This is a genomic window from Emticicia fontis, from assembly GCF_054779675.1.
In genome coordinates this window covers 520,588-578,258 of sequence record NZ_BAAGXU010000066.1, presented here as the reverse complement: position 1 = coordinate 578,258, position 57,671 = coordinate 520,588, and the positions used below count along the sequence as shown (strand labels likewise).

Annotated in this window: 41 protein-coding genes (1 of these 41 running past the window's edge); 22 read left to right on the top strand and 19 right to left on the bottom strand. The window is 38.6% G+C overall.

The features are described from left to right. The 4 genes from ilvD to ACYVFA_RS27745 form a co-directional block, all read right to left on the bottom strand. Positions 1-749: the 5' end (the start) of a dihydroxy-acid dehydratase gene (ilvD, locus tag ACYVFA_RS27760; protein ID WP_460475126.1), read on the bottom strand. Its footprint begins 931 nt before the window's first position; 749 of the gene's 1,680 nt are visible here — the first part of the coding sequence; its start codon is at positions 747-749; its stop codon lies off the left edge, out of view. 319 nt (positions 750-1,068) lie between these two features. Next, positions 1,069-1,968 carry an MBL fold metallo-hydrolase gene (locus ACYVFA_RS27755; protein WP_460475125.1) on the bottom strand — a complete coding sequence of 300 codons (900 nt, stop codon included), beginning with the start codon at positions 1,966-1,968 and terminating at the stop codon, positions 1,069-1,071. A 280-nt stretch (positions 1,969-2,248) separates the two neighbouring features. Further along, positions 2,249-3,061, bottom strand: a complete 813-nt coding sequence (locus ACYVFA_RS27750) for an MBL fold metallo-hydrolase (RefSeq protein ID WP_460475124.1) — start codon at positions 3,059-3,061, stop codon at positions 2,249-2,251. A gap of 51 nt (positions 3,062-3,112) precedes the next feature. Continuing rightward, a complete protein-coding gene (locus ACYVFA_RS27745) occupies positions 3,113-6,316 on the bottom strand; it encodes a glycoside hydrolase family 3 N-terminal domain-containing protein (protein WP_460475123.1) in 3,204 nt (1,067 codons plus the stop codon). A 377-nt stretch (positions 6,317-6,693) separates the two neighbouring features. Between ACYVFA_RS27745 and lon the strand changes: the two genes are divergently transcribed. After that, a complete protein-coding gene (gene lon / locus ACYVFA_RS27740; protein WP_460475122.1) occupies positions 6,694-9,150 on the top strand; it encodes an endopeptidase La in 2,457 nt (818 codons plus the stop codon). 82 nt (positions 9,151-9,232) lie between these two features. On the opposite strand, the gene ACYVFA_RS27735 is transcribed toward lon, so the two are convergent. Continuing rightward, on the bottom strand, positions 9,233-10,111 hold the full coding sequence (locus ACYVFA_RS27735) for a DNA-3-methyladenine glycosylase family protein (protein WP_460475121.1): 879 nt from the start codon (positions 10,109-10,111) through the stop codon (positions 9,233-9,235). Between the two features lie 278 nt (positions 10,112-10,389). Here ACYVFA_RS27735 and ACYVFA_RS27730 point away from each other — a divergent pair, with 278 nt between their 5' ends. Then, positions 10,390-12,618, top strand: a complete 2,229-nt coding sequence (locus ACYVFA_RS27730; protein WP_460475120.1) for a GEVED domain-containing protein — start codon at positions 10,390-10,392, stop codon at positions 12,616-12,618. Between the two features lie 49 nt (positions 12,619-12,667). Next, complete coding sequence (locus ACYVFA_RS27725) at positions 12,668-14,911, top strand: GEVED domain-containing protein (protein ID WP_460475119.1); 2,244 nt, start codon at positions 12,668-12,670, stop codon at positions 14,909-14,911. Positions 14,912-14,957: 46 nt separating this feature from the next. Here the strand turns inward: ACYVFA_RS27725 and ACYVFA_RS27720 are convergent, their stop codons facing one another. Next, positions 14,958-16,229, bottom strand: coding sequence for a hypothetical protein (locus ACYVFA_RS27720; protein ID WP_460475118.1), 1,272 nt, complete (start codon positions 16,227-16,229; stop codon positions 14,958-14,960). A 127-nt stretch (positions 16,230-16,356) separates the two neighbouring features. On the opposite strand from ACYVFA_RS27720, the gene ACYVFA_RS27715 reads away from it, so the two are divergent. Further along, complete coding sequence (locus tag ACYVFA_RS27715) at positions 16,357-17,421, top strand: family 16 glycoside hydrolase (protein WP_460475117.1); 1,065 nt, start codon at positions 16,357-16,359, stop codon at positions 17,419-17,421. A 162-nt stretch (positions 17,422-17,583) separates the two neighbouring features. Further along, entirely contained in the window at positions 17,584-19,674 is a 2,091-nt protein-coding gene (locus ACYVFA_RS27710; RefSeq protein ID WP_460475116.1) for a GEVED domain-containing protein, read from the top strand. 77 nt (positions 19,675-19,751) lie between these two features. Here the strand turns inward: ACYVFA_RS27710 and ACYVFA_RS27705 are convergent, their stop codons facing one another. From ACYVFA_RS27705 to ACYVFA_RS27695, 3 genes are all read right to left on the bottom strand, one after another. Continuing rightward, positions 19,752-20,453 (bottom strand): outer membrane lipoprotein-sorting protein, encoded by a 702-nt coding sequence (locus tag ACYVFA_RS27705; protein ID WP_460475115.1) that lies wholly within the window; start codon positions 20,451-20,453, stop codon positions 19,752-19,754. A gap of 103 nt (positions 20,454-20,556) precedes the next feature. Then, positions 20,557-23,130 (bottom strand): TonB-dependent receptor, encoded by a 2,574-nt coding sequence (locus tag ACYVFA_RS27700; protein WP_460475114.1) that lies wholly within the window; start codon positions 23,128-23,130, stop codon positions 20,557-20,559. Positions 23,131-23,345: 215 nt separating this feature from the next. Beyond that, a complete protein-coding gene (locus ACYVFA_RS27695; protein ID WP_460475113.1) occupies positions 23,346-24,467 on the bottom strand; it encodes a hypothetical protein in 1,122 nt (373 codons plus the stop codon). Between the two features lie 575 nt (positions 24,468-25,042). On the opposite strand from ACYVFA_RS27695, the gene ACYVFA_RS27690 reads away from it, so the two are divergent. Continuing rightward, entirely contained in the window at positions 25,043-25,387 is a 345-nt protein-coding gene (locus ACYVFA_RS27690) for a four-helix bundle copper-binding protein (protein ID WP_460475112.1), read from the top strand. Positions 25,388-25,733: 346 nt separating this feature from the next. After that, complete coding sequence (locus tag ACYVFA_RS27685; protein WP_460475111.1) at positions 25,734-26,036, top strand: LytR/AlgR family response regulator transcription factor; 303 nt, start codon at positions 25,734-25,736, stop codon at positions 26,034-26,036. Here the strand turns inward: ACYVFA_RS27685 and ACYVFA_RS27680 are convergent. Further along, on the bottom strand, positions 26,033-27,175 hold the full coding sequence (locus tag ACYVFA_RS27680; protein WP_460475110.1) for a PKD domain-containing protein: 1,143 nt from the start codon (positions 27,173-27,175) through the stop codon (positions 26,033-26,035). The two genes, ACYVFA_RS27685 and ACYVFA_RS27680, sit on opposite strands and share 4 nt — an antisense overlap. A 131-nt stretch (positions 27,176-27,306) precedes the next feature. Between ACYVFA_RS27680 and ACYVFA_RS27675 the strand changes: the two genes are divergently transcribed. Next, positions 27,307-28,629, top strand: a complete 1,323-nt coding sequence (locus tag ACYVFA_RS27675; RefSeq protein ID WP_460475109.1) for a hypothetical protein — start codon at positions 27,307-27,309, stop codon at positions 28,627-28,629. Between the two features lie 87 nt (positions 28,630-28,716). Here ACYVFA_RS27675 and ACYVFA_RS27670 read toward each other — a convergent pair whose 3' ends face one another. Next, the gene (locus ACYVFA_RS27670) at positions 28,717-30,111 is read right to left on the bottom strand and encodes an alpha/beta fold hydrolase (protein WP_460475108.1); all 1,395 of its coding nucleotides are present in this window, start codon (positions 30,109-30,111) and stop codon (positions 28,717-28,719) included. A 159-nt stretch (positions 30,112-30,270) separates the two neighbouring features. Between ACYVFA_RS27670 and ACYVFA_RS27665 the strand changes: the two genes are divergently transcribed. The 3 genes from ACYVFA_RS27665 to ACYVFA_RS27655 are packed head-to-tail and all read left to right on the top strand — an operon-like array spanning position 30,271 to position 32,428. Next, positions 30,271-31,572 carry a hypothetical protein gene (locus ACYVFA_RS27665; protein WP_460475107.1) on the top strand — a complete coding sequence of 434 codons (1,302 nt, stop codon included), beginning with the start codon at positions 30,271-30,273 and terminating at the stop codon, positions 31,570-31,572. A 23-nt stretch (positions 31,573-31,595) separates the two neighbouring features. After that, positions 31,596-31,898 (top strand): DUF1330 domain-containing protein, encoded by a 303-nt coding sequence (locus ACYVFA_RS27660; protein ID WP_460475106.1) that lies wholly within the window; start codon positions 31,596-31,598, stop codon positions 31,896-31,898. 2 nt (positions 31,899-31,900) lie between these two features. After that, complete coding sequence (locus tag ACYVFA_RS27655; protein ID WP_460475105.1) at positions 31,901-32,428, top strand: NADPH-dependent FMN reductase; 528 nt, start codon at positions 31,901-31,903, stop codon at positions 32,426-32,428. Between the two features lie 70 nt (positions 32,429-32,498). Here the strand turns inward: ACYVFA_RS27655 and ACYVFA_RS27650 are convergent, their stop codons facing one another. Beyond that, the gene (locus ACYVFA_RS27650; protein ID WP_460475104.1) at positions 32,499-33,815 is read right to left on the bottom strand and encodes a glucoamylase family protein; all 1,317 of its coding nucleotides are present in this window, start codon (positions 33,813-33,815) and stop codon (positions 32,499-32,501) included. 222 nt (positions 33,816-34,037) lie between these two features. Here ACYVFA_RS27650 and ACYVFA_RS27645 point away from each other — a divergent pair, with 222 nt between their 5' ends. After that, a complete protein-coding gene (locus ACYVFA_RS27645; RefSeq protein ID WP_460475103.1) occupies positions 34,038-34,883 on the top strand; it encodes a UbiA family prenyltransferase in 846 nt (281 codons plus the stop codon). A 53-nt stretch (positions 34,884-34,936) separates the two neighbouring features. Here ACYVFA_RS27645 and ACYVFA_RS27640 read toward each other — a convergent pair whose 3' ends face one another. After that, positions 34,937-37,726, bottom strand: a complete 2,790-nt coding sequence (locus ACYVFA_RS27640) for a T9SS type A sorting domain-containing protein (protein ID WP_460475102.1) — start codon at positions 37,724-37,726, stop codon at positions 34,937-34,939. 166 nt (positions 37,727-37,892) lie between these two features. After that, positions 37,893-39,980, bottom strand: coding sequence for an elongation factor G (gene fusA, locus ACYVFA_RS27635; RefSeq protein ID WP_460475101.1), 2,088 nt, complete (start codon positions 39,978-39,980; stop codon positions 37,893-37,895). A 430-nt stretch (positions 39,981-40,410) separates the two neighbouring features. Between fusA and ACYVFA_RS27630 the strand changes: the two genes are divergently transcribed. Beyond that, the gene (locus ACYVFA_RS27630) at positions 40,411-41,472 is read left to right on the top strand and encodes a serine hydrolase domain-containing protein (RefSeq protein WP_460475100.1); all 1,062 of its coding nucleotides are present in this window, start codon (positions 40,411-40,413) and stop codon (positions 41,470-41,472) included. A 233-nt stretch (positions 41,473-41,705) separates the two neighbouring features. Here the strand turns inward: ACYVFA_RS27630 and ACYVFA_RS27625 are convergent, their stop codons facing one another. After that, positions 41,706-42,824, bottom strand: coding sequence for a carboxypeptidase-like regulatory domain-containing protein (locus tag ACYVFA_RS27625; protein WP_460475099.1), 1,119 nt, complete (start codon positions 42,822-42,824; stop codon positions 41,706-41,708). 129 nt (positions 42,825-42,953) lie between these two features. Between ACYVFA_RS27625 and ACYVFA_RS27620 the strand changes: the two genes are divergently transcribed. After that, positions 42,954-44,303, top strand: coding sequence for a flavin monoamine oxidase family protein (locus ACYVFA_RS27620; RefSeq protein WP_460475098.1), 1,350 nt, complete (start codon positions 42,954-42,956; stop codon positions 44,301-44,303). A 102-nt stretch (positions 44,304-44,405) separates the two neighbouring features. Here the strand turns inward: ACYVFA_RS27620 and ppsA are convergent, their stop codons facing one another. Further along, positions 44,406-47,033 carry a phosphoenolpyruvate synthase gene (ppsA, locus tag ACYVFA_RS27615; RefSeq protein ID WP_460475097.1) on the bottom strand — a complete coding sequence of 876 codons (2,628 nt, stop codon included), beginning with the start codon at positions 47,031-47,033 and terminating at the stop codon, positions 44,406-44,408. 905 nt (positions 47,034-47,938) lie between these two features. Between ppsA and ACYVFA_RS27610 the strand changes: the two genes are divergently transcribed. The 3 genes from ACYVFA_RS27610 (at position 47,939) to ACYVFA_RS27600 (ending at position 51,285) form a co-directional block, all read left to right on the top strand. Further along, positions 47,939-49,684, top strand: a complete 1,746-nt coding sequence (locus tag ACYVFA_RS27610; RefSeq protein ID WP_460475096.1) for a histidine kinase dimerization/phosphoacceptor domain -containing protein — start codon at positions 47,939-47,941, stop codon at positions 49,682-49,684. Further along, the gene (locus tag ACYVFA_RS27605) at positions 49,681-50,421 is read left to right on the top strand and encodes a response regulator (RefSeq protein WP_460475095.1); all 741 of its coding nucleotides are present in this window, start codon (positions 49,681-49,683) and stop codon (positions 50,419-50,421) included. The genes ACYVFA_RS27610 and ACYVFA_RS27605 overlap by 4 nt, the downstream gene beginning before the upstream one ends. 237 nt (positions 50,422-50,658) lie before the next feature. Beyond that, positions 50,659-51,285: a hypothetical protein gene (locus ACYVFA_RS27600; protein ID WP_460475094.1), complete on the top strand. Its 627-nt coding sequence runs from the start codon at positions 50,659-50,661 to the stop codon at positions 51,283-51,285. Positions 51,286-51,318: 33 nt separating this feature from the next. On the opposite strand, the gene ACYVFA_RS27595 is transcribed toward ACYVFA_RS27600, so the two are convergent. The 3 genes from ACYVFA_RS27595 to ACYVFA_RS27585 all read right to left on the bottom strand — a co-directional run bounded on the left by ACYVFA_RS27595 (position 51,319) and on the right by ACYVFA_RS27585 (position 53,444). Beyond that, on the bottom strand, positions 51,319-51,708 hold the full coding sequence (locus ACYVFA_RS27595; protein ID WP_460475093.1) for a DUF7793 family protein: 390 nt from the start codon (positions 51,706-51,708) through the stop codon (positions 51,319-51,321). A gap of 34 nt (positions 51,709-51,742) precedes the next feature. Then, a complete protein-coding gene (locus ACYVFA_RS27590) occupies positions 51,743-52,537 on the bottom strand; it encodes a nucleotidyltransferase domain-containing protein (RefSeq protein WP_460475092.1) in 795 nt (264 codons plus the stop codon). Positions 52,538-52,631: 94 nt separating this feature from the next. Continuing rightward, positions 52,632-53,444, bottom strand: a complete 813-nt coding sequence (locus ACYVFA_RS27585; RefSeq protein WP_460475091.1) for a DUF6597 domain-containing transcriptional factor — start codon at positions 53,442-53,444, stop codon at positions 52,632-52,634. 242 nt (positions 53,445-53,686) lie between these two features. Between ACYVFA_RS27585 and ACYVFA_RS27580 the strand changes: the two genes are divergently transcribed. The 5 genes from ACYVFA_RS27580 to ACYVFA_RS27560 all read left to right on the top strand — a co-directional run. Further along, entirely contained in the window at positions 53,687-53,914 is a 228-nt protein-coding gene (locus ACYVFA_RS27580) for a hypothetical protein (protein ID WP_460475090.1), read from the top strand. A gap of 154 nt (positions 53,915-54,068) precedes the next feature. Next, positions 54,069-54,287, top strand: a complete 219-nt coding sequence (locus ACYVFA_RS27575) for a DUF6132 family protein (protein WP_460475089.1) — start codon at positions 54,069-54,071, stop codon at positions 54,285-54,287. A gap of 43 nt (positions 54,288-54,330) precedes the next feature. Then, positions 54,331-54,534, top strand: a complete 204-nt coding sequence (locus tag ACYVFA_RS27570) for a YgaP family membrane protein (protein ID WP_460475088.1) — start codon at positions 54,331-54,333, stop codon at positions 54,532-54,534. Between the two features lie 308 nt (positions 54,535-54,842). Further along, positions 54,843-55,178: a PadR family transcriptional regulator gene (locus tag ACYVFA_RS27565; RefSeq protein WP_460475087.1), complete on the top strand. Its 336-nt coding sequence runs from the start codon at positions 54,843-54,845 to the stop codon at positions 55,176-55,178. 72 nt (positions 55,179-55,250) lie between these two features. Continuing rightward, the coding region (locus tag ACYVFA_RS27560; RefSeq protein WP_460475086.1) for an ABC transporter permease at positions 55,251-57,671 on the top strand (2,421 nt) is incomplete at its 3' end.

Genomic DNA, 57,671 nt, shown 5'->3' with positions numbered 1-57,671 from the left:
GGCAGAATCTGTTTTTCTAACAGATTTTTCATCGCTGCACCAATAGCCACACATTCGGCTTTTTTGCCTTCGTGTGTCGCGGGGTAAGAAGAGCTGTTAGGTAGGCTCATGCCCATAGCTTCTATTGAAGAAGCCATCGTATTGGCCGTGTACATACCACCACAAGCTCCCTGACCCGGAATTGAGTTTTGTATGACTCCTTTATAATCTTCGTCCGAAATATTATTGGCAAACTTTTTACCTAATGCTTCAAAAGCTGACACAATATCTAATTTCTGTCCGTGATAATGTCCTGATTTTACTGTACCTCCATATACTAAAATCGCAGGGCGGTTCAGGCGAGCAATGGCCATCATAGCACCTGGCATATTTTTATCACAACCTACTACCGTAATCACACCGTCATACCATTGTGCCGAAACCACATCTTCAATTGAATCTGCGATAATGTCGCGGCTTGGTAACGAATAGCTCATACCATCATTTCCGTTGGTCATCCCATCAGATACGCCGATAGTATTAAAAATCAACCCCACCATGCCATTTTCCTGCACACCTTTTTTTACGTGTACCGAAAGACCATTCAGGTGAATATTACAAGGGTTTCCTTCATAACCTGTACTGGCGATACCAATCTGAGGTTTTGCCATGTCATCTTCTGTCAAGCCAATAGCATAAAGCATTGCTTGAGCAGCAGGATTTGTTACTTCTTGCGTGAGTGTACGGCTGTATTTGTTAAGAGTGGTCATTGTGATATTCTGTTGTATAATAAGTCGTAAATAATATCTGGTTCATAAAAAAGCCTTCTCCACTTGGTGAAGAAGGCTTAAGCATGGTCGCGCGTCCTTCTTCACCTACTTGTTTAGCAGGAGAATAATTGGCACGATAATGACTTTATTTGGGCTCATGAATAAGTTTCTCTATTTGCGAATATTCGCTAAATGCGAATCATTTCTATACAAATGTAAGCGAAACGATTTTTTAAAACCAAACATTTTAGAATAAAATTTTGAAAATCATACTTTTTTGTACTTTTCTAAGGTTGCTTTATGGAAATTCTAAGAATTTTTATGCCCCGGTTATCTCTTCGTAGGTAGCCTGTATGCTTCTTACAATACCATCTCCCTGCATTTCTGTTACACCCGGAATGGCTGTTACCTTTAGAATTTCCTCTTTAGACTTGCCCGCTTTCACCTCTCCCTCTACAAAGTTCCATAGTTTAGAAAGGTAATCCTGAAACACGCTGATGTCGTCTTTATTACCCGTTATTTTCTCTGGGTCAAAGGCATGGCCGAATACAAAAAGCGTTTGGTTATCAAAAGTTTTCAATGCCTTATCTAGTACAGTAATCCAGCTTTTTACGGAAGCACCTGCCGAGCGGTCCACAAATGGGTAGCGACGATTGAAAAGTAAATCGCCCATGTGCACAATATTGGCATTTTCAAAGTGAATTAAGCTATCGCCGTTAGTATGTCCTGCACCGAAGTAATGCGCCTTAATGGTCTCTTTACCAACCTTTTGCTTCCAGGTATCAGTAAAGGTCATGTCAGGATACAATTGTTTGTCTTCTGTTTTGTTTTTCTCTGCTACTGCCTTCTGGTTTTTCAGTGAATTGGCATGTGCTACCACATGTTCAGCAACGCCTTTGAAAGAGATATTCCCTCCTGAATGGTCTCCATGATGGTGAGTGTTAATCAATAATTGAATAGGTTTGTCTGACTTCTTTTTCAAGGCATCAATCAGGTGCGTAGCTTGTTCAGGGAATTGTGAGTCTACTACGGCTATGCCTGTTGGTGTAATTAAGTAGGCAATAGTGCCGCCTTTTTCTGTAAAAACGCCTACACCACCACGCAAATCCTTCAATTTATAAGGGTCTTGCGCAAATAGATTAGCTAATAATTCTTTGCTTGATAAAGTGAGGGCACCCAATGTTAGGCCCGTAGTGTGTACGAAATTTCTACGATTCATGGTTTTTGAATATTAAGTTTTACAGGTTGCGATAATTTATTTAGTGAATGAGTGAGTTAGTGATTGAGTGAATATTGTCTTTAACTTTGCCGCGGTAACGGTCTGTTTTACCTGATTTGATGATTTTGTCTTGAACTTTGATTTAACTAATTGACCTGCTTATATTGATTTTGCTTGAAACTTGGATTTACTTATTGATAATCATGATCATTCTATTGCTGAATTTTCAGTGAAATCATCAAATCAGCTAAATCAAAGTTCAGACAAAATAATCACACAATCACTCGTTAGATATTGCCGCTTCAACCATATATCTCACTGAAACATCATTGGATACAAGAATTCTAATCAAGTGATTCTCTCTCAAATGCATGGCTTTGATGATTTCTTTGACTGAAAGTCCCTTCTGATACAGGTTTCTGACATTTCCGCCAAAGTCTTCAAAATACTGTAATTTGGCTTGCATTTGTTGTTTTCCGTCTTTCAAACGTGGATGATGTCCACAAAAAAGCACATCAAAGTCGTATTGAAGCACTTTTTTAAAGGATTCTACCTGTTGCCAGAATTTCTCTCCTTTTCTGAATATCCTGATTTTTATGCCTACAAACAAATCGCCCGAGAAAAGCCAGCCTTTATTGGGTTCTAAGAAAACGGTATGGTCGTCAGCGTGCCCGGGTGTATAAATGGGCAATAATGTGTGGTGTGGAGTCTCAAAAATTACCGGAAAATCGTGTATCTCTTTTGTATAAGGTTTTACCTGTCCAAACAATACCTTCTCATATAAATATAAGTCAAAGCCCTGCTTTACTTTTGCTTGCGTAAGTGGGTGGGCAAATACCTCTGCCTGATGCTCATGTGCTAAAGCTGTAACATTTCCCGAATGGTCTTCGTGGAAATGCGTCAGCAAAATCTTTTCAATGTTTTTGTGCTGAAAAGTAGCGCTAACTTTCTGTTGACAATGTGCCTGTGCGGTATCGATTAATACATTATCTAAAATAAAACAGTACACATTGAACCAAGGTTTGCCGATGAGAGCATAACCAAACCGGAAGAGCTCAACATCGGCAAATTTCCTGTATTTAAGATATTGCATTTTTCTAAGAAATAAACCTTTACGTATATCTATAGAATAAGGTTTGTCTTATCACTTCACTATTTTATAAATCTCGTCGCCTATGGCTGTTCTGATATTCAAAGTGCTGATTTTTACATTGTCACGCGTCGGATACACGCGGTTCGACAGGAATACGTACGCAAAATTATACTTAGGGTCAACCCATACAAAAGTGCCAGTAAAGCCTGAGTGTCCATAGCTTTCAGGAGTTGCTAAGGTTGGACCATTAGCTACTTTCGGATTGAAATCTATTTTATCAAAGGCAATGGCTCTGCGGTTTTTCAATTCAGGGAACTGGTATCTGGTACACTCTTCTACTACTTCCGGCTTAATAAATTGTGTGCCGCCATATCTACCTTTTTGCAGGTACATCTGCATCAGTTTTAATAAGTCATTGGCATTGCCAAATAAACCTGCATGGCCCGAAACACCATCTAACATACCTGCGCCTTCGTCATGTACACGTCCATGAATCAAAGTTTTTCTGAATAACGTATCTCTTTCTGTCGGTACTATTTGCGATTTCGGATAGAAGCGCAATGGATTATAAGTAAGAGAGTTTGCTCCTAACTGTTTATAGGTCTGTTTCAGATAATCTTCCCATGGCATACCTGTAATGCGAGGCATAAATGTTGGATAGGTATAATAGTGTAAATCGCTATATACATAGCCTTGTTCTGGTTTTACAGGAGAATCTTCAATGGCCTGAAAAATCTTCTCTCTCCAATCTTTATGCAACCATAAGCTATCCGATACTTGTACAGGATACTCGGCTGATTGTTTATTAGAAAGTGTATGTTTCTTCAATACTAAAGTGTTAGAAGAAAGGGTTTCTTTCCACAAATTTTTGTCTTCTTTAATGGCTTTCATGAGTAGAGCATTATATTTCTTTTTACTCATGAAGAACTTCTTCTTGTATTTATTAGCGTATTTCTCTTTAAATACAGGGCTATTCCTCACACTTTTCACCGAGTCAATGGCATCCATCCAGAAAGGAATCCAGGCTTTCAATCCGGATTTATGCGTCAGCATATCTCTGAATCGTAAATTGGCTTTGTTTGAATTATCAAATTCAACATAGTAATCTTTGAAAGTCTTGTCTAAATCAAATTTACCTACACTCATCAATTGCATCACAGACAATAAAGAAGTGCTTACTTTAGTTACAGAAGCTAAATCGTATAAATCTGTCAATTTTACTTTTCCACTTGAGATGGTATTAGTTGGAGCGCTCAATACTAGATTATTACTGGTATTCTTTACCTTTTCGTCCATTACATCATTCTTATTGTCGGCTCGTAGCACCAGGTCATTCATATTATTTCCGCCTGCTTTGGCTGCTTCATAGGTATGATAGCCGAAGGCTTTGTGGTAAATCACACGACCTTCTTTAGCTACTTCCAATACTGCCCCAGGATAGGCTTTTTCTCTTAACCCTAAATTCACAACGGAGTCCATCTTGGCATTGAAAACCTCGCTACTCAAGCCTACCATTTCAGGCACACCGTAAGCCAAACGACCTAATGCTTTAGTTTGAATACTTAATTCTAAAGGATATTTTTCATTAACTGTTACAGGCAGTTTACCTATGAATGGGATTGCCCCAAAAATGGCTTGTGCCGAAGCATCTTCCATATAATTGGTCAGCTGATAAGCCATTACAATGGCTTTCGCTTTCTCCAACTCTTCAAATTTATCAAGCGCGTAAGGATTACCAAAGAGGGCCACTACGGCTTTTCCTGTATTGGTAAATGCTTTTACTGCTTTTTTATTAGCATCAGTCACTCCATATTTTGCTGCCGGACGGATATTATTCAGATGCACACCAACTACAATGAGATCATGGTTTTTGGTTTGCTCTAGTACTCTGTTAATGGTAGAATCAGCGGCATTGGCGGGAATCAGAAAATTATCGACCGCAGTATAGTTTGCTGCCATTTTCTGGAAAACTGTTGGCTGGCTGGCATCTATGGATACTACGGCAATTTTTTTGGTTAAGTCTTTGATTGGTAGAATATTGTCCTCATTCTTTACCAAAGTAACAGAAGCCTCAGCAAACTGACGGTTTAAAACATCAGAAGTAGTGGTATTCAGGTCTTTAATCAGGTTTTCAATCTGAATTGGTTTGTAGCGGTCAAGACCAACCCACGATTTTGCCATCAGAATTCTTTTCACTCTGAAATCAATTTCTTCCATTGATATTTCTTTTTTCTCAATGGCTGCCTTGATAGCTGCAATGGCTGCAGGTACATCTTCAAAAGTTTCCAAAATATCATTACCTGACAGAATGGCTTTTACATTGGCTTGTCCGTTCGGAAAATATTTTACGGCTCCCTGCATATCCATGGCATCAGTAAATACCAATCCCTTAAAACTCAAATCTTTGCGAAGCAAATCGGTTACTATATTTTTGGATAGGGTAGAAGCTAAATTCTTGGTTGAATCTAGTGCCGGAATACTTAAGTGTGCCGTCATCACCCCACTTAAGCCACTATTGATTAACATTTTGTATGGGTACAATTCAATCTCATTCAGGCGTTTTTTATCATGTGTAATTAATGGTAAATCGTAGTGGGAATCTACGCCTGTATCGCCATGACCCGGGAAGTGTTTCGCTGAGGTAAGAATACGCTCGCTATTCATGCCTTGCATATAGGCAAGCGCTTTGCCGGCTACATCATATTTGTTTTCCCCAAAAGAACGGAAGTTAATAACTGGATTATTGGGATTATTATTGACATCGACCACAGGCGCATAATTCACATGAACACCCATTCTACGGCATTGCTTTCCGATTTCGATACCCATTTCTCTGATCTCTGCTTCCTTGCCACGCATAGCACCCAGAGTCATCTGGTAAGGGAAACGCACAGTGCTATCCAGGCGCATGGCTAAGCCCCATTCCAGGTCCATACCTACCAGCATAGGTACTTTAGACATTTTCTGCAACTCATTTACGATGCGGGCTTGTGTGGTTGGTTGGCCTGCAAAAAACACCAATCCGCCCAATTTATAGTCTTGCACCCATTTTTTGAGCTTATCAAAATTATACCCTTGTCCAGAGGTATTCCCACGTGGCATCAGTAACTGACCGATTTTTTCTTCTAATGTGAGGGTATTAAAAACAGAATCTACCCAACGTTGGTTATAGTTAGTAAGAAAGTCTGGTGTTTTTTGAGCAAATGTGGATAAGGTGTTGATAAGTAGGAAAACGAGCAACAATACTTTTTTCATGAGTTTACAATTTTGTCAGAATAGAAATCAAATTAAATCAAAAATTGCCAATAATCCTGCAAGGTTTTCGAAAGGAGAGAAGATTTAATGGCTTTACCTGCCACAATGCCATAGTATTCAGGTTGGCATCAGGTTTGAACTATAAAAAAAACGAATATATATTTTTATTATTCAAAACGTTTTGTACTTTCACTCTGACAATCTGGCAGACAAATTTTTGCAGTTATCCGCCATTTGGATGTATGATGAGGGATTAGTAGGTTTTAATAATAATCAATATTTTGCTGTATAATAAATGGTTTCTTCGTATAAAAGAAATCGTATAGACGAATCTAAATTTGTGGTACATGAATCGTGAACTAATCTCCAGCCTAGTTATGGCACGCCAAGACGTAGAAAACGTAGAAATGATTGAAATCGCTTCACCTGATGAAGTGATGGAAAATGAAAATAATTTGCCAACAGATCTGGCACTCCTTTCTTTAAGAAACACTGTTTTGTTTCCCGGTATTGTAATACCAGTTACAGTTACAAGAGCAAAATTCATCAAAATGGTAAAAAAAGCGTATCGTACTGATAAGACTATCGGTGTGGTAGCGCAGATACGCCATACACCTAATGAGCCAACTCCGGAAGATTTATATAAAGTAGGTACAATTGCGACTATCTTAAAAATGATTGTATTGCCCGATGGTAATGTAACGGTTATTATTCAGGGTCGTCGTCGTTTTGAGATATTGCAGTATAACCAGACCGAACCGCATTTAACGGCTTCGGTAAGATATATTCCGGATAATTTTCCGAGTGTTCGTAAGAAAGAAATAAAGGCTTTGATTCAGAGTCTGAAGGAAGCAGCGTATAAAATTCTGAATCTGAATCCTGATATACCAAAAGATGCACAGATGGCTATCAGTAATATTGATAGTCCGAGCTTTCTGACTCACTTTTTATCTTCTAACCTGAATATCGAAATCAGCGAGAAACAATTGTTGCTGGAAACTTTCGATGGTAGTGAGCAAGCACATAAATTGCTTGAACACATGATGAAGGAGATTCAGGTATTGGAAATCAAACGTGATATACAGAGCAAAGCGAGTCTTGACATAGACCAGCAACAAAGAGAATATTATCTGCGCCAACAGATAAAGGTATTGCAAGAAGAACTGGGCATGGAAACGCCTGACCAGGAAGTGGAAAAACTCAGAGCCAAAGGCGCAAAAAAGAAATGGGGCAAAGAAGCCAATGAACACTTCAATAAGGAATTGAATAAAATTCTGAGAATGAACTCAATGGCACCCGAGTATGGCGTATCGTTGACTTATGCGGAAACGATGATAGAATTGCCCTGGAATGAATACTCTAAGGATAATTTTGACTTGAAACGCGCCAAGAAAATATTAGATGCCGACCATTCAGGACTGGATAAAGTAAAGGAGCGTATCATAGAATATCTGGCTGTCCTGAAATTGCGCAGTGATATGAAAGCGCCGATTTTATGCTTATACGGCCCTCCGGGTGTTGGTAAAACATCTTTAGGTAAATCAATTGCCAAGTCTTTAGGCCGTAACTATGTACGTATGGCCTTAGGTGGTTTGCATGATGAAGCCGAAATACGCGGACATAGAAAAACATATATAGGTGCCATGCCGGGCAAGGTGATACAAAACCTGCAAAAAGCGAAGGCATCAAATCCGGTATTTGTATTAGATGAGATTGACAAAGTTTCGCGTGATTTTCGTGGCGACCCTTCTTCTGCTTTGTTAGAAGTTTTAGACCCTGAACAAAACTCAACCTTCAAAGATAATTACCTGGAGGTTGACTACGACCTTTCGAAAATATTATTCATCGCTACTGCCAATTCATTAGATACCATTCAGCCACCTTTGAGAGACAGAATGGAAATCATTGAAATTTCGGGCTATACGGTAGAAGAGAAAATCGAAATTGCCAAAAAACATCTGGTGCCGAAACAATTAGAGCAACACGGTATAAAGGTAAAAGATTTGAAAATAGATGATAAGGCTATTCAGAAAGTAGTGGAAGGCTATACCAGAGAATCAGGTGTGAGACGTTTGGAGCAACAGATAGGTACTCTGGTAAGAAAGATAGCAAAAGCAATTGCCATGCAGGAAGAATATCCTAAACTGGTAAAAGCAGAGCATGTTGAAAAAATGCTGGGTGCACCGATATTCGATCATGATTTATATGAAGGGAATGAAACCGCAGGTGTAGTTACAGGCCTGGCCTGGACATCAGTAGGAGGGGACATTCTATTCATCGAATCGAGTCTGAGCCGTGGTAGAGGGCAGTTAACTCTCTCGGGTCAGTTAGGAGACGTAATGAAAGAATCAGCAGTAACGGCACTTTCTTATCTGAAATCTCATGCCGAAGAAGTTGGTATCGATTACCGCATTTTCCAGAATTACGATTTGCACGTACACGTGCCGCAAGGCGCTGTACCAAAAGATGGCCCATCGGCGGGTATCACGATGGTTACCTCAATGGCTTCTATTTTCACCCAAAGAAAGCTGAAACCAAATCTGGCCATGACGGGTGAGATTACGCTCAGAGGTAAAGTATTACCTGTAGGTGGAATCAAAGAGAAAATCTTAGCGGCTAAGCGTGCAGGTATTAAGGAGATAGTGATATGTTATAAAAATCGTAAGGATGTTGAAGAGATAGGAGCGGCTTATACAAACGGATTGACTTTCCACTATGTAGATTATGTGCAGGAAGTATTAGATATCGCTTTATTACCTGAAAAAGTAGAAAAAGCTATGAATTTCATATTCCCTGAAGAAAAGAAAGAAGCACAACCTGTTGAAATGGTGTAGCTCTTTTATTTCAATATCGTAATTAAACCGTTGAGAATATAAATAAGTACGATAGCAGATGTGTTGGGCATCTGCTATTTTTTTATCCTAATAGTGAATGCCAGAAGTAAAAAGTAGCATATCCACGCCAGCCCGACCAGTTAGCTGACATTTGATGTAATTCGGTAATGCTTGGTTTTCCAGACAGACCATATTGCGTTTTTACGGCATTATGCAGCCCCACATCTTCTACCGGAAAAGCATCATAGCTTTTCAAACTCTTCATCATCGAATAGTTAGCCGTCCAGTTGCCTACACCTTTAATAGCGATTAATTGTTGCTTGATTTCGTCGTAAGTAAGAGAAGATAATTTGTGTTGCGATAACGTACCGTCTGCAAATGCTTTGGAGATATTAATGATATATTGCGCTTTCCCTCTACTGAATTGATAGGGTTGGAAATCTTCAATCTGTAAACCTGCCAGCGTTTCAGGAGTAGGTAAAGCATAAAAAGTTTCGCCTTCAAAAGTAACGCTTTTACCAAAAGTATGTACTAAACGTTGTTTTAAGGCATAAGCAAAATTCAGATTGATTTGCTGCCCGATAACCGACCAGACTAATGATTCAAACAGGTTGGGCATACCGACCATTCTCAACCCATGATATTTCTGGCAAAGCTGGTGCAGAATAGGGTCTTGCTGGGCTATCTCATAAAAGGTTTTCAAATCAGCAGTTAAATCAAACCAATCTTCAATGTATGCCCTGATTATCTCCTGAACAACCGGTGATTGATTATCGGTATGAATAGTAGCTATGAGTCCATTATCAAATGAGATGGAGAATAAAACCAATTCATCGTTTATTTCTAAAACTTTGTAGATGGTATTGTCTTTAATGCTATGCAGGCACTCTTTTTCATTGCGCGATAAGAACTTGATTAACTCTTTATAACTAAATTCTGCCGGGGTGGATATATGTATCATTTAGGCTTAGGATTTCGATAAATTAGAGTAAAATAAATACCTGAAAATAATATTTTGATGAATAGTTGAAAAAATAAATGAGAAGCTATAACTTAGTGATTCAGAGTAGCTTAAGTACAACACCATAAAAGAAATAGCGGTTCTGTCATACTGAAATCCCCTGGCGCTTATCTCCCACAGTATTGCCTCAACGAATAGTCAAGATGGTTTGTTCTTACTATTGAATCCATCTTGAATGTTTTAAATTTTAATCCATTTATTTCAACTGACCTAATTTTATGAAAAAGACATTGTCTTTGCTGACAAGCCTGTTATTACTTGTTTCTTATGGGTATGCCCAACATAGAGTATATAAAAAGATTATGTTAGCCAAAACACAGCTTACCGCTTTAAAAACGACTACACTTTTTAATAAACCTGTTTCTGCCAATACACAAAACGCACTTGTATCTAACACTACTGCAATAGAATTTTCGCTCAATCAGGCTGAATTAACTAAATTAGAACAGAAAAAAGCTCCCTTTTTAAATTTAACTATCCCGTCTTCTAAACAGAATGCTTTTGAACTGGAATTAATTCCCATTAATATCTATGGCCCGCAGTTTAAATTACTGAACTCTCAGAATAAAGAAACTTTATCTTCTAAAGGTTTTCATTATCAAGGTATTATTAAAGGGGATAGTACGTCTTTAGTTGCCTTGAGCATTACCAACGGAGAGGTAAGTGGGTTTATTTCTAACCAGAACGGTAATCATATATTAGGTAAACTAAAAAGCTCGAAGCAGTATATTTTGTATAACGATAAAGACCTGATGCATAAAGGCACTGCTGATTGTGGAGTAAGTGACGAATCAATTAAACAAATAGTCAGTACCGAAGTTAGCCAGACGACTAGCAATAGTTCTGTCTCTTGTGTGCCTATTCAGATTCATCTGGAAGCTGACCACAAGATATATCAGGACCATGATTCAAGCACAGTATTGACAACCAATTTTGTGACAAATCTGTTTGCACAGATAGCAGTTCTATATAGTAATGAGGGCATAGGTATTCAGGTTTCAGAAATCAAAATATGGGAGGTTACAGACCCTTTTGCATGGACAGTTACTTTTCAGCAGCAATATTTTGCTTATGTAAGTTATATAGGTGAAAATTTTAACGGACATCTCGCTCATTTGATGTCAGGGCGTGCTCTTGGTGGTGGTAAGGGTGAAATAGACCAGTTATGTAATAAAGGTAAATCTATCAGTTCAAGAATAGATACAATAGTAGTAGAAGTCCCCACTTATTCATGGAGTGTCAACCAGATTGCACACGAAATTGGCCATAATATAGGTTCACCACATACCCATAATTGTGGATGGCCGGGTGGGCCTATTGATAATTGTTGGTATACCGAATCTCCAACAGGAGGAACCGGACAGTGTGGTTCAGGGCCTCCACCTGTCAATGGAGGTACTATTATGAGTTACTGCCATCTTACAGGTCATGGTATTAATTTCGCTCATGGTTTTGGAACTTTACCTGGTAATCTTTTAAGAAGTCGTGCCCAGGCTTGTCTGGGTATTACCACTCCGCCTATTAGTCTTTCTGCTATTAATGTTTATAGCAGTACTGCTCATCTCTTGTGGGAGCATCCGGTAGGAGGAGGAGAATATACTATTGAATATAAACCTGCCTCATCGGGCACCTGGACAAGTAAAACAACCACTAAAAATGGAATGGTTATTACAGGGCTTTTAGCTAATACTGTATACGACTGGCGTGTAAAAGTAGATTGTTCTACTTATGCGACAGATATTTTTACAACTAATAACCAGCCTGCAATCAATTATTGTGATGTGGCTTATCAGTACAATTGTGATGTGTGGTTTTTGAAAATATACAGTTTTAAGGTAAATAATGTAGACTTTAGTAACGATTCTTCATGTCCTCCAGTGGGAGAGCAAGCGTTTCTTTTTAGTCCTATCCGGAATCTGAATGTTGGGCAAACACATACTTTTAGTATTCATACAGGTAGTACAGGAGGCTCTTATTCTCAAGCCTCTTTATGGATTGATTTTAACAAAAATGGCATTTTTGAAACTACTGACAGAGTTTTCGCTACAATGGATTCCAGTAATACAGGTACTATTTCAGGGTCTTTTACCTTACCTGAAAGCACTGTCAGGCAGCAATACACACGTTTGAGAGTCATTTTAGCTAAGGACGAAAAAGCTCTCTCTCCATGTGGCCCTTATTATACAGGCCAAACCGAAGATTATTTAATAAATATTGGAGGCGAATGCCCGTCAATTGTATCACTTCAGAACCCGGTAAACAATATTACGGCAGGAAGACAAACCATACAGGCACGCGCAACAGGCGGCACTATCAATGCTACCAATCAGATTGATGGGATAGGTACAATGGTAACTTATCAGTCGGCAACAGTCAATCTTTTCCCAGGTTTTAAGGCTGAAAAAGGTACAGTATTCAAAACAGAGCCAGGCGGGTGTAGTTTTTAGTGAAAAGCAATATGTTTTTAAATCCATTTATTTTTAACAACCTATTATTATGAAAAAAAGTGGTTCTTTATTAATAAGCTTTTTAATGCTTGTTTTGTGTAGTCATGCACAAAATAAAATATATAAAGAAGTGAGTGCTGCCAAAAAACAATTGATTCCACTAAAAGCCTCTACACTTTTTTATTCTTCTAAATCATCTCTTCGGAAAACCAGTTTGGGATTGGCAGCAAACAGTTCGGCCATAGAGTTTTCAGTCAATAAAACTGAATTGGCCAGACTATCACAAAAACAGGTTCCATTTCTGAATCTGACTGTTCCGTCTTCTACCGGGAATAATTTTGAATTAGAGTTAATTCCAATTAATATATATGGTCCGCAGTTCCGGTTACTCAATGCGGCCAATCAGGAGGTGCCTTTTGTTAAATCTATACATTATAAGGGTATTGTTAAAGGTGACCCGAATTCGTTAGTATCCATTAGCATCAGCAATAATGAGGTAAGCGGCTTTATCTCTACTAAAGAAGGTACGCAGGTTTTAGGTAAAATCAGAAAATCGGAGAATTATATATTATATAATGATAAAGACCTGCTAACCAAAAAGAAATATGAGTGCGGGATAAGTGAAGAAAAAATGAGACAAGTAGCAGACGCTGTTTCATGTAGTACTGCCCCTGTCCGTGATAGTACGACAGCCTGTAATCCTGTGCTGGTTCACTTAGAGGCCGATTACCAGATATATAAAGATCAGGATTCGAGCATGGTAACTGCTACTAATTTTGTAACCCATTTATTTGCGCAAGTAATCATCTTATATGATCGTGAATTGATAGACGTACAGATTTCAGAATTGAAAGTATGGGATACTCCCGAGCCTTTTTTTCAGATGTACCCTATATCTAATTTTCAACAGCTTTACTATACCTTTGGCTTTTATTTAGACGGAAATTTTAATGGACATATTGCTCATCTGTTGTCGGGTAAACCTTTAGGAGGGGGTATGGGCGAAATAAATGTATTGTGTTATAAAGGTTGGTCTATCACTACAAGTGTAACTGATACAGTAGTAGAATTACCTACTTATTCAAGGGCTGTCAAGGTAATTACCCATGAGATAGGGCATAATCTAGGTTCATACCACACCAACAGTTGCTACTGGCCTTGTGGTGCGCTTGATAATTGCTGGACAGTTGAGCCAGGGCCCAATGGAGGGTGGTGTGGTTTAAGCCCATTTCCTGAAGTTAGAGGCACTATTATGAGTTACTGTGATATAGGGGGAGGTACTATTGATTTATATAATGGTTTTGGAGTGGTGCCCGGAAATCATATAAGAAAAAATGTACAGGCTTGTTTGGGTAATACAAGACCTACTGTCAATCTTAAAGCTGTCAATGTATACAAAAATACAGCACATCTTTTATGGGAGCATCCGGTAGGAGCAGGGGAATATACAGTTCAATATAAACCGGCTTCATCAAATACATGGATAAGCAAAACAACAACTAAAGAAGGGTTTGTCATTACAGGTCTTTTAGCAAATACGGTGTATGACTGGCGTGTAAAAATCGATTGCTCTCCTTTCACAACTTCGACCTTTACTACCAATAACCAACCCCCTGTCGAATATTGTACGGTGAATTATACCTATTCTTGTTATCAAATGATGGTAAAGATGGTGGCATTTGAGTTGAATAACGTTTTTCTGAGTTATGACTATAATTGTGTTGAGGATGGGGAACAAAGGTTTAACTTTATTCCGGTTAATACTTTTACTAAGGGGCAGGTACAAAATTTTAAAGTTCATACGGGTAGTACAGGAGGATCTTATAAGCATGCCTCCATCTGGATAGATTTTAATAAGAACGGTATATTTGAAACCACAGACAGAGTTTTTATAACGAAGGACTCTACCAATGACTCCCCTATCTCAGGCGCATTTACAATCCCGGATTCGGTTGTTGCACAGAAATATACACGTATGCGTGTAATGTTGATTATGGACGAAAAACCTTTGGCTTCCTGTGGTACTTATCTAGCAGGTGAGGTTGAAGATTACTTAATAAACATTGAAGGTAATTGCCCGACAATTGTTTCCCTTTATAGCCCTATGAACAATATTGTAGCAGGCGGCCAAATCATACAAGCCTTAGCCACAGGTGGTATTATTAATGCAGCCAATCAGATTGATGGAACAGGCACAATGGCTACCTATCAATCAGCAGCTATTAATTTATCGCCCGGTTTCAAGGCTGAGAAAGGGACAGTATTTAAGGCAGAGACAGGAGGGTGTAATTAAAATGAGTGAATTAGTGATTGAGTGAATAATCTTAATTTGATAAAATTTAAAGTTTATCCACTTTAGCCTTTTTGATGATACCGTTGCCTTTAAAGATGAAACCTACTTCTTTCAATTCTCCCAAGGATTTGGTATAGCTGGTTTTAAATATCTCTTTACCGCTTAGTTCAATAGTCAGGCTTTGGTTCTGGTTCTTAACTTTGATATTCTGCCAATGGTAGATGTATGTGCCAAAGGCCGTTAAGTCCATATTTTTGCCATCGAATTTTTTTTCGGCAATGCTCATTTTAATGTCGCTTTCGCATCCCTTTGCACCGAGATTAATGTACATATATTCGTTTGCTCCTTTCAATAATAGAGCGGCAGCTGGGCATACAATACCTGTGGAGTCCATTTTTATATCAGCTGAAAACAAAAAGTTATTGCCATCAATTTTAAAGTCACGGCTATTATGAAAAGTCAGCATAAAAGGTTCTGCAACCTCAATTTTGTTTTCCATTAAAACTTCCTTTCCAACGCCTATGATACCATTTGGCAGCCAGTCTTTAGTCGATAGTATTTTATTTTCGATGGTATTCTGGTGTGCGGCAATCACCCAGTCGTTAGTTTTGATATGCACCGGAATCTCTCTGATAATCGAATCATCTGCTATCAGTTTAGCCATGTAATAGCCCGGCAGATAATAAATATCCGTCAGTTGGTGGTTGTTCTTATCTACTTCTACTCTACGTCTTCTATCCCATGATTGTTGGATATAGAATTTTTCGGCATCGACCGAATCTACATGATAAGTAAAAACTACTGTATTTGGTACTGTATTGCTGACTGATGTTTTGGCTGAGAATTGAATAGCAGAAGAGTTGATGGATTTTTTGAGGAGAACATTTTTAAAAGCAAGAAATCCAATCAACAGGAGCAAGGCAAATCCTCCGATTAACCATGTATAATTAAAACGCAGTTTTACTGGTTTTAATTCTTGCCTAGGTGGCTCATTCGAATGAATAGCTAATGGATTTTCATTGGTTTCATCAAGTAATCTGGTAGATTCTAATTTCAACGATAACCAGTCTTTATTATAGGCTATCTGGCTCAGGGCATCTAAAGTGGCTATATGCGGCAGTCTATTATACTCATTGCGCCATATACGCTTAATAGTAGTAAGGCTGATTTTTACCCCTGATTTCTCCTCAATAAAAAATATCAGAAACTCATAGTCTTTTTGTGTCCAGTTTTCAATCCGGCCAAGTCCTGCTTTCTGTGCTACTTCTTTTTTTAGTGTTTCTAATAGCTCTTCATCTATGAGGTTTATATCATTCATAATCAGGGTCTTATCAAAACAATCGTAAAACAGTTGTAAAATAGTTCAATATCGTGAGTATAAATTTTAAGGTGTCTCAACATCTTGCAGCATAAAAAAATATCACTCAAAATTTAATCAATTTATTATGAAAATGCTCAGAATCAAATCATTTATTATTTGCTCGCTAACCATTCTTTCTTTTCACCTACAAGCACAGAATATTCTCAAAGACTGGCAGGCTTTCTCAGAAGATAACCAGCCCGTTACTTTAACAGAACAAACATACAAAGAAAAAACCTGTGTAAAACTGGATGGTAAAAAAGAAGCGATTGTTATCAACAAGAATAAAAATTATCAGGATTTCAGAATTGAGTTTGATATAGCTGCCAAGGTAATGGCAGGCGTAGGCTTCCATGTAAAGAATGAACAAAACTATCAGTTTCTGTATTTCAGACCGGGCTATGGTGGCACAGAAGAAGCCATTCAGTATATTCCTATCTACAATGGTGGGCTTAGCTGGGTATTATATCATGCGCCTATTTATGAAGCCAAAACTGATATTGCTTCTATGGAATGGTTTCATGCCGCTATTGAGGTAAGGAACAGAATTATGAGAGTGTTTGTGAATAACAAAAAAGAAGCAGATATGACACTGACATTGTTGGATACCGATACTGACAATGGTAATATTTTATTAAGAAGTATGTTTGGCGAAGCCTATTTTGCCAATGTAAATGTTTATGAAATCCCGAAGACATTAACTGACTGGAATATCTCTGAACAGTTGCCACGGGATAAAACCTATGAATATGCAGATGTAAAAAAGATGAAAAACTGGACTAAAATCAACCAAAAAAATGATGACATGGTCAATCTGAAACGTTATTTTGAATACCCTAACGGGACTGTTTTTGCCAAAAGAACGATTGTTTCAGAAGAAGATAAGCCTAAAGTATTAAATTTCGATTTTACAGGTAAACTACAGATTTTTCTGAACGGCAAAGAGGTATTCAATTATGCCAAATACAAACTGGACCGTTTGAGCAATTATGAGAACAGTATTGTGTTGGATATGAAAAAAGGTGAAAATGAACTGACCTTTATTATTGAAGGCGATGCCTTTGTATTCGGAAAGGGATTTAATTCAATGGGTAGATTCCAGCACCAGAACTGGGGATTTATTGCTTCCCTGTCTGAGAAGATGAGATAAAATTCAGTATAAGAAATACGAAGGGTTTGGAAAACAACGCGCTTTTCAAGCCCTCAGCGCTTCTTAAAGATACTTCATTCTTAAGTTTATTTTAATGGGTTAGTATGTCGATATTTGTTTATATTTGATTACCCAAATACCCTTAAAAGTTTATTTTTATTGATGAATGCGATACGTTGGCTTTTTATCTTACCTATTGTTTTATTGACGTCATTTCCTTTAGCTGCTCAGAAAAAGAATCAAACCAACCGACCTCTTATTATAAACAACAATAGTCCAGAAGAATGTGGTACGCCTACACCACCACTCAAAGTTGTGAGGGAGCAAGAAAAACTCATGCAACAGTTTATTCAGCGAGGTACTAATCTGGTTTCTCCGGTAGTTATTCCTATTAAAGCGCATATTGTTCGGAAAAGTGATCTATCTGGCGGGATTGCGGCTGATTCAGTCCTTTCTGCCATTGCTGTGATGAATACCAAATATGCCAGTATCAATATGAGTTTCTCGCTATGCGGGAATGTGCATTATATTGATAGTGATGAGCTATATGAACTTGATGTAAATACAGAAGACAATCAACTGACACTAAACAATGTAAACGATGCCATTAATATTTACTTTGTAGGAACACTAGCGGCAGATGGACTACTATTAAATGGTATTTCGGCATTCCCGAGTGCTGATCCAGCTGAGAACCGTATTATTATGTGGAATGATGCTACGAATAATAGAATTACCCTGCCACATGAAATGGGACATTACTGGAATCTCTATCATACATTTGAAACGTATCTGGGAAAAGAATTAGTGAATGGGAGCAATTGTAGCACCAGAGGTGATCTGGTTTGCGATACACCTGCTGACCCTGTATCTGGTAATTATAATCCCACCACTTGTACTTATACGGGTACCGCCACAGACTCACTCGGACAAGCTTATAATCCAATGGTAAATAATCTGATGTCATACTATGGGCTTTGCCGGGATATTTTTACCATTGGGCAATATACCCGCATAGACGCAGGATATGCTTTAAGAACAAGTTATATGAGTAGCAATACCTATACATTAGCCTGTAATGCTACCGTAGCTGCGGCACCTACTAATATCCAGCTTACCAATGTAGGTTGTGGCCTTAAAATCTCCTGGACTGATAATGCTACCAATGAAATGGGATATATTATTGAAGCCGCCACAAGCCTTACAGGTCCTTTTCTACCAATTGGAACTGTGCGTGCTGATAGTATTAGTTTTTATGATAGCCGTCAGTTGAGTAATGGTACTACTTATTATTATAGAATAGTGGCTGCTAATGCCAATGCTGAATATAGTGATGTAGCACAGATAACTTTTAATGCTGGGACGAATTGCTATTGTATTCCTCCAGCTATAAATTGTACTGATGGCGACCTAATCACAAATGTGACAATTCAGAAAGATGCGAGTGTGTTATTGAACAATGCTTCGGCTTGTAGTGCAGGAGGTTATTCTGTGGATAGCACGGCTTTGCCGACACTCGAAAGAAAACTAACCTATACTTTATCTGTATCTAATATGGGTGTATACGGAGAAGGGGCAACTGTCTGGATTGATTTCAATAGAAATGTAGTATTTGAAAATAGTGAATTGGTTTTTACCAAGCCGAATGCAATATGGACAGAGGCATCAGGCTCATTTACTATACCAGCCGATGCACAAGCAGGGAAAATGCGTATGCGGGTTAAACTAACCTATGAGTCAACGCCAACAGACCCTTGTTCTAATCCGGTTCAATCAATGGGATATGGCGAAACGGAAGACTACTGGATAAATATTTCCTGCGGAGTTGATTCGGTTAAAGAAGGTAAAAGGTGTGGTGCCGGAAGCGTGAATCTGATGGCCTATGGATGTTCGGGAGGAACAATCAACTGGTATAATACCGCCACAGGTGGAACATCCATTGCCACAGGCGGAACTTTTACAACGCCAACACTTTCATCTTCTACTACTTATTATGTAGCCTGTGAAAGTCCTTGTTCTATTGAACGAATGCCTGTCACTGCAACAATTATCATGATAGCTACTAATTTTACTTTTACTAATCCTGCTGAACCTGCTGCGACTTTCTACGCTTCTGGTGCCATTACAAGTACAACCGATGTAGCCACAGGTACAAACTATTATGCCGGGAAATCTATCACACTTAGTCCGGGCTTTAAGGTTGGAGAGAATAAAGTATTTACGGCCAGCATTCAAAGTGTTTCATGCCCTTAGCTATAAATAAAAGAGGTGTACTTCATAAAAGTACACCTCTCTGAGAAAATATAGATTATTTAATTACTCTTCTTTTATCAAGGTTTTTTAAACACTTTCTCATCAACCGGCGCATTCAATTTGATTTTGTTAAGAATCATCGTTACCGAACCCATCTGGCTGGTCATATCCATTGTATATGGTATTTTAATACCGTCTACATCTTTATAGTCAGAGAAGCTGATTTCTGCTTCTTGTCCGCCGGCAGATACTTTTGATTTGGTGACTAAATAAGTATTAGCATCAATATATTGATCCGACACATCACCGCCTGCCGATGTTAGTTTCAGGTGAAACACGTCTTTTTTATCTAATTTTTCTTTACCTACTAATTCAAGTTTGCCTCCTTTTTCTTTATAATCCATCAATTGGCTAAAAGGATTCAACTGCCCTTTTAGTTGTTTTGCCTGGTCGGCTGGCATCACTTCTGGCTCACCAGTGCCACCAAATTGTGTCGGGCGAATCATCCATGCAGTGGTACCGTCATAGGCCTGTACCATTGAATTACCCATAATTGTCATATCTGTACGTACGGCCTTATTAACCAATACTGTGCTTGTCATAGGCATTTCCATACCTTGTACAGCCATTGAACGTTCGGCAACAATGGTATTAACAGATTTTAATTTATCAGCTCCGCCCAAAGCTGCAATGTGTTTGTCAACAATTTCATCGGCGGTTTGAGCGAAACTACTGACCGAAATAAAAGCCACTACTGCGGTAGCAAAAAGTTTGTTCATTTTCATTTTAGATTGAATTAAAGTTTATTCGAAGTTTATTAAGGTTCTTTTTCTGGTTTCCTATCGTTGACGGGTATCAACGATAGGAATATTATTTTCAGTATTATCTTGGAGTACCACCACCTTGCTGTCCGCCGCCGCTTTGTCCACCACCTTGTCCATCGCTCTTCACGTCATCGTTGTTTACTGAGCGTGCTTTTTTCTTAGGAGCGTCTACTGTCATTTTACCGATTTTATAGCTGAAGGTCAAACGAACACCTCTGTTGTACATATATACATTGCTTACCTGATTAAACTGTGCCGATTTCAACTCGGAATGAATTTTGAATCGACTGTTAAAGAAGTTTTCTCCGGCAAGACCGATGCTACCTTTTTTGTTTTTAAAATCTTTCTTGATACCAACTGTATAGAAAGCGAATCCACCTTGGTTACCTTGCAATTGCACGGTGTTACCCTGCATGAAACCGAATGCCTGTGCTCCCCAACCATTTTTGAATGTTGCCTGCGAGAATAAACCACCGCTAACGTTAAAGCCTGAATTAGTAAGGTTTTGCGTTAAATTATCAACACCCAACACTTGTCCGGTTAAGGTTGTATGAATGATGTTGGCAAATATCCCTACGTTCATTTTCGAGGTTACTGCAATGTTAGCAAAAATATTAGTACCATAAGCATGTTGTTTACCAATGTTTTTGTAAGTAGTAATGATAGCACCTGCTAAGGTATCAGATGGGATACGCACCTGCGAGATAGCATTATTGGTGATACGACCGAAGAATGAAGCATTGATAAAGGTTTTCTTGATATTTTTGCTCAAGGTCAACTCAAAGTTATCAGTTATCTCAGGTTTCAGAGATGGGTCACCTACGGTAATATTCTGAGGGTTAGCAGAGTTGAAGTTCGGGTTCAACTGTTGCAAGCCCGGACGTTGAATACGTTTGTTATAACCCAATTTAAAAGTAGTTCCTTTAATGGTTTTCGAAGCATTGACACTTGGTACTAATACCCCGTAATCACCTACACCAATCGGGCCACCTTCTTTGGTACTTGCATCAATGAATGTATGCTCGTAGCGCAGGCCTCCTTTAATTGTGATACGTTTTTTAGTAGTATAAGTATAAGAGCTATAAGCCGCTGCAATATTCTGATGGTAAGTCAATTCGCCTTGTGGTTGATTGATTTCGGTAGTATAACCTCCTGTTGGGCCTGCTAACAAGAACTTGTAATCACTCGTTACTTCACGTAAGATACCTTTCGCTCCAAATTCTAACATCTGGTTTTTCTTGATTGGTGTCTGGTAATCACTTTGTACAGTAAATTCCTGATTAAGGTTACTATTAAGATTACGTTGACGGTTCAACAACTTCTCTTCCGGATTCAATAAGTTCGCATCAAAGTTATTAGTCAAATCATTGCGGCTATATAAAGTTGAGATACTCCATTCCTGTTGTGGTTTTTTAAATGTATGCAGGTAATCGAGGTTCATATCAATTGTACCCGATAAGTTTTTTGCATCTACATCTCTTCTCGAACTGGCATCTGAATTCAGGATACCATTATTATAGATATTGGTAATAAAGTCTTGTTGAGTTGTAAAGTTACGAACACCATAACGTACTCCGGCCGTTAAGCTTTGGTTTTTGGCAAGATCGTAGTCAAAACCTAAGTTATATTGGCCAAACAAACCATGGCTTGAACCATTACCTGTTTGTTTCGTCAAAGTCGAAACGCCGTTTACAATACTTGTCTGGTCAAGATTTGTGTTGGTAATAGTATTATAAATACCGCGTCCGAAACCACCAAGGGTTACACCACCTTTACCTTTTCTATAGCTACCATTTAAGCCTAACATTGAACCTCTGTTACCTAAACCACCATCTATATTCAGGCTTAAACCTTGCAGGTTGTTCTTTTTGGTAATGATATTGATAATACCACCCGAACCTTCAGCATCGTATTTAGCCGATGGACTGGTGATTACCTCAACTGTTTTAATCTGGTCGGCGGGAATTTGTTTCAAGGCGTCAGCTACACTGCTGGCGATGATTGTACTTGGTTTATTATTGATTAAAACCTTGATATTCTGGCTACCTCTCAAAGATACGTTCCCATCAAGGTCAACAGTCAATAAAGGCACTTTGCGCAATACGTCTGCTGCATCGCCACCTTTGGCCGTAATATCTTTCTCAGCATTGTATACCAGACGGTCAACTTTTTCTTCAATCAAAGCCGCTTGTCCGGTTACAGTTACCTCGTTCAGCATTTTAGCGCTACTTGTGATTGTCAGATTACCTAAGTCTAAATCCTGACCTTTGGCTAATGTAACATCTATGGTTTTAGTATTATATCCGATGAAAGTAACTTGAAGTTTAAATGTACCTGCAGCTACTTTGCTCATGGTAAATTTTCCTTTTTCGTCAGCCATAGTTCCATCTACTGGCTTGCTTGTGGTTTTGTCAAGCAAAGCGATGCTTGCAAATTCAACTGTTTTGCTGGTTGTTGAATCAACGATTGTTCCTGAAATTTTACTATTTCCTTTAGGAGTCTGGTCGCCTGCTGTACCCGGTAATGCTTTTTGAGTAGTGCTACCGCCACCCATCGGAAACTGCGCCATAGCAGGGGCAAATGAAGTAAAAATAGAAGCAAATAAAATGATTAGTAATGTACCTTTTTTCATGATTTAGTTTTTAACGATACAAATTTGCGTCAGAAAGCTAAATTCTGAAATCGAAAAAGGATAAGTGTAAGATTTAGGCTGATGAACATAGCATATTGCCCGATGAATGTTTTATTAGCTATGACGATTGGAAAACAAGCCGGACGAGCGTATAACTATGCCTTTTTTGCTTATATCACTATTTTGATATTTATTAGAATAATACAAATATAGCCTTATTTTGGGCCAATAATAGTAAAATGCCATGTACCCGACACCGTAACGGCAGTATTGCTTACATTCGTAAGCCGCACATTGCAGGAAGTAGCCGTAACATTATAAGGAGTAACTAAAATTTTATCCCAACCACCCGTGCCATTTTCAACCTGTGCTACTGATACCGCTGGCACACCCGAAAAATCAGGATAGCCAAGTGTACTGATAATACTTGCACCAGCCGCCAGATTAGAGAATGAATATCCCTCGGTTTCGTGTAGAACAATAAAAGGGGAGGCGGTATTATTCAGAACAATGTTGTGTCCGTCAGCCGTTAACTCTCCTGAAACCTCCGCTTTGCCAGATACAAATAAATTAGTTCCTACCTGTAAAGAAGCACCCACACCAGCCGCGCCCGAAATAATGGCAATTCCGTCTGCATAGATATTTCCGCTTGCCGAAATATTACCATTATTCGTAATAGTAAAAAGGGTGCTATTCGAAGAGTTTCTGAAAATGAAACTCTCATTAGTCTGGAAATTTCTGAACTTCATGCCATCAACATCGTGTAAAATTTCTCCATAACCTGCATTATCTCCATTTTCCATTCTGATGTGTTGCCCCCAACCACCGTTGCCATCTGCTTTAATATGGAGTCTGGCAATGGTTTGTTCATAAGTCAATTGCCCAACTGCCAGATTGAATCCAACTTTAGCCTTGTTGTTGAAATACCCCGAAAAATTACTGTTGGCATATCCAAATACCCCAACGCCTGTATCACTCACGCCATAAATACCGGCATTACTAGTACTATTGCCATATACCCCGGCACCACTTACACCAATGCCATGGATGGCCTGATTAATTCCGCTGGTTGAAACCACTAGGCCTTTACCCGAACCAGTATTGTTTAATGAGAATAGAAATGTTGAAGTAGAACTACTACCGCTATAAGGTAAAGTAATGCTACTGCCGCCACCTCCTCCAGTCATATCTACCCAGCCGGCGCCATTGCAGAAATACATTTTACCATCAGTTGTATTAAAAACCTGAGTTCCCCTGGTAGTAGAATTACAAGTACTCAAGGAAGTTACATTGCCTATTTTGGTGGAATTAGGCAAGAGAATAGTAGATTGAGCCATGGATTTACCAACCATTAAGAATAAAAAGATAAAAAGATACCGCATAGTAAAATTGTGTCTGATGAATCAGTAAATGTATCTGATGCTTAGGCAGAAATCAATCACGGTTTGCCGTGATTTTTGAGAAGAAACAGGCGAACAGGAGAGTTTTTCCAGAGGCTGAAAAATTTTCTCAAAAAATATGAAAATATTAAATCCAAGGTTAGACAACCTTCGTATATGTAGATATAAAAAAAATCGTAAGATAGAATCCTACGATTTTCTGAGTTTAATATAACTTTTGCTTGTCAATCTACATGCCCTAGATCGACAACAAATTTTACAATTTTTATTCGTAAAAACCAATAAAAATTCACTCAAAACGAAGCTAATATTTATTTTAGGATAAAAAGCCCTTTAAAATGGGGCTTTTTGTGCTGAAAAGTGTTTTTTTTACACATTTAGCTTGACAAATTTTTTTTCTAAGTTTCAGTACTTTCTTGCTCATCGCAACTCTGTCGGCAAAAACTCACCCAGAAAAATTACCATTTATTGTTGGCATATCTTTTTCATCATTCATGAAAAAAGATAAAACTATGGCAAATCAAAAATTTCAACATTGTATCGACCAGTGTATCGCCTGTGCAACTGCCTGTAGCCATTGTGCTACCGAATGCCTTAAGGAAGAAAACGTGAAACATCTGGCACACTGTATTCAACTGGATTTAGAGTGTGCGGTTATCTGTCGTTCGGCGGCAGAACTCATGAGTCTGGGAAGTGACTATAGTTATGTGCATTGCACCAACTGTGCAGAAGTATGTAATGCTTGTGCGGCAGAATGTGAAAAACACGCTGTTATGGGTATGGAGCATTGTAAGGCCTGCGCAGAAGCCTGTCGTAAATGCGCCGCCGCTTGCGAAGAAATGGTGGCAACGGTATAGTTTGCTATCAATAAATAAATTAAGGTCTTGTTACCTTAAAGTATTATGTCCGTCTAATGAGTATGATTATTTACCCGTTAAATAATCTGCCATAGCGGCACTCGGGTTGGGTCAAATTCTTGCTGCTATGGGTTATCTAATGGCAAAAAACGTCAGACTGCTTTTTTTAATTATTCTCTTCTCTGTGGTGTAGTGTTGCTACCGCTTAAAAGTATTTCGCTCAGATAAAACAATATCTACAATCTGCTCCCCGTTAGTAACGGACTTAGTCAGGAAAATAAATTATACAATTGATTAGTAGAAAAGAGTTTAGGAAGACAATGGTCTGCAAAACTTTGGGCTACGAATGAGCATTATGAAACTAATTGCCAATATTCCTTTGGAGCAGATTCTCTTCCTCCAGGCAGATACCAATTATACTCAAATTTTTTTAAGCTGTGGCCGAATCTTGCTTTCAGGCTTCAATCTCAAGAAATACGAAGAATTTTTCGAGCAGGCAAGTTTTCTGAGAGCCAATAGAAGATATCTCATTAACCGCAATCATATTGAACATTACGACTCTGCAAACTTTACTCTGCATCTTAAAAACGGAAGAGTGATTGAAGTATCTCGTCGTCGTCGGGAAATGATACAAAGTATGGTGGCTTAGTAAACCAGATACTTCAATTTCAGTAAACCATCAATTTTGCCATACTCAGCAAAATCTCCTTTAATTTTAAAGGTTATCCAAAGCGCTTTGTCATACATTTCCGGAATGAGTTTGGCTTGTGGTATTTCATGCACTTCTACTATTTCAAGAGTTTTAGGTGAGTAATTATCATTTGGAATACCCTGAACCCCAAACCACCAATCCATCAGCCCATTATTTGATACATATTTTTTATTGAGAATAGCGGCTTCTTTGATAGCTTTATATTTATCTGCTAAAGAATAATCTTTTAAGTTTAGAGAACTTGTAATCAATATGAGGTCTATATCTGTATCAGGTACAGTAAAATGGAAGAAAGGAATACCTAATGGAATACCATCACAACAGGCGCCGTCAAAACGCACATTTCCTGTGCCTTTAAGTGCCCCTTTGTGTTTCAGATAAGTTCCGGTAAAAGTAGGGACTTGTTCTTCTTTTACATTGGTTATATTGATATTGACCGATTTTGTGCTTTCATGGAACGGAGAATTAGCGCTTAATGTAATAGGGTAGATGCCGTTTTTCTCAAATATGAGTGTTGGATTTTGATTTTTTGTATAATAAGGAGAACCCCCTCGCCACGCATAATCCAGCGCATTTTTAGAAAGATTGGTAAACTTTACAGCACCATTATCCAGCAATTCATAAGAGAAGTCAGCTTCGGCTTTTGGTGGGATATTGCTGATTCGGACGGTTTGTGTATGAGAAGCCTTGTTAATTTCACCTGTTTCAGATTTGTTGTAGGCTGTGAGTGTGATTTGGTATTCTTTATTTTCTTTGTAAATGTGTTCGACACCTTCACCCGATTCAACCGGAATTCTATCCGGATTAGAGACTGCTGAATATTGTCCTTCAAAACCATCGCCATAGTCAATACTGCAATAGTTCCAGCGCTCCATCTTAAACATAACTATGATACGACCATAGGCATTTCTATCGGCAATTATTTTAAAATTGGCAGATATTCCACCAGATAAATCCGGGTTAACTTTTTCTTTTTTCTCACAGGCTATTGCCATTACAATCAGAAACGCAATGCAGAGCTTTGTATAGAGCGCTTTTATCATATTCATAGAATGAGTATTGAATATTAAAGGCATGACTATAAAATAGGATTGAAGGTTGTAAAAATCATTATTTTCTGCCGTAGAATAATTTTTAGAGGTCTAGGCTGCCAAACCCATCCAACCAGAAAAATCAAAGGGCAGTCAGACATGGAAAATAATTGCTGATGAGATATTTCCCTTTTCTACCGATAATACTGATTGTAATACATTCGTGTCAACAAAAAGAAGATGTAGTACCCAACCATGCTCCGGGTAGTTTTATTGTAAATGCTTCTCTGCAAGGCGATGGTAAATCTGTCCTCCTAAGTTGGACACCTGCACAAGACCTTGATAATGATCAAATAAGTTATACTGTGTCTTATAGAGGAAAAGAAATCAGAGGGATTAACGATACCTTCTACCTTTTAAAGAATCTGCCTTTTGGCAGTGAGATTGAAGGGAGTATTATAGCTGAAGATGGGAAAGGAGGTAGGTCTGTGACGAAATTCGCTTCTCAAACAGCCACGAGCTATGTGGCTATTCCTGATTCAGCTTTTGAAAACGAACTCATCAGGCAGAAGATTGATGATAAAAAAGATGGCTTATTATCCAGAAGTGCCGCAATAAGAATAACAGAGTTGGATATATCAGGTAAGATGATTAATAGCCTGATTGGGATAGAAGCGTTTTCTAATCTGGTTTATCTGGATTGTCAGGGAAACCGCTTAAAGAAACTTAATATGAATGGAAATACAGCGCTAAGCTATCTTGATTGCCATAGTAATGAAATTACTGATTTGCAGGTAAGCAAATGTGTAGTATTAGAGACCATGTATTGTCAGGTAAATAAACTGACCTGGCTGAATATTACGGAAAATCAGGCGTTGATAGAATTGTGGTGTTTTTCTAATATGATAGGTTTAATAGATATAAGCAAAAATACAAAACTAAAGAAACTTAGTGTTTCCTATAATAAATTAAAAACTTTAGACCTAAGTAAAAACGTAAATCTGACAGAGTTATCCTGTTCGTTTAACGCGCTATCAGCCCTGGACTTAAGTAAAAATATAGTATTACAATCTTTATATTGCTCCGATAATTCGATTGGTTATTTAGAGGTAAGTAAAAGCACAGTACTTAACACTCTGGTTTGTCAGTCTAATCTATTAATGGAATTAGATATAAGTCAAAACACTGAACTGGTTTATCTCCAATGTTCCAGAAATCTTCTGCAAAAACTGGATATAAGTAAAAATACCAATCTAATTTATCTCTTTTGTCAATCAAATGACTTAACAAATCTGAGCTTAAATAAAAATCAGGACTTGTTTTATTTAAATTGCTCGTATAATTACCTGACTAATTTGAATATCAGCCATAACCTTAAATTAATATACTTGTTATGCTATAAAAATAGCTTCTCAACCATTTGCATCAGCGATTATGCCCAGATTCCGGTTGCTGGTTGGGAAAAAGACGGGCGGGTGAACTATGCTGTTTGTGAATAACAAATATTGAGCATACATTTGAAAATGTTCGAGAATGTCTTAGAAGTCTCAAATGCATAATTCACCTGCCATTATTTTCCGACAATATCATTTCGCATTTAAAAACGGCAGTATGCTTGTCTTTACGGCTTCCCAATTGCAATAAAAAACTACATGACCGCAACCCGGAATGATAGATAGTTGACCATTTTTTATCGCTTTCGTTGCATTAACCATATTCTGTGGAGTATGATATTCGTCTTTGTCACCTCCCATCACCAATGTTGGGCATTGAATTTTCTCAAAAGTTTCTGTACTCAAAAAATCGTCATTGTATAAATAATTCAATTTGCTAAGGTGCTCATTGAAACGTTTAGGTTCTGGCATCATGGCTAATCTGCTTTCAAAGAACTCCTTATTGTTTTTCAGGAGGTCGTCAGCGGTATAATTAAAGGCATTTTTTCTAGAGCCTTTAGGGGTATCGCCAAATCCAATGGCTACCAGTTTTTCTACTAATTCAGGATGATTGGCTGCTAGTTTGAAAGCACTGGATGCACCGTCGCTAAAACCAATTACCTTTACTTTCTCTTGTGTCAGACTTTTGATAACCTTATAAGCGTCTTCGGCCCGCTGATCCCATGTATAAGGTTCTTTCCCTATTTCAGACTTTCCATGCCCGCGAGTGCCTAAACAAATCACCTGATAGTTTTTAGAAAGTTCTTCAATAAAGTTTTCGTATTCGTCAATATACCCATATACACCACCATGTAGCATGACAATGGGTTTGCCTTTGCCATATACTTCATAGTAGAGTTTCGCATCGCCAACGTTGAAATAATTACCTATCAATGGATTATTGCCAAATTTATTGTCGGTGGGGGTAACAGTCAGATTCGTAAAAGTGCCTCGTGTTAAAGGTCCTGTCCATAAGCCTATTTTACCTTTTGAATTAGCCGCCAGACTTTCTACTGCCAGACAAGGCTCCGGGTTATTATTGACAAATACCTTTATCATTGGTTTATCAATCACGATTTTGGCATGAAACCAGCCATTAGGGTCGGGTACAGGTTTTACTTTATTTTCGTATTTACCCGGAAAATCGTCACGTAATTTAAACCAGGGTTGGTTGGGTAAATTACCATATTGCACCGCTCGGCTTCTGCGTACAGTATCAGGATTCATAAAATTGAAAGGACGAAAATAAATGTGTTCATAGGTTTTATCGTCCTGAATATTAAATGCAATTCCTAAAAAACTCTGTTGTAATACATTTTCACCTTTCAAATCAATTTCGATAATGCCATTGCCCATCTCCAGGTTATTGAATACCATCATTCCATCAGTTTCGGTTTTCTGAAGCACCGTCGTATCTTTCCATTCGGGCATCAATCGGTTATAAATCGTCCAGGCCGGGCCATTTTTAAGATCAGGTTTCTGGGTTTTGTTCTGGCCAAAGGCGCTCGTGACCAAGCCAAGGAATAATAAGATGAGGAGTTTTTTCATAATTCTTGAGTCTTTAATACAGATGAATAAATGTCTTGAACGGATTGGTGATAGAGTGGTTTTTATTTGGCAAATTTGTAGAAAAGAAAAAGCTATGGCTTGTCCAAACCTGATCCAAAACAGGTTCATGTTTGTGCAAGCCCAAATTAGAACCGCGAAATGGAGTATTCAGAAGCAGAAAATCTAGAAAAATGCAAAAGAGCCATTGAAGAGAAACTCAATTGGGGAAGTAGTGCTTCGTGGCTGAACTATGATTTTGAAAGGCTCAACGAACAGATATTTGCCGAGACAAACGTACAGATAAGTGTTTCTACCCTGAAAAGAATATTTGGTAAGGCGAGTTATAATAGTTCTCCGTCTCTGACTACGCTCAATACTTTAGCGCAATTTATAGGCTTTACTAATTGGCGTGATTTTACCAAGAGTATTGCTCCTCAGCCGATAGCCCCGGAAACTCCTGCACCGCCTGTTATTACTCCTGCTCATCAGCCAGTAGTTAATAAAAATCAACGTAGGTATTTTATTTATGGCATCATCAGTACCTTGGCTATTATCAGTCTGATTGGTTTTATGGTGCAGAAAAAGGAGCCGAATCTTGATTATTCCAAATTTGCTTTTGAAGCCAATAAAGTAGTAACAGAGGGCTTGCCCAATTCGGTGGTTTTTACTTATGATGCCACAGCCGCTAAGCCAAGAGATTCGGTTTTTATTGTACAGACATGGGACAGCCGACGAAAGAAGCGAGTAGATAAAAACCGGCATAATCATTCGGCTATTTATTATTATCCTGGCTATTTCAGAACAAAACTGATTGTGAATCAGGAGGTAGTGAAAACACATGATTTACAGATAAAAACAGATAACTGGCTGACTCTGGTAGAACCCGCCAGTGAAGCTAAAAGACCCTTATATTTTTCTAAACCGGAGGTATTGAAGGGTAATGAAGTAAGTGTAGACAGAGATTTATTGAAAAAATATAGTCTGTCACTTTATCCCGAAGCACCCAGAATCAGATTTTTTAACCAGACAGATCTGGGGGAGTTGATGAACGATAATTTTACTTTTGAAACAGTACTGAAAAACGATTTTTCAGAGGGCACTGGTGCCTGCCAGAAGGTACAGGTTTTGATTCAATGCAAAGACGATATTATCATTATTCCGCTTTGTGCTAAGACCTGTATAGGTAATATTAATCTATATGCCTGTGGTGCAAACGTAGAAAGTACCGATGCAGATTTATCCGGGTTTGGTTGTGATTTAAACCAATGGACAAAGCTAAGAGTAGAAACCCGCAATAGAGAAATGACTTTCTTTGTGAACAACAAGAGAGCCTATACGCTTAATTTTCCACATATTCGGACAGGAATTGTAGGGGTACAATACCGTTTTGAAGGCGTAGGTGCCGTAAAAGATACCTGGATTGAAGGGGCAGGAGGGAAGCACGAGTTTGCAATAAAATAACACCGATATAATCAATTAAAACTATGATATACATTACCCAACTGATTTTTGTAAAAGAAGGTAAAGAAGCCGTTTTTCATGAGTTTGAAGATAATGTGCTGCCCTTGATTGAAAGGTTCAATGGAAAATTACTATATAGAGTCCGGCCGGATGATGCAGCTTATATAGTAGCCGAAGGAGAGAAACCCTATGAAATTCATTTTGTGTCTTTTGAATCTGAAGATGATTTGCAGGCTTATATGAAAGATGATGGTCGTTTGAAATTTATTCATTTAAAGAACGATTCTGTTCAATCTATGCTTCTGGTAAAAGGAGATAAAATGTAATAATGAAAAAGAAAGTAACAGGTATTTTGGGTAGTACTAAAGCCCATTCAAATAATGAAAGATTGTTAAAGAGGATAGGGGAGCTAATGCAGGATAGCGTTGAGTTGACTATCTTTAATCAAATAGCTGAGCTACCACACTTTAATCCTGATTTGGATAATGAACAGGTAGCCCCAATTATAGGAGATTTGAGGCAACGAATTGCAGAAGCCGATGGGGTTTTGATTTGTACGCCCGAATATGTTTTCAGTATGCCTGGTAGTTTAAAGAACGCATTGGAATGGATGGTGTCAACGGTAGTATTTTCAGATAAACCTTTGGGTATTATCACCGCATCAGCATCCGGCGAAAAGGGTCATGAACAATTACAAGTAGTGATGCGAACCTTAGGTGCCAATTTTAATGAAGACACTTTATTATTAATCAGTGGCATTAAAGGAAAGATGAATGAAGAGGGGGAGATTATTCATGCTGAGACCTTGCAGCGAGTAGCGCATTTTGCTGATTCTTTTTTGAAATTGTTAAGGTAGAGATTCGAAAAGATAGATTACAAAAAATTTGACTCTGATTTCTCAAAAGAAATCGGAGTCAATTGTAAGTTTACTTTACTTGCGGGCTTTCAAAACCTAATTTTTTAAGTCCTTGCTGGATTTCAGGAATGCCCATGAATAATTTCCAGAACAAGCCACTTCTATAATTCTCAATCATTACCACAATCGGCCCCTGGTCGATAGCCAGATAAGAATCCGCATACCAGTTTTTTGATTCATTCATGGCATCTTTTAAACCATATTCTCCCCACATTTTATCGCCTTTTTCTTCATAAAAATAGCGCAAAGCCGCCATCGATTCTTTAGGTGTATAAGGGAAAGCTGATAATGCTGCCGTAGGACTAATCACACCAAGATCATTATCAGGTGCGTGAGCATTATACCCTTCATGGTTATCGCTGGCTGTTAATCCCCAGCAATTTGGGCCATAGCCTTTAAATTTATTCGGGTTCGCTACGCAGTGTTTGTAATTGATTAAGGTATGATTCTGGTTTTGTTGCCAGTAATCGGCATATTGATCTTTTAAACCACGAGGATCTAAACCCAGGAAAGAATATTGCGAGAAAAACAATGGCCCGCCATAATCAAAACCCAATGGAAGTTTCACTCCATAAAACTCTTTGCCATTTTTAAAGTGGTCGCTTTGTGCCCAGCATTTGATATAATGCTCGCGGGTAATAGGATAACGTTTAGATGAAGCCCCTAAAATATAAGTAACCAGGGTTTCATTCCAGCCACGCAATTCAAAATTCATTGCCCAGCCGTTATTCGGGCTCCAATGCCAGTAGAGCTGATTCACTGAACCTTGCGTAAACCAGTCAAACTCCAGTTCGTCCCACATCCAGGTCGTTTTCTGGCGGATGTCTAGTTCGGTGCTATTGTCTTTAGTGAAATATGCTCTGGCACATAATAAGCCCTGGAAAAGGTATGCCGTTTCTACCAGATCAGCTCCATCATCTTTACGTCCGAATGGAATGGTTTTACCTGTTTCGCCATCCATCCAATGCGCAAATGCCCCATGATAACTCTGTGCTTTGAACAAGAAATTGACAATTTTTCTGATTCTTTCAGCACCTTCTTCTCTTTTTATCCAGCCGCGCTCTACACCCACAATAATAGCCATTACCCCGAATCCGGTTCCGCCAATCGTACAGGTCTCGTGCCCGTAACCAAAAGTGACATTGCTACGCTCGCGGGCCAATCCGCTTTTCGGATGCCCGAAATCCCAGAAATACTTTATGGTTTGTTTTTGTACTAAGTCTAAAAGTGCTTCGTCAGAGAGTTTTTCAGTAGTTTTATTGTTTTTCTGCCCATAACTTAAAACAGACGCACATAGTAAGCAGAAAATAAAAATCTTGGCTTTCATAAATCATCAAGGTTGAAAATATAACACAATCCAATGCTAAAAATAGGGTCAAAAAAACAAATTTTAAGGGTAGGAAACAAGAATTCGATCAAGCGATTTTATAAATCGCTTATGGTGTTCATCTACTTAATCAGGCAAAATAGCGGGTTCTGATGCCAATAAATCGACTTTAAAATATAAATCCCTCAAAGAAATTAATATCTTTACAAAAAAAGATAGCCCATGACAGCCAAAGATATTCTCTTACACCTGCGTATTCCTTTTTCTTTTTTTCTGATGCCTGTCTATTGGTTTGCCATTAGTCAGGCAACTATTGTCAACAAAACCAAGGCTATCTGGGTTTTTGTTATCCTGCATTTGTTGATTTATACAGCAAGCAATGCCTATAATAGTTATTTTGATAAAGATGAAGGAAGTATTGGCGGTTTAGAAAAACCGCCTGCGGTGGATGATAAGCTCTTCTGGGTGGCCTGGGGCATAGATACTATTGCGGTGGTTCTGGGATTTTTGTTTGTAAACCCACTTTTTGCCTTGCTGATTTTCGTTTATAGCATGGTATCGAAAGCCTATAGCGATGATAAGATTCGCCTGAAAAAATATGCCGTGCTAAGCTGGTTGATTGTAGGCTTGTTTCAAGGAGTATTTACGTATTATACCATTGTGCTGGCTGTCAGTGATAATGATGAAGCCTTATGGCATCATCTCTTGCCTGCTATTATCAGTACCTTAATGTTATGGGCGATTTACCCCATCACACAAGTATATCAGCATGATGAAGACCGGAAACGAGGGGATAGAACCATGAGTATGCTTTTGGGCATCAGAGGTACTTTTGTGTTTACGGCTATTGTCTTTACAGTAGCTTTTGGTTTATTCTTCCTTTACTTCCCCGAATCAGATTTTATCTTATTGCTCTTATTTAACCTGCCCACCCTGGCCTACTTTAGCTGGTGGTTTTTGCAGGTACTAAAGGATTCAGGACAAGCTGATTTTCGCCACGTCATGTGGCTCAACCTGCTGGCCTCTTTATGCCTGAATGGGTTTTATATCTGGTTGTATATCAGATAACAATTAATCTTCTTGGTTTTGAAACTGCTGAGGCAACTATAACATTACCTAAGCTAATTAATTATAATCTTACCCCTTAGTAATCTTTGTCCACTTTGGGTCGATAGAATATATATGCCCTTTGGAATATTTTTAATATTCACACGATACTTATCTTCCATAAATTCAGAAACAATAGGGAATATCTTTCCGTCAACACCTATTAATTGAAATGAATCGGCTAAAGGTATATTGGTTTTGATGTATACTTCATCCCTTGCCGGATTAGGATAGTAAGTAATGTCTTTGTTTGTCAAAATAGGTTCATCTGAAAGAGGGCTAGAAACTACAAGATAGAGCGTCTCCTCAATGCCTTCGTATTGGTCATTTCCCTCACTTTTTAAAGTGACTTTTATCAATGGACTATCTATTTTAGGCTCTATTTTGATGCTTCCAATCGACTGCACACCATCAACGCTGATTTTTACAGGCAGGTTAGAAGTAGAGCTTACTTCAAAAAGATAAGCAGCCGAGGCAGTTGTTAACTGAGGATACGTATAATTAAATGAGGGTTTGATACGGAGTAATTCAATGGTCTGGGTAGCTAGCTGAACGCCCTTTTTATCCCGAAATGTTATTTTAACAAAACCCGCTTTAGGTTCAAAAGTAATGGTTGAGTCTTGCTCCAAACGTGCATTGCCTTCTACTTCTATTTTAATAGGTGATATATTTGTTTTGTAGTACAACTTCACGTTCTGGTAAGTATTCCATGCTAATTTTTCACGAAATGGACTAAAGGTGAAATAACGTGTTTCGGGGCTTTTAGTAAATCTATGCAGGCTTTTATTACTAATGGCATAGAGCGTGTTCTCATCAAAAAACTCAAAACCAAATACATTATTAATATCCATCAAAACAAAATTGCTATCTATTTTTCCTGATGGTAGAATCTTCATAAAATTATAACCCATCACATTCTTACTGGGATACGCAAACCCAACTGTATTCGTAAAAATTGTTCCATCGTCTTTGTATCTGACAAATTGCCCTCCTACAATATAGTTTTTCTGATAGGTTGGATCAGGTGTATGGTCACTTTTAAATTTTACAAAAATTTGTCTGATAGTTCCATCAATAATAGTATGGTTAAATCCACTAATAATATATCCATCTTGTACAGGGGTAGTGTAAAAATTATCCAACCCGAAAGAGATTTGAGAGCCGGCGTCGAGCCTATAGAGTGGTTTTTCCTGTATGCCTTTATCATCATAAAAAAAGACTTCATAGCCATTCTTGCCAAGTACATGAGCCGCTATTTGCTTATTAGGCAGCAATTCATATTTGGCTATTCTATTGCCATTGTATTCTGTAATCCTGAAATCATTATCGCGGCCTACACCCATTTTATATCTTACCAGAAAGTTTTCGGTAAATAGATGATATACTAGTTTGTTGTCCCAGTCTATCACATCGTTAGCATCCAATGTATCAGGTGAGGTACTCATTTCTGATTTACTATTAATTGTATAAAATTTCCTATCGCCTCTGATGACAAACGAGTCTTTTGTTTTATAACATTGCCAGATAGTTTTGGAGTCGAAAAAATCATAAAGCAATTGATGTTTCTGGTTATAAATTCTTATGCAATTAGGTTTCTGAGAAGACTGTAAACTATAAGGTGAGCGTTCAACAGAAGTATCCAATAGTTCTACCAGATAGTTATTTGCCTGTTTCTCTATGCGGTGAGGGCGTAAGGGCTTTTCAAAACGCACACTGATTTTAAAGTTAGGATCAATACTGCCGTCGGCATTCATTTTTTCTATAATCCCACTCTTGTTTTGCATAATCCAGAAAGAACCATCCTGAAAAACATGTAAAAAGCCTGTATTCTGATGATCCTTTCTATCATATAAGTCATAATCTACTGTGCCATCATTCTTGATTTTAATATGCGAATTATCGATATAAATTAAATTCACACTTCCATCTTTCTGATAATAAAACTCAGGAGGCCCTCCCGGGTAGGCAGCAATCTTACCAAGCTCTGCCTTCCATAGTTTATTACCTTCGCTATCATATTTTTCTACATTAGATCTTGACTGACTGATATTAGTATTATACAGATAAAGAGCATTCTTATAAACCGATATTCTTCCCTCGCCATCAAACATTTCAGGACTGAAACTCAATGGAGGGAAATTAGTATCTATTACCAGGTCTTTATCAGTTTTAATGATTTTGATGTTGCGGAAAGTGTCTGTGATATATAGGTAATGTTCACCTGAATCACTTGCTATTAGCCATTGAAGCCGGGCATCTTCTTTGATGCCATAATCTGATAATTGGAATGTTTTAATAAAATTGCCGTTTTTATCAAAAATCTGGTAGTAAAAAGACCACTCAGAATAATTGACGAAACTTGCCAGAATGTTGCCATTGTGCAATGAGAAAAGCTGAGGAATATAGTTTCTGCTGGCAGGAAATCTGAAAGTAGAATCGACCGTACCATCTTTATTGATTTTTTGAAGAGTAAAAAGAGAAGAAAGAGTAGCAACGGTAATATATTTCCCATCAGGAACCATAATATTATTTTTAGCTCTGTAAGCAAAGCCTTCTTCTCTGGTAATCACTTGTAAAACTTCTCCTTTTGTATCAACCAATAGATTGCCGTTGATAATGGGTTTATCGTGATAGATATTTCCTTTGAAAACTACGTTCAGTGTGCCATCTGAGAACTGATTAATCCAGGGGTATATAACATTGTATGGTTGCTTGACCTCCTGAAACTGAAAAGTAGTATCCATACGGAAAACCTGCGAAAAGGCTCCGGAAGAAAGAAGTAACAGTAATAAAATTTTCTTCATACCGATTAGTAATTTCAACCAAAGACAGATTAAAGGGGCAATAGGTTGGAATGAAGAATAGAATTATCAGAAATCGGTTTTTAAGCAACAAAACCCATAAAAACAAAAACACCTGCCTCGAAATCGAAGCAGGTGTTTTTTATATAAACTAATCAATTAAATCATATTATTTCGATTTTGCAATTACGCCGTCTGCAATGTTTTGCGGAACGATTTCGTAATGAGAGAAAGTCAAGTTGGCAGTTGCACGACCTGATGACATGGTACGAAGGTCAGTTACATAACCGAACAATTCAGAAAGAGGTACATCAGCTTTGATTACTTGTGAACCTGCTTTTGTATCCATCCCTTTCATCATACCACGACGACGGTTTAAGTCACCAGTGATAGGTCCTGTATATTCGTCAGGAGTGATAACCTCTACTGCCATGATTGGTTCAAGAATCTTAGGACCAGCCTGACGTGCAGCTTCTTTAAAGCCTAAACGACCTGCCATCTCAAAAGACAATGAATCTGAATCGACATCATGGTAAGAACCGTGGAACAAACGAACTTTCATTGAATCCACAGGGAAACCTGCTAATGGGCCATTTGACATGGCTGACTCGAAACCTTTTTGTACCGCAGGGATAAACTCTTTTGGAATAATACCACCCACGATGTTGTTTACGAACTCTAAACCAGTTTTGCCATCTTCACGTGGTCCTAGTTCGAACACGATATCGGCAAATTTACCACGACCACCCGATTGTTTCTTGTAAACCTCACGGTGTTCAACAGTTTTGGTAATAGTTTCTTTATATGCCACCTGTGGTGCACCCTGGTTTACTTCTACTTTGAACTCACGACGCATACGGTCGATGATGATTTCAAGGTGAAGCTCACCCATACCACGGATAATAGTCTGACCTGTTTCTTCGTTCGATTCAACTGTCAATGTTGGATCTTCTTCAATCAATTTAGTGATTGCTTTAGAGAAATTATCCTGATCAGCTGTTTTCTTAGGCTCAATTGCATACCCGATAACCGGATCAGGGAATACCATTGACTCAAGAACGATAGGGTTTTTCTCATCTGACAAAGTATCGCCAGTTTTGATATCTTTGAAACCAACTACCGCACCAATATCACCAGCGCCCAATCTTGGAATTGAGTTTTGTTTGTTGGCGTGCATCTGGAAGATACGAGAGATACGCTCTTTGTTACCTGAACGGTTGTTCAATATATAAGAACCTGCATCCAAACCACCTGAATAAGCACGGATGAAACACAAACGACCTACGTAAGGGTCAGTTGCGATTTTAAACGCAAGGGCTGCAAAAGGCTCGTCTTCAGAAGGTTTACGGGTTACTTCAGCACCTGTTTCAGGGTTAGTTCCGATAATCGCTTTTTTATCTAAAGGTGAAGGCAATAGCGCCATCACATAATCAAGCATGGTTTGAACACCTTTGTTTTTGAAAGATGAACCACAAAGCATCGGAACAATTTTCATGCTGATAACCGCCTGGCGAAGCGCTGCAAGGATTTCGTCTTCAGTAATTGATTCCGGATCTTCGAAGTATTTCTCCATCAAAGTCTCATCAAACTCAGCTACTGCTTCCAATAATTTTTCACGGTATTCAGTTGCCTCATCCATCATATCAGCAGGGATTGGAACTTCGGTAAAGGTCATACCTTTATCTTCTTCGTTCCATACGATACCACGGAAGTTTACTAAGTCAACCACACCTTTGAAATTATCTTCAGAACCGATTGGCAATTGAAGAGGCACTGCGTAGCTACCCAACATTTCCTTTACTTGTTTACACACGTTAAGGAAGTCGGCACCTGAGCGGTCCATTTTATTTACAAAACCCAGACGGGCAACATGGTAGTTGTTTGCCAAACGCCAGTTAGTTTCTGATTGAGGCTCAACACCATCAACGGCACTGAACAAAAATACAAGACCATCTAATACACGAAGCGAACGGTTTACCTCTACGGTAAAGTCAACGTGGCCAGGTGTGTCAATGATATTGATGTGATATTTATCATTTCTGTAATTCCAGTCAACGGTTGTCGCTGCCGATGTGATGGTAATCCCTCTCTCCTGTTCTTGCTCCATCCAGTCCATCGTAGCTGCGCCATCGTGTACCTCACCAATTTTGTGGCTCACGCCAGCATAATAAAGGATACGCTCAGTGGTAGTTGTCTTACCTGCGTCAATGTGGGCAGCAATACCGATGTTTCTTGTAAATTTTAAATCGCGTGCCATTTTTTTATATTTTTATCAAAATGTTTTTAAGGGTCTGATTATCAGACAATTTTGTTTAGAAACTTTTATCCAAGCTAAATTAGGATTCCATTTCGGGGTGCAAAATTATGAATACTTTTTGATAAAATCAACGAAGTTTTATTTTTTGTGAATAAATCTTAGAGGTATAGCGAGTGCCGTTATTTTTGTTTGTGTATTACGATTTTTCAAATCATCAGGATTCAGAGAATTTTATCAATCCTCAATCATATCTAGATTTTAAAACAAAGCGGGTACATTCTTTCAAATCAGCCTATCGAAAACACTGATTTGCCTTTTTTAACTACCAGATAGTAATATTTGAGTTGTGTAAGCGTATTAGGATTAGTGCGTATAGACCACCAAAATAAAAACTTAACACAAACCATCTAAAACAGAAGCATACAAATTAATGAAAAGTCTATTTTACGTTCTCCTTGCCTTCACTATCTCATTCGCAACTTTCTCACAGAATAAAAGTGTAATTCCTGATACCGCCATGCAGGAAATTGAAAATGGCAAATATCCCAACATTGACGGGATTGTAGTAGCACAACACAATAAAATCATTTACCAACATTATTTTAATGGATTGAATGCCAATTCCCTGCACGATACCCGTTCTTCATTCAAGTCTATTACCAGCCTGCTGATGGGTATTGCTATTGATAAGGGATATATTAAAAGTGTCAACGAAAAAGTGTATACATTTTTTCCGCAATATAAATCCTTTAAAAATTTAGAGCATAACAAGCTGGATATGACCATACAGGATTTGCTGGAAATGAAAGCCGGCTTTGATTGTGAAGAATGGAATAGCACCAAAGATTGCGAGGATGAAATGGAACTCACCAAAGACTGGCTTAAATTTTCGTTAGACCTGCCTATGGCTCATAAACCGGGGACATTCTGGGCTTATAATTCATCAGCACCAATGGTCATCGGAGGGGTTATTGAGTCAGCGACCAAAATGCCTCTGGCTACCTTTGCAGAAACTTTCTTGTTTAAGCCCTTGGGCATAAAAGATTACCGATGGACAAAAGACCCTGCAGGGCACTTCATGACAGCCGGGTCTTTTTATATGAAACCCCTTGATATGCTGAAAATCGGGCAGTTGGTATTAAACAAAGGTATGTGGCAGAATAAGCAAATTCTTTCTAAAAAATGGATTGATGAATCAACGAAACCAATTACCAAAATTGAAGATTTTTCGAATGTAGGAATCTCAAAAGCAAAGAATGTTTCACCTCAACCCACTTATTACGGATATTATTGGTACAACGAAAAAATGGTTACGGATCAATTCAGCTATAACGTGGTATTTTCTTCAGGAAATGGGGGGCAATATTTTATGAGTATCGCAGACCTGGATCTGGTGGTAGCGTTTACAGGTAATAGTTTTGGTTCCTGGAAATCAAAACTACCTTTCGAAATCTTAATCAAAAACATACTTCCCTATGTAAAGAAGAAATAGATAGATATGTGCAAAGACATCTGCTATAAATAAAAGAAGCGGGAAGATTCACCTTCCCACTTCTTTTCAAATCAACCTCTCAAAGCTCCAACCTCGTCTTTTAGTCACAGCAGTATTTCATTAGTTTTTAAAGAATTAAAGTTGTGTGAAATAGCTCGCATGAAATCTTATACCCTCAAAAGCAAACGCTGATGCCATGCGTCAATTATCAAACCTTATTATTCACAGTCTTATTATCTCTCAATTAATATTCGCGCCGTCGAAATTTCGTTTTCGTTCAGGCTTCTTTCGTTTTTGTAAACAGCACGAACAATGTAAGTTCCTTGTGGAATACCCCGCACATCAATACTTAGCATTCCGTCGCTTAGTTTAGTGAATGACTCTTGAAAAATCCTGCCTGAATAATCATATAGTTGAACACTTGTTATTTGCTGAAAACCATTCTCTCTGAACCATTTTTCGTCGTTAAGACGCTCAAAAGAATTGCCTGTTGAATCTTTCGAAGCCATTAACTCAGGTACTAATATCAGTTCTCCATTTTGCACAGCATTACCCCAGACGGCTATTTTGGAGGTGAATTTTTTAAGAGGTTCGGGCATGTCAAAACTATTGCTGATACAAATACCTTTAATACCTACACCCCCTAGTTTATAATATCTTTGTTCAGATACAACCCCGGCAATCATCACTTCCCCTAATAATAGTGTATCTTCTTCTAAGGCTATTTTTGCCAAATCTTTATCAACTACTACCTTTTTCTCAATTACCTTATAGCCAATAGAACTGAATACCAAAATATCATCATCAGATGCTTCTATTTTATAATTGCCATCTCCATCTGATACCGTTCCTCTTTTTGTTCCCTTTACCGTAATTGAAACCCCAGGTAATGCTTCTTTCCCATCTGCATCTACTATCTGTCCTGATACTAAATGATTCTGCCCAATTCCTTCTTCAATACTCAATAGAATCAATAGGGCAGCAGCCATATTGCGCACTACTTTCATGTGCTGAATCAGGGGTAATCTTATGGCTTGTTTATACTTCTTTTGAGCAATTACAGCTACCGGAATATCATATTGTAATTGGTTATTTTGTATACGCCATGTCGGAAACCATTCTTCAATCACATAATTTTTCTTCAACTGATCTTCTCTGAAACGACCACAAAGACTTTGTTGCGAATTCAAACGGCCTCTGAAAAAGGCCACGAACTGGCTTTCTGTCATCTGACTAAAATCTATCACATTTTTCTGGCACGAAGCACAGAAACCACCTGTTGCTGTTGGTGTAAATGATTCCCACTGCTCTTGACAGGGATTCTCGATATTTAGTTGGAAAGATTGTTTCATAAATTTTAGAATCAGGTTTTTGTTCTATTGATGCAGCTACTCAAAGTTTTCCATAAAAGATTTTTATTTTTTTTGCAGAGAAAAATAAAATGCCCAATTTCGAGTCTATTCCTCAATCTTTTAACCTATATGCAAACCTACGAAACCATCATTATCGGAGCTGGCTATGCCGGACTCACCGCTACCCGTGAATTACTCAAAGCAGGTAAAAATGTAATTTTATTGGAAGCCCGTACAAGGGTAGGGGGGCGGGTGCATACGCAGTATTTTGATGACGGGTCTTATGTAGATTTAGGAGCCGCATGGGTAGGGCCAACCCAAGACAAAATGTATGCTTTAGCCAAAGAATTTGGTGTACAGACCTTCCCGACTTATGATGAAGGCAAGAGTACTTTGCTTTATAATAATAAACTGAAGCATTATAAGGGAATCATTCCGCCATTGCCGATTCCATCGTTGTTGAGTCTGGATATGGCAATCAAGCGCATGAACAAATTATCTAAAACAGTTGATCTGCAAAACCCCTGGAATACGCCTGATGCAGAATACTATGATTCGATGACGCTGGCCAGCTGGATGGACAAACAGATGTCTTTCAAAACGGCCAAAGTCATGTTTAAGCTGGCAGCAGAAGCTATCTGGGCAGCAGACCCTAATGAAATATCAATGCTACACGCTTTATTTTATACTAAATCGTGCGTTGATTTGGATGTGTTGATGAATGTGAAAAACGGCGCACAGGAAGAAAGACTGGTAGGTGGTGCCTCTCAGCCAGCCATAAGATTAGCAGAAACGTTTAAAGAACATATCCGATTGAATAGTGCAGTACGCTCGATCAGTCAGCAGAATAGCCTGGTGACGGTAAAAGGAGATAATTTTGAGTTGACGGCTAAAAAAGTTATTGTCGCCTTGCCGCCGGTACTTGCCGGACGCATTCAGTATTTTCCATTGATGCCTGCCAACCGTGAGCAACTCACGCAACGGATGCCGATGGGTACTGTCTGGAAAACGTATGCCATTTATGATAAACCTTTCTGGCGGGAAGAAGGCTTAAATGGATTGTCTGCTACCAATGACGGCTACGTAACCGTTACTTTTGATAACTCACCTAAAGATGGTAGTAAAGGTATCATGATGGGTTTTGTACTGGGTAATCAGGCGAAGGCTTTTGCACAGCTTTCACCCGAAGCCCGTAAGGCATCCGTTTTAGACACATTTGTTAAGTTCTATGGAGAAAAGGCACGCAATCCTGTTCAATACCTCGACCATAGCTGGGCAGAAGAAGAATTTACCCGTGGCTGTTATGCCGGATTGATGCCTCCCGGTGTGTGGACATCTGTTGGTAAGGCACTTCGCGAACCCGTAGGCAATATCCACTGGGCGGGTACTGAAACCTCTGATGTATGGAATGGGTATATGGAAGGGGCCGTGCTTTCAGGAGAAAGAGTGGCGAAAGAGATTTTAGAGGTGTTAAAATAGATTTTGAAAAGACATTGTGGGTAGAGACAGGGCAATGCCCTGTCTCTACATTTGAACATCTTTTGCCCTTATTTCTAAGAGTACCTTTAAAATACTAAAAACTTATTCTGATAAAATCTCTATATACCCCTCTGTTCCGTTTACACGAATCCGTTGCCCGTCTTGTATGAGTCTGGTCGCATGCTCTACGCCAACAACCGCAGGAATACCATATTCACGGGCAATCACTGCGCCGTGAGTCATTAAGCCACCTACTTCGGTGACAAGCCCTTTGATAGAAACAAATATGGGTGTCCAGCTAGGGTCGGTAAAGGCAGTCACTAATATATCATCCTCTTCCAGATTAGCTTCTTCTATGTTCAGAATCACACGTGCGCGCCCCTCTATAATGCCCGAAGAAACAGCAAGCCCAACAATAGCATCAGCCGGAAGATTTTCTCTTTTATAATTTCCGGTAATAATTTCACCGTCTGAGGTAATCACGCGTGGAGGCGTCAGCTTTTCATAGAATCTGAAATCTTCTTTACGTTGATTAATTAGTTGATAATCCAGTTGATGAGTATTTACCACTTCGCGTAATTCTTCAAAGCTCAAATAGTATATATCCTCTTTTTCATGAATGAGATTGGCTTGCACCAGTTTTTCGGCTTCTTGCAGTAATGCCTGTTTATAGACAAATAATCGATTGACTATGGCATATTTAGGATATTCTCTATATCCGGCAAAATTTCGGATGATGTCAATCATCTGTTTGGTTTCTTCGGCTTTTTGTGCTCCATCCGGTAATTGCTTCAATCGTTCCAGTAATTCCTGCTCTTTTTTCAGAGATTCCTTTTTCCCTTGCTCAAATTTCTGATGACTCGCACCAGGCTCAAAGTTTTTGATATTATTCAAAATCACAGGAATAAGTATGCCCGGTTTTTCACTCCAGCGGATTTTGGTAATATCAATTTCTCCGGCACAGCGCATACCGTATTTGTTCAGATAGGTAACGATGGCCTCCTGAGCATCTTTTCCCCCTTCAAACTGAGGTAGTACGTCCAGAAAATTATCGTCTTTCGTTTCTTGTAAATAAGTAATGAGTGCCGTATAAGGGCGAATCACATCGGCTACATCCAGAAGCGCCAGCCCCATTTCAGAAGTTATATTGTTTGGTACTGATTGAGAGATTACGTCAGCTACATTTTTTTCGCCCAGCCATTCTTCCATTTTCTCGTTTAGCCAGAAAGCAGCATCCATCGTACCCAGAATCAAAGTCCTCATTTGTACATTAGAGGGAGAAGCAGGGTTCTTTGATAATTGTGTATGTTCAACAATAAAATCAAATAATTCGACCCCTGATTTTGTCTGAATATTCTGCCTTAAGGCTACTAATGCGTTTTCACTACTCTTAATCAAATCAGAAACAATAGCCGGGTCATTCGGAATTTGTGTGCGGAGCCCTGAAGTAGTAACAACCTCAGGGCCTTTGTCAGCACTCTGTTCACTTTCTTCATCCGGTATTATTTTCAGAAAATCGCCGCGCTCTGTAATATTAAGTAAGGCATCTTTTAAAAGTGGATCAGATTGCCCAAACGTCGTAATAATCTTTTTTCTGCTTACGGGTGGAATCAACATAGGTGTTACATCAACGAACAATCTTCCTCCGGCTATGCGCATCAAAGCGGGAGTAATTAATAGGAAAAATGATAGTCCCAACGGTTTCATAGCATCGGTCATCATCTGCCCATGTCCCACAGATACATACACGTGTGGTTCCTGGTCGTTTGCGTCAGGGATAGGAAACAGTGTAGTAATTGGTCGGCTCTGAACAATGTAAAAGATACCATCAGCCAGACACCATTCAATATCCTGAGGGCTACCCAAATGCGCTTCAATCTTTCTGCCGATTTGTGCCAGTTGCAAAATCTGTTCATTTGTCAATGCCTGCTCGTTCTGTTGCCCGGCTTCAATCTCCTGCTCTTTTGTGCCACCATCTTGCAAGGCGTCAATAGTTGTCTTTTTGGTCGCTATTTTTTTGTCAATTATTTCCTCATCACGCACTTTATAAATATCAGGATTGACCCGTCCTGAAACCAGTGCTTCGCCTAATCCAAAACTGGCATCAATTGATAACACTTTCCGGTTAGAGGTTACAGGGTCAGCAGTAAATAAAATACCAGAGGCTTGTGGAAAAACCATCTTCTGAATAACCACAGATAGGTGCACTTTATGGTGGTCAAAACCATTCTGAATCCGATAAGTTACAGCTCTATCGGTAAATAATGATGCCCAGCATCGGCTTATACTTTTTAAGATTGCCTCTTTCCCGATCACATTCAGATAAGTATCCTGCTGGCCTGCAAAGGAGGCGGTGGGTAAGTCTTCGGCAGTGGCACTTGAGCGAACTGCATAGGCGTTTTCTTCTCCTAGTCGGATAAGATACTGACCGAGCTCTTCAGCAATGTCGGCCGGAATGGGAATGCCTTCAATAGTTTTACGAATTCCGCTACTCAATTCAGCAATTTTACTGCGGTCTGTTACTTTCAACAATGCCAATTGAGAAAGCAAGGCATTAATCAATGGGGTTTCTTCAATTATTCTTTTAAAGGCTTCGGTCGTAATACAAAAGCCGTCCGGTACGTTTATTCCATTAATGTTGGAAAGCTCTCCCAGATTAGCGCCTTTACCTCCTGCAAGCGCGGTTTGTGTTTTGTTGATGTCCTGAAAACCAATTGCGTAAGAATTCATATATGTACCTCCTTTTTAGATTGCATACTCGAAAATCTAACTGATATATTAGCAACATTTGAATAAGCATGAACAATTGTATGCTTACATTGAAAATTGTATTGAAAGACACTTAAGCTGGTCACATGACTCTAGTGAGCAATCATGAAAACTCTTAAAGTACTAATCAATGAAAAAATAGGGCTTGGTATGAATTTTCTGATTCAGTTTAGGTATTTTCTGGAATTAGATGAAGACAAATTGAGCGCGCTGGAAACGAACCTTAAATTTAATAGACTACTGTTTGTGAGTAGGTTGCTAAATACGGGAGAAAACGAGTCAATAGAGAAACTTTTCATAAGAGAGAGTTGAAGTAAATAGCGAATAGGATACAAAAATAAAGCATTTCTGGTAGGTTTACAATAGACTTCAGGCTTAAACACAAAACCTTGACACATTTCTGCGTCAAGGTCTTTGAAAATAAGGTTTAGTCACCGCAATAAAGACATACTATATGTCTCATTAGCGCATTTTAGCGTTAATTTTAATAAGGCACAGCAATTGATATATACATAAAAAGAAATTCTTAATTGATTGAGAAATATTTCAGTGTAGTGATTTTCCCTGAGAATTGATAGTAAATCTATCCTGATCAAATGAATAATGCCCTGGTTAATATTTCATTTCTAAAAACGCTTCCGTTTTTTGCTTATTGGCTTTGATAAAAAGAGTGGGATGATTAGCGAATTAGTACAGCAGTTTTTTGGGTTCTGTAATATCGTTGCACCAAAGTACAGGATTAAAAGAATGTGGGTCAACCGATACTTTGTGAAGTCGATTCATTACTTTGCCAACTTGGGTTTTCTCCAAACGGAAATCTTGTCATTCATTTTTTTTCTTTAGCTTTGGAAGATAATTCTTTTTTCATGCCGCCCTCTAAAGTACTTTATATTTTAACAGTCATAAGCGTGTTTATGGGGTTGCGTGCAGCTATTGCCCAAAAAACGGTTTATTCTACTGATGAAATTAAAAGGATAACTTATGCAGATAGCATTCTGAAAGTGGCCACACTCAAAAAAGATTCTCTACAGATAGCAGAAGCTTATTATTTATTGGGTAAAATTGAATTAAGTGCTGGCAATTATCTCACTTCTCATGCCTGGTTTATGAAATCGCTCCGCATTCAGGAAAAATTCGGAGATTCGTACGAGTTGGGTCGCTTACATATCAGGCTAAGAGAAAAAGAACAAAGACAAGGGCACTACGATGAAGCATTACAACATTTAAGAACTGCCAAAAATATCTTTCAGCGGATTCATTCGAAGGTAGGTCTTATGCGCGTCTATACCAGCATAGGTGAATTGTATGCAGATGAAGAAATCGAAAATCGTGCTACTCCTCCTAAGGCTATTCGGTTTGATATCGATAGTGCTTTTTTTTATCATGAAAGAGCCAAAGAACTATCTATAGTCTTAAAAGACACCATAGCTTTAGCCAATATTGAAATTTCGATAGGGAAATTATTATTATTTAAAAAAGACCCTAAGGCAATCGTTTATTTTCAAAAGGCATTAAGCGAATTTACCCGACTAAAAAAAGATAATGAGCGAGTTTCTTCTCTGCTATTTTTAGCTTCTGCCTATATAGCCTTTCATCAGACCGAAAAAGTCCCAGATATATTAGCTGAGGTTCAGCAGTTTTATGAAAAAGAATATCTGCATAACTATACCTGGCTTCGGAATTTAGAAACGGCTTATGTAGATTATTACGAAGCAACCAAACAATGGGAACAAGCTTATAAGCATCTGGGAATACTCAAGGAACTTGAAAGAAAAGAGTTAATTGCAGACCAGGAGGGAGCCATTACCCGCTTAGAAATTGAATATGAAACGCAGAAAAGAGAGGCTTTGCTACAAAAAAAGAATGAAGAACTGGTTTTGTCGAATGAGAATTCACATACACAGCAATTATTTCTTCGCACCCTTGCGGCTTTATTTCTGCTTACTGCAGGCTTAGGGTTCTTTTACTATCAATTATCGCGTAAGAACCAGCAAATTAGCCACCGGAATGAAGTTTTGATAAGAGAACAAAACCATCGGGTTAAAAATAACCTGCAATTAGTTTCAAGTCTATTAAGACTACAAGCCAATCAGTTTTCAGATGATGCAAGCAAACAAGCTACAGAAAATAACTTGTTAAGAATAGAATCCATGGCTATTCTTCACCGGAAATTATATGACAAAGAAGAGCTGGCTGTGATCAACCTATCTGATTTTATTAAAGAGATAGTGGAGGTAGTTTTAAATACCTTTGGCTATATGCACGTTGAATTAGACTATAAAATTAGTCCGACAAAATTAAATGCCGATCAGGCTTTACCAATTGGTTTAATCGTCACAGAATTGGTGACGAATGCCTGTAAATATGCTTTTCCAGATAATTCTGCTCCACGGCTAACGATTATCAGTAGTATAAAAAATGGAGAACTGATACTGAGTATAGCCGACAATGGTGCTGGTATCAAAAACAATTCTTCGGGCGATATAGTTAAAACATCATTTGGTATGAAACTCATCCAGATGCAGGTCGCACAACTGCGCGGCTCTTATCACTTCAAATCTTTTGCTGGCACAACCTTTATCATGAAATTTAAACCAGATTTTTTGCTATGAGCCTATTAAAGATTTTGATTGTTGAGGATGAGGTAATGACAGGAATAGACATTAAAGAAACACTTGAAAAAGCCGGCCACACCATTACAGCAATAGCCAGAAACTCAGATGAAGCCACTGCTTCTCTGAAAAAACAACAGCCTGATATAGCCATTGTTGATATTATGTTGAGGGGGTCGGTTCTTGACGGCATACAAACCGCTATGGAACTGGTGAAACTCCATCCAATGCCCATTATTTATCTGACAGCCAATTCTGAAAGCCAGACTTTCCAGCGGGCTAAAGATACCTCTCCTGCTGCTTATCTTCTGAAGCCCTTTCGGCATAACGAACTGGCATTGCAGATTGAGCTGGCCTATCACAATTATAAAGCCAGTACTTTGGCAAGCCCTAATCCGGTGATGGCTGATGCTATTTTTCTCCCTTTTGATAAAGGTTTGAAGAAACTCATCAAGCAGGATGTACTTTATCTGAAAGCCGATGGCTCTTATGTAAAAGTATATCTGATAAATGAACCAAGCCCATATCTGTTTTCGATGAATCTGGGGCATCTGGCGCAATATTTTTCTACACCTAATTTCTATCGTCTTTCGAGGTCTTTACTGATTAACCTTAATTGTATCGAGCGTATAGAGCGGGATTATTTATATATGAGGAATCAGGAGAGTCCGATTCAGATTCCGGAAGGGAATAAGACAGATTTAATAAAGAAACTGGCGGTAATCAGAACTCCATAAATGCAGCTAAGACAGGCAAGGGGAACTAGTTGTGAATAATAGTTGTTTTAACAACAAACACGACCAAATATAGTATTCAGATAAAATACCTTATTGCCTAAATATACCTTGCGCCCCTGAAAAGGGGCTTTTTTTGTTTTGAGCCTCTGAAAATGACCAAATAATAAAAGTTTTTGTTAGGTAAGCTATCATAAATTCTGAATTACTATATTGAGTCAAATTTAACCTATCTTTTTTATGTATGTAACGAGACTTTCATGGAATTCTAATGGGTGGCAAAGTCCTTCCGGAAGAACTAATAAATGCTGTGGTACCGATGCTCCATTGTATGAATGTTTGGCTGGATTTGGTTGGGAGGAGTGGTTATTTAAAAAAGAACATCGATTATCTATTCCTCCATATAATGAAGAATTCCAGTATGGATTTTTGCAATGTTTTAATAGCTCTATTCCAATGGAAGAAATTGTCTATAAAGATGTTTATCTGACTTCCCGCAAATGTGATGGAGCTTGTAATCCTGCCAATACAGGTACATATTACGCTATTGGTAAAATAAAATTAGTTACTCGTTTAGGTGTTAATGAGTCAAGAAATGTGAATACTTATTTTGAGCAAAACGGATTGATTGCAAATATGAGAAATGAATGCTTGGATGTTGATGGGATAGATATGGATAGATTTGATGAAGGCCCTGGAAATCCAGATAACCCACAAACCTATATGAATGTAAAGTTTAGAGTAGAAGATGTTGACTTTTTTGAGAAAAGAATAAAAATACCGTCTGTACCCAAACGCTTTAGAATGGTAGCAATTAATTTAAAAAGCGAAACGCATCAAAAGTTTTTAAAATCAATTGGCTATTAGGGTTTCCTGTTCCTTGTCAAAACTTACTTAATATTATAATTTCAAAGACAGCAACCACTCCTTAGCTTCCTGAGCATCCGAAAAACTTTTCATTGGAATTGGCGGAGGTTTCAGGCTAAAGAGAATATTCATAATAAATTTAGATAAACCCGGTTTTGATACCATAGCCATAGCTGAGTAAATAACAGGAATCTGCTGGGTAGAAAACTGGCGTGTTGCCTTATCCGGCACAGGTGAATCTGAGAGATAAATGAGCAAAGGTACGGGTGTATTATTGGTAATCTTTTTCACCAGCGCTACATTGCTACTGATATTCTCTACTGTGCGTTTAGGGCTTTTGGATAATGAAACCAGAATAGGACTATCAAACCAGTATGTCGCAATTTCTCCCTCATAAGTAGGTCTGTCGGTGGGTATAGTCATCTATCTTTTTTTGCAATAAAGATAGGCAAATTCGCTAAGTGGTTTGTGTTATAAGTTGCAAATATTCTTTCGAACGCTTTTCTGCTGCTGATTTTAATTCAACGGATTCTGCAAATAGATGTATGCGCAAATCTTCATAAATTGCTATACACTTTTCTAAAGCAACCACCAGACTTGCTTTATCTAAAGTAGCCACTGTTTGTTGTATAGCAGCCAGGTCAGTTGCTGAAAGTTTGGTTTCCAGTTTTCTGACACCTCTGGGTTGATGGCCGTTCTTAATAAGTAATAGCGGGCCTAATACCATAGTGCGCAAAAATGAGATAAAATCCAACGTTTCAAATAATTCACCTCTACCAATTTTCAAAGTGGCATAATGTATCCAGACCCAGAATCGGTCTTCAATCCACTGGTAATCGGGATAAGGCCACGCCGATGTAGTTTGGCTGATAATTTCTGTCAGTCGGCTTTCTCTTTCCCATACTATTACAGGATTTTCAACACGGGTATAAAATTCATCCGGCAACAAAAACTTTAAATCAACATGAAGGAGATGCTCATCGTATAAACAAATCAAAACTCTTGGTTCACCCACATGCTCGCCGGTAAATGCTGAAAGTATAGTTCCGAATTGATTGGCAATGGCTTTCATCTGGGTTGGGTCATGAGCGATTTTAGTTTCTGAAATCAGTATCAGATCCAGATCAGAAAACGCGTCGGTTTCCTGAGTAATCCATGAACCAGCTACTGCCAGCCCTACCATATCAGGCGATTTTTCTATAATGCTAATCACTCGCTGAATAAATGATTCAAAAATTGTTGAGGATACCATAACCGATGAGAGTTTGCTAATAATGAGCCATTCGAAACAATGCAAAAGTACAAATAGCTTTCGGGATTGAATGTGTAAAAATCGGACAATCAGCTTATAAATGGCTAATAGAGCGGCCTGTCAACGTAATAGCATCTTTATATACATGAGAGTGGTCGTTATACCCGTATAGTTCATAGGGTATATGAGGAGAAGATTGCTGATAAAAAGTGAGCATCTTTGTAAAACGATGCACCCTCAGGCACCATTTGGGAGATACACCAACCCATTGCAGAAAATATCGGTTCAATGATTTGGGTGTTGTACACAAATGTGCTGAAATCTGCTGAATGGCATTCCCATAAGGCAGAAAATCATCAAAGCTTGCTAAGGCTTTCTGCACTAACTGATAGCGGTAATCAATGGAAGATACAGGGAAATAAGTCAACAAAAATGCTTCCATATACTTTACTTTTTCAATAAAAGAATTAACTGTGCTTAGTTGCTCTTCTACTAAATCAGTATTGAAAAAATGGCTTATATCTACTTTTAGCCCTTGTAATTCTTCGGCAGGTATACCCACAAGCAGGCTTAAGGCACCCGGCTTTAGTTTAATTCCTACTTGTTTTAACCCTTTCGGATATTGACAGAGACAAGAATAAGGTAATGGGCCAAATACCTTGCTTTGATGGAAAATATGCGTTTTCTGCTTGGCCAATTCAACTGATTGCCAGCTTGAGCGGCTCAGGTTAAAGGATAGTAAACCTGAATAATTTGGCAAGGCATGGCTGTAAATGAAATCGTCTCCGCTATCGTCAAATTCCGATTGCCAGAAAAACTCCACAAAGTTTGCCAGATAGCCTTCAGGTTGGGCTACCTGCAAAGTACCTCGCAGGTCGTTTGGCTTAAAAGTGCGATATACAGACATAGGCATTGGAATTCTCAGGCAAGATACGCCAATAAGCAGGTATTTGAAAGTAATCTGATTAGCTAATTGGCTTTTATTGTCTAATTTACCATTTAACACCCTTCGATAAGAAAACAGTATTTTAACGATAGATTTACTTGGGTTGGCTTGATAATTTTATTTTTTTCTCTACCTATACCACGGGGAAGAAAATACCCCTGATAGCCATTAGAAAATCATTGCCATGAAAAAAGAAACCAATTATGCCTGCCTTCCAGGCACAGATATTGGATGCGCTCGAAAAAAGCGAACTTAGCCCCCAGGAAATTGTTCAGAGCGAATGCAAGGTTTGTTTAATGATTAAAATCTACGGAGACCTCATTCATGATAAACTAAAGCACTTCGTTAATCAACTTGATAAAGCCAAACTAAAATACAACTCTTCTTTCTCTCCTAAAATAGGAATTATGAACATTTCTGTTTTTAAATAATAATCCCATTTTATTTCATTTTTTAATCAATATACGTTTGATTATTGTCGCCGTTTAATCATTATTTTATTTTTTTGTTAATTCGTTAAACAAAATCAGATATAATTGTGAAAAAATTGATTATTCGGACTCTCTGAAAACCAAAACGAAGTGTATGAAGTATCTTAAGTTTCTGGCATGGATTGGTACCGGGCTAGGGGCAGTTGGAGGGTATTTATATTGGAAGGAGATAGGCTGTATTACGGGTACTTGTCCGTTGAAATCTCAATGGCAGACCATGATTCCTATCGGTGCTTATTTTGGATTTGTGATTGGTGACGTTGTGAAAGGTTTTGTGATGCCCGACAAAAAAAGTCAGGATGGTGAGTCTTAACAAAGTATCAAACAAACAACCATAAATTAAACTTCTAGTAATCATGAAAAACCTTGGTAAAATTGACCGTATCATTCGGGTAATTATTGCCTTTGCTGTGGTGAGTCTGTATTATACTGATGTATTATCGGGTATAATGGGGCTTTTAGCGGTAGCCCTTGCAAGTATTTCCCTAATCACCAGCCTTGTAAGCTTTTGTCCGCTTTATTCCGCAATCGGAGTAAATACGCATGGCAAAAATGCTTAAGACATTTTCTATTGAACTCAGAAATCCTGTTGCATTAGGCAACAGGATTTCTGTTTTTATAGGCTACTATGTTCTCAAAATTCTTTTAAAAAGCACACCCTCACACGTACGCTTTCGGACAAGCCAGGTGTACGATTTCGGACACCCCGTTTTAGCGAAACTACCTAAAATAGCCCATTTTAATGCATTTTATCGGTTGGCATATCATTTGTTCTACAAAAGTTGATATAATTTTACAAGTGAAATATAATATCGTGTTGGAGCATAATTTTTTATTTGTTCTACAAAAGTTGAAATAATAAAATTGTATGAAAAGAACTTACTTAGGTGAATTTGAAGAAATAGTATTATTGACCGTTGCGATTTTAGGTGATAAGGCTTATGGGGTTTCAATCACTGAAGAAATAGAGCAACAAACCGGACGGTCGGTGAGTGTCAGTGCAGTACACGCGGCATTGCATCGGCTGGAAGAAAAAAATATGGTGTCGTCATATATGGGTGATGCCACAGCAGAGAGGGGAGGGCGTAGAAAACGGCTGTTTTCAGTGACAGTGGCGGGTAATCGTACACTTGACGAAATTCGTCTGTTACGCAACCGTATGTGGGACTCAATACCACTAAAAATATTTTCAACCTTGCAATAGCAGAGGGCATGGGGCCAAGGGCATAGGGCGTTTACCCTCTGCTCCATGCCCTCCGCCCCAAGCACAAAAACTATGCAAAAGCCACAACCACCCCGCTGGGCCGACCGATTGTTAGAATGGTTTTGTGTACCTGAATTATTAGAAGAGGTGCAGGGGGATTTGCATGAAAAGTTTGAGAAAAATGTGCGCGTATTTGGAGAGCAAACGGCCAGGCGAGAATATATAATCGGAGTTTTGAGTTTTATCCGGCCTTTTGCATTGAAACGTAATGTTCGGGCATATCAATCGTCTTTATACCTAAAAATTATGATAAGCAATTATTTTAAAATCGCCTTCCGGAATCTGCTCCGCTACAAAGGTTATTCTTTCATTAACATTTTTGGCTTAGCCACCGGAATGGCTGTGGCCATCCTGATAGGCTTGTGGATTTACGATGAACTATCGTACAACCGATACCACAAAAATTACGACTCCATTGCACAGATAATGGAAAATCAGCATCTGGGTAGTGAAATCAGTACGTTTACTACATTGCCAATGCCTTTGGCGGCTGAACTTCGTAATACCTATGGCAATAATTTCAAGAACGTAGCTGCCACCATGACTTACGAACAGATTGTGGCGCATGAAGATAAGGTGTTTACGAAGATGGGTTGTTTTGCCGAACCTTCATTTCCGGAAATACTATCTTTAGAAATGCTGAGCGGTACCCAAAACGCTTTGTCAGACCCTAATTCAATTCTGATAAGTGAATCTCTGGCAGAAGCAATTTTTGGTGTAAAAGACCCGATTAATCAGCCAATTAAACTGAATAATGCCTTTCAGCAGAAAGTAGCAGGGGTTTATAAGGATATTCCGAAGAATAGCCAGTTTAACAATTTGAACTTCATTGCTCCGGTCAGCCTGGTTTTTAATGGTGGCAATGGCGCTGATAACTGGCTGAGTAGTTCATTTGATATTTACGTACAATTGCACCCAAATCCTGATGTACACTCGATTGACAGGCAAATAAAAGATGTGTTGTATAAGCATTCAAAAGATGCTTCTAAACCTGACTTATTTCTGGTACCAATGCGTCAATGGCATTTGTACGGAGAGTTTAAAAATGGCGTGAATGCAGGTGGCAGAATAGAGTTTGTCTGGTTGTTTGGTATCATAGGCATTTTTGTACTGCTATTGGCCTGCATCAATTTCATGAATCTGAGTACGGCCCGTTCTGAAAAACGAGCAAAAGAAGTGGGCATTCGTAAAGCCATTGGCTCAATCAGAGGGCAGTTAATTGCCCAGTTTTTCAGCGAATCACTACTGGTAGTATTGTTTGCCTTTATCTTGTCAATTGGGCTGGTTATGCTGGCGTTGCCTTTCTTCAATGAGGTAGCCGATAAAGAAATGGGTATTCTATGGGCCAATCCAGTCTTCTGGTTATCCGGCATTGGTTTTACCTTATTTACTGGTTTAATAGCGGGAAGTTATCCGGCCTTATACCTTTCTTCTTTCCAGCCTGTCAAAGTACTCAAAGGCACTATTCGTTTGGGGCGTTTTGCCGCTATGCCGCGTAAGATTTTAATGGTGATACAATTCACTGTTTCGGTTACTTTAATCATTGGAACTATCGTTGTTTTCCGTCAGGTAATGTTTGCCAAAAATCGTCCGGTAGGCTATAGCCGGGAGAATTTGCTGATGATCCCGCTCACTACAAATGAGCTTCAGAATAGTTACAGGGCTTTTCATGATGAACTATTGCGAACCAATGCAGTAGCAGGTGTAGCCCGTTCTTCAAGCCCGATGACGGGTATCTGGTCTTCGGCCAATAATCTGGATTGGAAAGGAAAAGACCCGAATATACAGGCACTTTTCGGGACTATTTCGGTGGAGCCGGATTATGGCAAAGTAGTAGCCTGGGAAATAAAAGAGGGTCGGAATTTCTCTGAGAAATTCTCAACAGATTCCTCAGGATTTATCTTCAACGAAAGCGCAATCAAACAAATGGGATTACAGAATCCTGTTGGTGAGATGGTGAAATGGCATGGTAAGCAGTGGAAAATCATTGGTGTGATTAAAAATATGGTGATGCGGTCTCCGTTTGAGCCCATCGAGCCTACTGTTTTCATGATGGATAACCGTGAGCGGCCTTTTAATGTGGTAGATATTAAAATCAACCCATACGTTTCGAGCAGTGACGCATTAGACAAGATTGAAGCCATCTACAAAAAATACGCACCCAATAGCCCATTCAATTATAAGTTCGCCAGTCAGGAATACGAAAATAAATTCAGGGCAGAAGAGCGCATTGGCACTTTGGCTACTTTCTTCGCTGTGCTTGCCATTTTCATTTCGTGCTTAGGTTTGTTTGGTCTGGCTTCGTTCGTAGCCGAACAACGTACCAAAGAAATCGGTATCCGCAAAGTATTGGGAGCAAGTGTTGCAAGCCTATGGCAAATGCTATCCAAAGACTTTGTGATGCTGGTAATTATGTCTTGTGTGATAGCCACA

What these genes read in the sequence shown, in the direction of transcription:
- ACYVFA_RS27755 (WP_460475125.1), bottom strand. Translation starts at nt 1,968, where the DNA reads ATGAATCGTAGAAATTTCGTACACACTACGGGCCTAACATTGGGTGCC.
- ACYVFA_RS27750 (WP_460475124.1), bottom strand. Translation starts at nt 3,061, where the DNA reads ATGCAATATCTTAAATACAGGAAATTTGCCGATGTTGAGCTCTTCCGG.
- ACYVFA_RS27745 (WP_460475123.1), bottom strand. Translation starts at nt 6,316, where the DNA reads ATGAAAAAAGTATTGTTGCTCGTTTTCCTACTTATCAACACCTTATCC.
- lon (WP_460475122.1), top strand. Translation starts at nt 6,694, where the DNA reads ATGGCACGCCAAGACGTAGAAAACGTAGAAATGATTGAAATCGCTTCA.
- ACYVFA_RS27735 (WP_460475121.1), bottom strand. Translation starts at nt 10,111, where the DNA reads ATGATACATATATCCACCCCGGCAGAATTTAGTTATAAAGAGTTAATC.
- ACYVFA_RS27730 (WP_460475120.1), top strand. Translation starts at nt 10,390, where the DNA reads ATGAAAAAGACATTGTCTTTGCTGACAAGCCTGTTATTACTTGTTTCT.
- ACYVFA_RS27725 (WP_460475119.1), top strand. Translation starts at nt 12,668, where the DNA reads ATGAAAAAAAGTGGTTCTTTATTAATAAGCTTTTTAATGCTTGTTTTG.
- ACYVFA_RS27720 (WP_460475118.1), bottom strand. Translation starts at nt 16,229, where the DNA reads ATGAATGATATAAACCTCATAGATGAAGAGCTATTAGAAACACTAAAA.
- ACYVFA_RS27715 (WP_460475117.1), top strand. Translation starts at nt 16,357, where the DNA reads ATGAAAATGCTCAGAATCAAATCATTTATTATTTGCTCGCTAACCATT.
- ACYVFA_RS27710 (WP_460475116.1), top strand. Translation starts at nt 17,584, where the DNA reads ATGAATGCGATACGTTGGCTTTTTATCTTACCTATTGTTTTATTGACG.
- ACYVFA_RS27705 (WP_460475115.1), bottom strand. Translation starts at nt 20,453, where the DNA reads ATGAACAAACTTTTTGCTACCGCAGTAGTGGCTTTTATTTCGGTCAGT.
- ACYVFA_RS27700 (WP_460475114.1), bottom strand. Translation starts at nt 23,130, where the DNA reads ATGAAAAAAGGTACATTACTAATCATTTTATTTGCTTCTATTTTTACT.
- ACYVFA_RS27695 (WP_460475113.1), bottom strand. Translation starts at nt 24,467, where the DNA reads ATGGCTCAATCTACTATTCTCTTGCCTAATTCCACCAAAATAGGCAAT.
- ACYVFA_RS27690 (WP_460475112.1), top strand. Translation starts at nt 25,043, where the DNA reads ATGGCAAATCAAAAATTTCAACATTGTATCGACCAGTGTATCGCCTGT.
- ACYVFA_RS27685 (WP_460475111.1), top strand. Translation starts at nt 25,734, where the DNA reads ATGAGCATTATGAAACTAATTGCCAATATTCCTTTGGAGCAGATTCTC.
- ACYVFA_RS27680 (WP_460475110.1), bottom strand. Translation starts at nt 27,175, where the DNA reads ATGCCTTTAATATTCAATACTCATTCTATGAATATGATAAAAGCGCTC.
- ACYVFA_RS27675 (WP_460475109.1), top strand. Translation starts at nt 27,307, where the DNA reads ATGAGATATTTCCCTTTTCTACCGATAATACTGATTGTAATACATTCG.
- ACYVFA_RS27670 (WP_460475108.1), bottom strand. Translation starts at nt 30,111, where the DNA reads ATGAAAAAACTCCTCATCTTATTATTCCTTGGCTTGGTCACGAGCGCC.
- ACYVFA_RS27665 (WP_460475107.1), top strand. Translation starts at nt 30,271, where the DNA reads ATGGAGTATTCAGAAGCAGAAAATCTAGAAAAATGCAAAAGAGCCATT.
- ACYVFA_RS27660 (WP_460475106.1), top strand. Translation starts at nt 31,596, where the DNA reads ATGATATACATTACCCAACTGATTTTTGTAAAAGAAGGTAAAGAAGCC.
- ACYVFA_RS27655 (WP_460475105.1), top strand. Translation starts at nt 31,901, where the DNA reads ATGAAAAAGAAAGTAACAGGTATTTTGGGTAGTACTAAAGCCCATTCA.
- ACYVFA_RS27650 (WP_460475104.1), bottom strand. Translation starts at nt 33,815, where the DNA reads ATGAAAGCCAAGATTTTTATTTTCTGCTTACTATGTGCGTCTGTTTTA.
- ACYVFA_RS27645 (WP_460475103.1), top strand. Translation starts at nt 34,038, where the DNA reads ATGACAGCCAAAGATATTCTCTTACACCTGCGTATTCCTTTTTCTTTT.
- ACYVFA_RS27640 (WP_460475102.1), bottom strand. Translation starts at nt 37,726, where the DNA reads ATGAAGAAAATTTTATTACTGTTACTTCTTTCTTCCGGAGCCTTTTCG.
- fusA (WP_460475101.1), bottom strand. Translation starts at nt 39,980, where the DNA reads ATGGCACGCGATTTAAAATTTACAAGAAACATCGGTATTGCTGCCCAC.
- ACYVFA_RS27630 (WP_460475100.1), top strand. Translation starts at nt 40,411, where the DNA reads ATGAAAAGTCTATTTTACGTTCTCCTTGCCTTCACTATCTCATTCGCA.
- ACYVFA_RS27625 (WP_460475099.1), bottom strand. Translation starts at nt 42,824, where the DNA reads ATGAAACAATCTTTCCAACTAAATATCGAGAATCCCTGTCAAGAGCAG.
- ACYVFA_RS27620 (WP_460475098.1), top strand. Translation starts at nt 42,954, where the DNA reads ATGCAAACCTACGAAACCATCATTATCGGAGCTGGCTATGCCGGACTC.
- ppsA (WP_460475097.1), bottom strand. Translation starts at nt 47,033, where the DNA reads ATGAATTCTTACGCAATTGGTTTTCAGGACATCAACAAAACACAAACC.
- ACYVFA_RS27610 (WP_460475096.1), top strand. Translation starts at nt 47,939, where the DNA reads ATGCCGCCCTCTAAAGTACTTTATATTTTAACAGTCATAAGCGTGTTT.
- ACYVFA_RS27605 (WP_460475095.1), top strand. Translation starts at nt 49,681, where the DNA reads ATGAGCCTATTAAAGATTTTGATTGTTGAGGATGAGGTAATGACAGGA.
- ACYVFA_RS27600 (WP_460475094.1), top strand. Translation starts at nt 50,659, where the DNA reads ATGTATGTAACGAGACTTTCATGGAATTCTAATGGGTGGCAAAGTCCT.
- ACYVFA_RS27595 (WP_460475093.1), bottom strand. Translation starts at nt 51,708, where the DNA reads ATGACTATACCCACCGACAGACCTACTTATGAGGGAGAAATTGCGACA.
- ACYVFA_RS27590 (WP_460475092.1), bottom strand. Translation starts at nt 52,537, where the DNA reads ATGGTATCCTCAACAATTTTTGAATCATTTATTCAGCGAGTGATTAGC.
- ACYVFA_RS27585 (WP_460475091.1), bottom strand. Translation starts at nt 53,444, where the DNA reads ATGTCTGTATATCGCACTTTTAAGCCAAACGACCTGCGAGGTACTTTG.
- ACYVFA_RS27580 (WP_460475090.1), top strand. Translation starts at nt 53,687, where the DNA reads ATGCCTGCCTTCCAGGCACAGATATTGGATGCGCTCGAAAAAAGCGAA.
- ACYVFA_RS27575 (WP_460475089.1), top strand. Translation starts at nt 54,069, where the DNA reads ATGAAGTATCTTAAGTTTCTGGCATGGATTGGTACCGGGCTAGGGGCA.
- ACYVFA_RS27570 (WP_460475088.1), top strand. Translation starts at nt 54,331, where the DNA reads ATGAAAAACCTTGGTAAAATTGACCGTATCATTCGGGTAATTATTGCC.
- ACYVFA_RS27565 (WP_460475087.1), top strand. Translation starts at nt 54,843, where the DNA reads ATGAAAAGAACTTACTTAGGTGAATTTGAAGAAATAGTATTATTGACC.